The organism is Variovorax sp. Soil_C_12, from assembly GCF_057657375.1.
Genome location: NZ_JBDGIO010000001.1, coordinates 497,633 through 554,428 on the forward strand (window position 1 = coordinate 497,633; position 56,796 = coordinate 554,428).

50 protein-coding genes and 1 tRNA gene (2 of these 51 only partly in view) are annotated in these 56,796 nt (G+C 69.1%); 26 read left to right on the top strand and 25 right to left on the bottom strand.

What is annotated here, in order from left to right; translation table 11 throughout:
- The 5 genes from AC3A6X_RS02550 to AC3A6X_RS02570 all read left to right on the top strand — a co-directional run.
- Window positions 1–580, top strand: partial view of an arylmalonate decarboxylase gene (locus AC3A6X_RS02550; protein ID WP_487840673.1) — the 3' portion only. The gene continues 158 nt to the left of window position 1, outside the view; 580 of the gene's 738 nt are visible here — the last part of the coding sequence; the start codon falls outside the window, past its left edge; it ends in the stop codon at window positions 578–580.
- Window positions 564–1,451, top strand: coding sequence for a LysR substrate-binding domain-containing protein (locus AC3A6X_RS02555; RefSeq protein WP_487840674.1), 888 nt, complete (start codon window positions 564–566; stop codon window positions 1,449–1,451). The genes AC3A6X_RS02550 and AC3A6X_RS02555 overlap by 17 nt, the downstream gene beginning before the upstream one ends.
- 118 nt (window positions 1,452–1,569) lie before the next feature.
- Entirely contained in the window at window positions 1,570–2,724 is a 1,155-nt protein-coding gene (locus AC3A6X_RS02560) for a mandelate racemase/muconate lactonizing enzyme family protein (protein ID WP_487840675.1), read from the top strand.
- Between the two features lie 38 nt (window positions 2,725–2,762).
- Window positions 2,763–3,746 carry a Bug family tripartite tricarboxylate transporter substrate binding protein gene (locus AC3A6X_RS02565; RefSeq protein ID WP_487840676.1) on the top strand — a complete coding sequence of 328 codons (984 nt, stop codon included), beginning with the start codon at window positions 2,763–2,765 and terminating at the stop codon, window positions 3,744–3,746.
- Window positions 3,743–4,879: an alpha-hydroxy acid oxidase gene (locus AC3A6X_RS02570; protein WP_487840677.1), complete on the top strand. Its 1,137-nt coding sequence runs from the start codon at window positions 3,743–3,745 to the stop codon at window positions 4,877–4,879. Before AC3A6X_RS02565 ends, AC3A6X_RS02570 begins: the two co-directional genes overlap by 4 nt.
- Before the next feature lie 76 nt (window positions 4,880–4,955).
- Here the strand turns inward: AC3A6X_RS02570 and deoA are convergent, their stop codons facing one another.
- The 8 genes from deoA to cynS all read right to left on the bottom strand — a co-directional run bounded on the left by deoA (window position 4,956) and on the right by cynS (window position 12,792).
- Window positions 4,956–6,308 carry a thymidine phosphorylase gene (deoA, locus tag AC3A6X_RS02575; protein WP_487840678.1) on the bottom strand — a complete coding sequence of 451 codons (1,353 nt, stop codon included), beginning with the start codon at window positions 6,306–6,308 and terminating at the stop codon, window positions 4,956–4,958.
- A 1-nt stretch (window position 6,309) separates the two neighbouring features.
- The gene (gene deoC, locus AC3A6X_RS02580; protein ID WP_487840679.1) at window positions 6,310–7,089 is read right to left on the bottom strand and encodes a deoxyribose-phosphate aldolase; all 780 of its coding nucleotides are present in this window, start codon (window positions 7,087–7,089) and stop codon (window positions 6,310–6,312) included.
- On the bottom strand, window positions 7,086–7,511 hold the full coding sequence (locus AC3A6X_RS02585) for a cytidine deaminase (RefSeq protein ID WP_487840680.1): 426 nt from the start codon (window positions 7,509–7,511) through the stop codon (window positions 7,086–7,088). The genes deoC and AC3A6X_RS02585 overlap by 4 nt, the downstream gene beginning before the upstream one ends.
- Window position 7,512: 1 nt before the next feature.
- Window positions 7,513–8,481, bottom strand: a complete 969-nt coding sequence (locus AC3A6X_RS02590; RefSeq protein WP_487840681.1) for an ABC transporter permease — start codon at window positions 8,479–8,481, stop codon at window positions 7,513–7,515.
- The gene (locus AC3A6X_RS02595; protein WP_487840682.1) at window positions 8,474–9,613 is read right to left on the bottom strand and encodes an ABC transporter permease; all 1,140 of its coding nucleotides are present in this window, start codon (window positions 9,611–9,613) and stop codon (window positions 8,474–8,476) included. Before AC3A6X_RS02595 ends, AC3A6X_RS02590 begins: the two co-directional genes overlap by 8 nt.
- Before the next feature lie 58 nt (window positions 9,614–9,671).
- Window positions 9,672–11,222: an ABC transporter ATP-binding protein gene (locus AC3A6X_RS02600; RefSeq protein WP_487840683.1), complete on the bottom strand. Its 1,551-nt coding sequence runs from the start codon at window positions 11,220–11,222 to the stop codon at window positions 9,672–9,674.
- Window positions 11,219–12,190 carry a BMP family lipoprotein gene (locus AC3A6X_RS02605; RefSeq protein ID WP_487841084.1) on the bottom strand — a complete coding sequence of 324 codons (972 nt, stop codon included), beginning with the start codon at window positions 12,188–12,190 and terminating at the stop codon, window positions 11,219–11,221. The genes AC3A6X_RS02600 and AC3A6X_RS02605 overlap by 4 nt, the downstream gene beginning before the upstream one ends.
- 158 nt (window positions 12,191–12,348) lie before the next feature.
- A complete protein-coding gene (gene cynS / locus AC3A6X_RS02610; protein ID WP_106554961.1) occupies window positions 12,349–12,792 on the bottom strand; it encodes a cyanase in 444 nt (147 codons plus the stop codon).
- Window positions 12,793–12,924: 132 nt separating this feature from the next.
- Between cynS and AC3A6X_RS02615 the strand changes: the two genes are divergently transcribed.
- Window positions 12,925–14,082 (top strand): alpha-hydroxy acid oxidase, encoded by a 1,158-nt coding sequence (locus tag AC3A6X_RS02615; protein WP_487840684.1) that lies wholly within the window; start codon window positions 12,925–12,927, stop codon window positions 14,080–14,082.
- 310 nt (window positions 14,083–14,392) lie between these two features.
- On the opposite strand, the gene AC3A6X_RS02620 is transcribed toward AC3A6X_RS02615, so the two are convergent.
- The 3 genes from AC3A6X_RS02620 to AC3A6X_RS02630 are packed head-to-tail and all read right to left on the bottom strand — an operon-like array spanning window position 14,393 to window position 17,467.
- Window positions 14,393–15,649 carry an AI-2E family transporter gene (locus tag AC3A6X_RS02620; RefSeq protein WP_487840685.1) on the bottom strand — a complete coding sequence of 419 codons (1,257 nt, stop codon included), beginning with the start codon at window positions 15,647–15,649 and terminating at the stop codon, window positions 14,393–14,395.
- Entirely contained in the window at window positions 15,646–16,395 is a 750-nt protein-coding gene (locus tag AC3A6X_RS02625) for a LytR/AlgR family response regulator transcription factor (protein WP_487840686.1), read from the bottom strand. The genes AC3A6X_RS02620 and AC3A6X_RS02625 overlap by 4 nt, the downstream gene beginning before the upstream one ends.
- Window positions 16,396–16,402: 7 nt before the next feature.
- A complete protein-coding gene (locus tag AC3A6X_RS02630) occupies window positions 16,403–17,467 on the bottom strand; it encodes a sensor histidine kinase (protein ID WP_487840687.1) in 1,065 nt (354 codons plus the stop codon).
- A gap of 49 nt (window positions 17,468–17,516) precedes the next feature.
- Here AC3A6X_RS02630 and argH point away from each other — a divergent pair, with 49 nt between their 5' ends.
- The 5 genes from argH (at window position 17,517) to AC3A6X_RS02655 (ending at window position 23,886) form a co-directional block, all read left to right on the top strand.
- Window positions 17,517–18,914: an argininosuccinate lyase gene (gene argH, locus AC3A6X_RS02635; protein WP_309965071.1), complete on the top strand. Its 1,398-nt coding sequence runs from the start codon at window positions 17,517–17,519 to the stop codon at window positions 18,912–18,914.
- Window positions 18,915–19,138: 224 nt separating this feature from the next.
- Window positions 19,139–20,032, top strand: coding sequence for a glycosyltransferase family 2 protein (locus AC3A6X_RS02640; protein ID WP_487840688.1), 894 nt, complete (start codon window positions 19,139–19,141; stop codon window positions 20,030–20,032).
- A 9-nt stretch (window positions 20,033–20,041) separates the two neighbouring features.
- The gene (locus AC3A6X_RS02645; protein WP_309965066.1) at window positions 20,042–21,013 is read left to right on the top strand and encodes a UDP-glucuronic acid decarboxylase family protein; all 972 of its coding nucleotides are present in this window, start codon (window positions 20,042–20,044) and stop codon (window positions 21,011–21,013) included.
- 7 nt (window positions 21,014–21,020) lie between these two features.
- On the top strand, window positions 21,021–22,394 hold the full coding sequence (locus tag AC3A6X_RS02650) for a UDP-glucose dehydrogenase family protein (RefSeq protein WP_487840689.1): 1,374 nt from the start codon (window positions 21,021–21,023) through the stop codon (window positions 22,392–22,394).
- A gap of 25 nt (window positions 22,395–22,419) precedes the next feature.
- Entirely contained in the window at window positions 22,420–23,886 is a 1,467-nt protein-coding gene (locus tag AC3A6X_RS02655) for a rhomboid family intramembrane serine protease (RefSeq protein WP_487840690.1), read from the top strand.
- A gap of 132 nt (window positions 23,887–24,018) precedes the next feature.
- On the opposite strand, the gene AC3A6X_RS02660 is transcribed toward AC3A6X_RS02655, so the two are convergent.
- Both AC3A6X_RS02660 and AC3A6X_RS02665 read right to left on the bottom strand, forming a co-directional pair.
- A complete protein-coding gene (locus tag AC3A6X_RS02660; RefSeq protein ID WP_487840691.1) occupies window positions 24,019–25,317 on the bottom strand; it encodes a hypothetical protein in 1,299 nt (432 codons plus the stop codon).
- An 85-nt stretch (window positions 25,318–25,402) separates the two neighbouring features.
- Window positions 25,403–25,951, bottom strand: coding sequence for a DUF3455 domain-containing protein (locus AC3A6X_RS02665; protein WP_487840692.1), 549 nt, complete (start codon window positions 25,949–25,951; stop codon window positions 25,403–25,405).
- 187 nt (window positions 25,952–26,138) lie between these two features.
- On the opposite strand from AC3A6X_RS02665, the gene AC3A6X_RS02670 reads away from it, so the two are divergent.
- The 3 genes from AC3A6X_RS02670 to AC3A6X_RS02680 all read left to right on the top strand — a co-directional run bounded on the left by AC3A6X_RS02670 (window position 26,139) and on the right by AC3A6X_RS02680 (window position 28,386).
- On the top strand, window positions 26,139–26,714 hold the full coding sequence (locus AC3A6X_RS02670; RefSeq protein WP_487840693.1) for an RNA polymerase sigma factor: 576 nt from the start codon (window positions 26,139–26,141) through the stop codon (window positions 26,712–26,714).
- Window positions 26,715–26,775: 61 nt separating this feature from the next.
- A complete protein-coding gene (locus AC3A6X_RS02675) occupies window positions 26,776–27,534 on the top strand; it encodes an anti-sigma factor (RefSeq protein ID WP_487840694.1) in 759 nt (252 codons plus the stop codon).
- A gap of 84 nt (window positions 27,535–27,618) precedes the next feature.
- Window positions 27,619–28,386 (top strand): SGNH/GDSL hydrolase family protein, encoded by a 768-nt coding sequence (locus AC3A6X_RS02680; protein WP_487840695.1) that lies wholly within the window; start codon window positions 27,619–27,621, stop codon window positions 28,384–28,386.
- On the opposite strand, the gene opgC is transcribed toward AC3A6X_RS02680, so the two are convergent.
- Entirely contained in the window at window positions 28,350–29,504 is a 1,155-nt protein-coding gene (gene opgC, locus AC3A6X_RS02685; RefSeq protein WP_487840696.1) for an OpgC domain-containing protein, read from the bottom strand. The genes AC3A6X_RS02680 and opgC overlap by 37 nt on opposite strands.
- Window positions 29,505–29,547: 43 nt before the next feature.
- On the bottom strand, window positions 29,548–30,789 hold the full coding sequence (locus tag AC3A6X_RS02690) for a glycosyltransferase family 4 protein (RefSeq protein ID WP_487840697.1): 1,242 nt from the start codon (window positions 30,787–30,789) through the stop codon (window positions 29,548–29,550).
- Window positions 30,790–30,875: 86 nt separating this feature from the next.
- On the opposite strand from AC3A6X_RS02690, the gene AC3A6X_RS02695 reads away from it, so the two are divergent.
- The 9 genes from AC3A6X_RS02695 to AC3A6X_RS02735 all read left to right on the top strand — a co-directional run bounded on the left by AC3A6X_RS02695 (window position 30,876) and on the right by AC3A6X_RS02735 (window position 45,271).
- A complete protein-coding gene (locus tag AC3A6X_RS02695) occupies window positions 30,876–36,842 on the top strand; it encodes an alpha-2-macroglobulin family protein (RefSeq protein ID WP_487841085.1) in 5,967 nt (1,988 codons plus the stop codon).
- Between the two features lie 253 nt (window positions 36,843–37,095).
- Complete coding sequence (gene pilB, locus AC3A6X_RS02700; protein ID WP_309965039.1) at window positions 37,096–38,829, top strand: type IV-A pilus assembly ATPase PilB; 1,734 nt, start codon at window positions 37,096–37,098, stop codon at window positions 38,827–38,829.
- A 15-nt stretch (window positions 38,830–38,844) separates the two neighbouring features.
- Window positions 38,845–40,068 (top strand): type II secretion system F family protein, encoded by a 1,224-nt coding sequence (locus AC3A6X_RS02705; protein ID WP_487840698.1) that lies wholly within the window; start codon window positions 38,845–38,847, stop codon window positions 40,066–40,068.
- Window positions 40,068–41,033, top strand: a complete 966-nt coding sequence (locus AC3A6X_RS02710; protein WP_487840699.1) for a prepilin peptidase — start codon at window positions 40,068–40,070, stop codon at window positions 41,031–41,033. The genes AC3A6X_RS02705 and AC3A6X_RS02710 overlap by 1 nt, the downstream gene beginning before the upstream one ends.
- 13 nt (window positions 41,034–41,046) lie before the next feature.
- Complete coding sequence (gene coaE / locus AC3A6X_RS02715; RefSeq protein ID WP_487840700.1) at window positions 41,047–41,643, top strand: dephospho-CoA kinase; 597 nt, start codon at window positions 41,047–41,049, stop codon at window positions 41,641–41,643.
- Between the two features lie 84 nt (window positions 41,644–41,727).
- Entirely contained in the window at window positions 41,728–43,221 is a 1,494-nt protein-coding gene (locus AC3A6X_RS02720) for an MBOAT family O-acyltransferase (protein ID WP_487840701.1), read from the top strand.
- Between the two features lie 16 nt (window positions 43,222–43,237).
- Window positions 43,238–44,254, top strand: coding sequence for an HAD family hydrolase (locus AC3A6X_RS02725; RefSeq protein ID WP_487840702.1), 1,017 nt, complete (start codon window positions 43,238–43,240; stop codon window positions 44,252–44,254).
- A 37-nt stretch (window positions 44,255–44,291) separates the two neighbouring features.
- Window positions 44,292–45,047 carry a cell division protein ZapD gene (zapD, locus tag AC3A6X_RS02730; protein ID WP_487840703.1) on the top strand — a complete coding sequence of 252 codons (756 nt, stop codon included), beginning with the start codon at window positions 44,292–44,294 and terminating at the stop codon, window positions 45,045–45,047.
- Between the two features lie 8 nt (window positions 45,048–45,055).
- Window positions 45,056–45,271 carry a DNA gyrase inhibitor YacG gene (locus AC3A6X_RS02735; protein ID WP_309965019.1) on the top strand — a complete coding sequence of 72 codons (216 nt, stop codon included), beginning with the start codon at window positions 45,056–45,058 and terminating at the stop codon, window positions 45,269–45,271.
- Here AC3A6X_RS02735 and mutT read toward each other — a convergent pair.
- The 4 genes from mutT to secA are packed head-to-tail and all read right to left on the bottom strand — an operon-like array spanning window position 45,265 to window position 50,623.
- Window positions 45,265–45,690 (bottom strand): 8-oxo-dGTP diphosphatase MutT, encoded by a 426-nt coding sequence (mutT, locus tag AC3A6X_RS02740; RefSeq protein ID WP_106554990.1) that lies wholly within the window; start codon window positions 45,688–45,690, stop codon window positions 45,265–45,267. The two genes, AC3A6X_RS02735 and mutT, sit on opposite strands and share 7 nt — an antisense overlap.
- An 8-nt stretch (window positions 45,691–45,698) precedes the next feature.
- Window positions 45,699–46,568, bottom strand: a complete 870-nt coding sequence (locus AC3A6X_RS02745) for an ATP-binding protein (RefSeq protein ID WP_487840704.1) — start codon at window positions 46,566–46,568, stop codon at window positions 45,699–45,701.
- Window positions 46,565–47,794: a bifunctional glutamate N-acetyltransferase/amino-acid acetyltransferase ArgJ gene (gene argJ / locus AC3A6X_RS02750; RefSeq protein WP_487840705.1), complete on the bottom strand. Its 1,230-nt coding sequence runs from the start codon at window positions 47,792–47,794 to the stop codon at window positions 46,565–46,567. The genes AC3A6X_RS02745 and argJ overlap by 4 nt, the downstream gene beginning before the upstream one ends.
- Window positions 47,795–47,839: 45 nt before the next feature.
- Window positions 47,840–50,623: a preprotein translocase subunit SecA gene (secA, locus tag AC3A6X_RS02755; RefSeq protein ID WP_487840706.1), complete on the bottom strand. Its 2,784-nt coding sequence runs from the start codon at window positions 50,621–50,623 to the stop codon at window positions 47,840–47,842.
- A gap of 176 nt (window positions 50,624–50,799) precedes the next feature.
- Between secA and AC3A6X_RS02760 the strand changes: the two genes are divergently transcribed.
- From AC3A6X_RS02760 to AC3A6X_RS02770, 3 genes are all read left to right on the top strand, one after another.
- Window positions 50,800–51,105, top strand: a complete 306-nt coding sequence (locus tag AC3A6X_RS02760; RefSeq protein ID WP_487840707.1) for a hypothetical protein — start codon at window positions 50,800–50,802, stop codon at window positions 51,103–51,105.
- A gap of 11 nt (window positions 51,106–51,116) precedes the next feature.
- Entirely contained in the window at window positions 51,117–51,950 is an 834-nt protein-coding gene (locus tag AC3A6X_RS02765) for an alpha/beta hydrolase (protein WP_487840708.1), read from the top strand.
- Between the two features lie 65 nt (window positions 51,951–52,015).
- A complete protein-coding gene (locus AC3A6X_RS02770) occupies window positions 52,016–52,804 on the top strand; it encodes a hypothetical protein (protein ID WP_487840709.1) in 789 nt (262 codons plus the stop codon).
- Here AC3A6X_RS02770 and AC3A6X_RS02775 read toward each other — a convergent pair.
- The 6 genes from AC3A6X_RS02775 to AC3A6X_RS02800 all read right to left on the bottom strand — a co-directional run.
- Complete coding sequence (locus AC3A6X_RS02775; protein ID WP_487840710.1) at window positions 52,695–53,333, bottom strand: hypothetical protein; 639 nt, start codon at window positions 53,331–53,333, stop codon at window positions 52,695–52,697. The genes AC3A6X_RS02770 and AC3A6X_RS02775 overlap by 110 nt on opposite strands.
- A gap of 31 nt (window positions 53,334–53,364) precedes the next feature.
- Window positions 53,365–54,123: a DUF899 domain-containing protein gene (locus AC3A6X_RS02780; RefSeq protein WP_487840711.1), complete on the bottom strand. Its 759-nt coding sequence runs from the start codon at window positions 54,121–54,123 to the stop codon at window positions 53,365–53,367.
- The gene (locus AC3A6X_RS02785) at window positions 54,120–54,815 is read right to left on the bottom strand and encodes a Vgb family protein (protein WP_487840712.1); all 696 of its coding nucleotides are present in this window, start codon (window positions 54,813–54,815) and stop codon (window positions 54,120–54,122) included. Before AC3A6X_RS02785 ends, AC3A6X_RS02780 begins: the two co-directional genes overlap by 4 nt.
- 46 nt (window positions 54,816–54,861) lie before the next feature.
- Window positions 54,862–56,082: a helix-turn-helix domain-containing protein gene (locus tag AC3A6X_RS02790; protein WP_487840713.1), complete on the bottom strand. Its 1,221-nt coding sequence runs from the start codon at window positions 56,080–56,082 to the stop codon at window positions 54,862–54,864.
- 64 nt (window positions 56,083–56,146) lie between these two features.
- Window positions 56,147–56,222 (bottom strand) — tRNA-Thr (locus tag AC3A6X_RS02795).
- 60 nt (window positions 56,223–56,282) lie between these two features.
- Window positions 56,283–56,796: the 3' portion of a ClpXP protease specificity-enhancing factor gene (locus tag AC3A6X_RS02800; RefSeq protein WP_487840714.1), read on the bottom strand. It continues 59 nt past the right edge of the window; the window shows 514 of its 573 coding nt (coding positions 60–573); its start codon lies beyond the right edge, outside the window — the gene reads right to left on this strand; the stop codon is at window positions 56,283–56,285.

The following is a 56,796-nucleotide window of genomic DNA, read 5'->3' on the forward strand; positions in this document are numbered from 1 at the left end:
CATCCTCGCGCTCGCGGCCGAGCTGCGCGACGCCGGTGCCGAAGCCGTCTCGCTGATGGGCACCTCGCTGAGCTTCTACCGCGGCCTGGCATTCACCGACGCGCTGCGCGAGCGCATGCAGGAAGCCACCGGCCTGCCCTGCACCACCATGAGCCACGCGATCGTCGACAGCCTGCGCGCCCTCGGCATCCGGCGCGTCGCAGTGGCCACCGCGTACATCGACACCCTCAACCAGCGGCTGATGGACTACCTGGCGAGCTGCGGCATCACGGTGACGCACATCGAGGGCCTCTCCATCACCGGCGTCGAAGCGGTCGGCCAGGTGCCGGCAGAAACGCTGATGGCGCTGGCCGAGCGCACCGTGGCTGCCGACCGCTCGGCCCAGGGCCTGCTGATCTCCTGCGGCGGCCTGCTGACGCTGGACCTGCACGTGCCGCTGGAGCGCCAGCTCGGCATTCCGGTCACCTCGAGCTCGCCCGCCGGCTTCTGGGACCTGATGCGCACCGGCGGGCTCGACCCCGCCTCGCCCGGCCACGGCCGCCTGTTCGCGCCCGAGTCCGCGCTTGAACGAGCCGCTTGACCTCGCCACGCTGCGCGTGATCGTCGCGGCGGCGGAGCTCGGCTCCATCAGCGCCGCCGGCGACCGCCTGCAGCTCGCGGTGGCAGCCGCCAGCGCGCGCATCACCGCGCTGGAGGAGGCGCTGGGCCTGCGCGTCTTCGAGCGCTCCTCGCGCGGCGTGCGGCTCACGCCCGCCGGCCAGATGCTGGTGCGGCGCGGCCGCGAGATCCTGGTCGACATGGACCGGCTGTCGGTCGACCTGCACGATTACGCCAAGGGCCTGCAAGGCCACGTGCGCCTGGCGGCCAACACCTCGGCCATGCTGGAAGTGCTGCCGGCCAAGCTCGACCGCATGGCGCGCGAGCATCCGCTGATCCGCATCGATGTGGTGGAGCACGGCAGCCTGGACATCCCGCTGCTGCTGCTCGAAGGGCGTGCCGACCTCGGCATCGTGGACATGGCGCATGCACCGCACGGCATCACCCTGACCGATTGCTTCTCCGACACGCTGGTGCTGGTGGTCCCGGCCGGCCATGCGCTGGCCGGCGCCGCGCCGCTGGCGCTGGAGCAGGCGCTGGACGAGCAGTTCATCGCGCTGCACGACGGCACCGCGCTCTCCAGCCGGCTCATGCGCTCGGCCTCGCAGGCCGGCAAGGCGCTCAAGATCCGCATGCAGATGCGCAGCTTCGACGCCGTCTGCCGCATGGTCGCGGGCGGCCTGGGCGTGGCCGTGCTGCCGCTGCAGGCGATAGGCCCGCAACTCGCCAGCCTGCCGCTGGCCGCGGTGCCGCTCACGGATGCCTGGGCCGCGCGCACGCACCGCATCGCGCTGCGCAGCGGCGTCGAGCCCACGCCGGCCACGCTGACGCTGATCGGCTTCCTGCTGCGCTGACCGCCCGCTCCGGGCAAACCCTTGATTTCGTGTTTCGCGAAAGCAGGCTTCGCGCAGGATGCTTGTGAGCGCCGGGACGGCCTTCCTACACTGCGCCCAACCCTGGAGACACGCCCCCATGAAGATCACCCGCGTCGCGGCCACGCCCCTGCACCTGCCGGTTTCGGTGGAGGCCGCGGGCCGCAGCAAGACCACCTCGCTCTCGCTGTGCCTGGTCGACGTCGAAACCGACGAAGGCCTGGTCGGCACCGGCATGACCGCGATCACCGAAGAGGAAGTGATCGCCTCGGTGGTCAACGACATCGCCGCCCATGCGCTCGTCGGCATGGACCCGCTGCGCCACGAGCAGATCTGGGAGCGGCTCTACTGGCTGCTCACGCCGCGCGGCCAGTCGGGCTATGCGAGCCATGCCATCGCCGCGCTGGACCTGGCGCTGTGGGACCTGAAGGGCAAGGCGCTGGGCCAGCCCTGCTGGCGCCTGCTGGGCGGCGCGCGCGCCGAGGTGCCGGTGTACGCCACCTTCGGCTTCGCCTTCTTCGAGCGCGACGAGCTGGCCGCGGCGGCGCAGAGCTGGGTCGAGCGCGGCTTCAAGCGCCTGAAGATGACGGTGGGCCACCATGGCCTAGCGCGGCGCGACGAGCCGCGCCCGCTGGACGCGCTGATCGCCGAGGACGTGCAGCGCATCCGCGCCGTGCGCGAGGCGGTGGGGCCCGAGGTGCAGCTCTACATCGACGCCAATTGCAGCCTCGACTACTTCCATGCGCTCTCGCTGGCGCAGCGCATCGAGGAATACGGCATCAGCTTCTTCGAGGAGCCGGTGTCGCAGAACGACATCCCCAACCTGGTGAAGCTGCGCCACAAGACCTCGATCCCGCTGGCCGCGGGGCAGAACGAAGGCCAGGCCAGCCGCTTCCGCGACATGCTGGTGGCGCAGGCGGTGGACGTGGTGCAGCCCAATGCCTGCATCACCGGCGGCTTTACGCAATGCCTGCGCATCGCCGGCATGGCCTCGGCCTTCAACGCGCGCTTCGCCAACGGCGGGGCCTGGCCGCACCACAACATGCACCTGCATGCGGGGCTGGCCAACGGCTCGCTGGTGGAATACCACTCGGTGGCGGTGGACTGCTGCAAGCTGGTCTTCGACGACCTGCCGGTGCCGAGCCAGGGCGTGCTGGCGCTGCCCGAGAAGCCGGGCCTGGGCTTCGAGCCCAACCGCGAGCGTGTGGCCGAGCTGGCCAAGCGCCCCGGCTCGCGCGGCGTCGGCAAGGCCTGAGAGCCCGTCCACGACAACCAGATTCCGGAGACAAGACGATGAAGCCATTCACTCCTCACCGCCGCGCGCTGCTCGCACTGGCCGCCACCCTGCTGGCCGGTCACGCAGGTCTCGCCTCGGCACAAGGCGCCTATCCCGACCGCCCGATCCGCCTGCTGGTGGGCTACTCCGCCGGCGGCGGCGTCGATGCGATGGCGCGGCTCATCGCGCCGCGCCTGTCGGCCCTGCTGGGCCAGCAGGTGGTGGTGGAGAACCGCGCCGGCGCCGCGGGCGTGATCGCCGGCGACGCGGTGGCCAAGGCCGCGCCCGACGGCTACACGCTGCTGCTGGGCGACAGCTCGACGTTGATTGCGAAGTACATGCAGGCCAAGCTCACGTTCGACCCGGTCAAGAGCTTCGTGCCGGTGGCGGGCCTGTTCAAGTCGCCGCTGCTGATCGTGGCCGGCAACGACTTCCCTGCCACCAATCCACGCGAGCTGGTGGCGGCGCTGAAGGCCAGGCCCGGCTTCTATTCCTTTGCCACCTCGGGCGTGGGCACGGTGCAGCACCTGGGCTTCGAGATGATGAAGGGCCAGTCGGGCACCTTCGCGCTGCACATCCCCTACCGCGGCGCGGCGCAGATCGTGCCCGACGTGATCAGCGGCCAGGTGCCGCTGGGCGTGGTCAGCGCGACCGCCGGCCTGGCGCAGGCCAAGGCCGGCAAGCTGCGCGCGCTGGCGATGATGAGCAACGACAAGCTGCCGGGCGCCGAAAGCGTAGCCGCCCTTTCGACCGCGGTGCCCGGCATCGACGTGGCGCCGCGCCTCTTCCTGCTGGCACCCGCCGGCACGCCCGATGCCATCGTCGACAAGCTGGGCGAGGCGGCGCGCAGCGCCATGAGCGCGCCGGACCTCCCGCAGGCAGCGGCGCTGCAGGGCGCGGTGCCCGACTTCATGCCTTCCGCCGCGCTGGCCACGGCGATGGCGCAGGAATCGGCGCGCTGGGGCAAGCTGATCAGCGAGCAGAAGATCTCGGCCCAGTGAGCGTCATCACCAATATCGAGGACCTGCGCGTCCTCGCGAAGAAGCGCGTGCCGCGCATGTTCTACGACTACGTGGACTCCGGTTCCTGGACCGAGGGCACGTACCGAGCGAACGCCGCCGACTTCGACCGGCTCCGGCTGCGCCAGCGCGTGGCGGTGAACATCGAGCAGCGCAGCACGCGCACGACGATGGCCGGCATCGAGGTCGCGATGCCGGTGGCCATCGCGCCCACCGGCATGACAGGCATGCAGCATGCCGACGGCGAGATCCTCGCGGCCAGGGCGGCGGAGAAGTTCGGCGTCCCCTTCACGCTCTCGACCATGAGCATCTGCTCCATCGAGGACATCGCGGCGGCCACGAGCCGGCCCTTCTGGTTTCAGCTCTACGTGATGCGCGACCGCGACTTCATGGCGCGCCTGATCGACCGCGCCAAGGCCGCGAACTGCTCGGCCCTGGTGCTCACGCTCGACCTGCAGATCATCGGCCAGCGCCACAAGGACCTGCGCAACGGCCTGTCGGTGCCGCCGAAGCTGAGCCTGGCCAACCTCGCGAACATGGCCAGCAAGCCGCGCTGGTGCCTGGGCATGCTGGGCACGAAGCGCCGCAACTTCGGCAACGTGTTCGGGCATGTGAAGGGCATCGAGACCATGCGCTCGCTGTCGGAGTGGACCAACAGGCAGTTCGATCCCACCCTCTCCTGGGCGGACATCGACTGGATCCGCAAACGCTGGGGCGGCAGGCTGATCCTCAAGGGCATCCAGGACGTGGAGGACGCGCGGCTGGCCGTGAATTCGGGCGCCGATGCGCTGATCGTCTCCAACCACGGCGGCCGCCAGCTCGACGGCGCGCCCTCCTCCATCTCGGCGCTGCCCGCGATCGCCGAGGCCGTGGGCCACCGGATCGAGGTGCACATGGACGGCGGCATCCGCAGCGGGCAGGACGTGCTGAAAGCGCGTGCCCTCGGCGCCAGGGGCGTCTACGTCGGCCGCTCGATGCTCTACGGGCTGGGTGCGATGGGCGAGGCCGGGGTGACGCGGGCCCTGCAGATCATCCATCGCGAACTGGACCTCACGATGGCCTTCTGTGGGCACACCGATATCGAGAAGGTGGACGCGCGGGTGCTGTTGGCATAGGCAGCGCCGGCCCGCACATGGGTCAGGCGGACTTACTTCCGGCAGCCCCATGCGGCCGCAGGGGGTGAGGGTTGGATCAGACGGAACGCGGCGATGGCGCAGGCATGATCTCTTCGCAGATCACTGGGCCGGGCGCAGGAAGCGCCGCGGGCCCTCGCGTGTTCTCGTCGATGTGCATGGCGGCCTGCAGCGCAGCGACAGCCGCCTCGGCATCGGCCTGGCTGGCGGCGTGCACACGCGCCAGCGGCTGGCCCTTCCGGACGCTGCTGCCCAGCGGCAATACCTGCGTGAGCCCGACCCGCGGATCGATGCGGTCTCCGGCGCGGCGCCGGCCGCCGCCCAGCGCAACGATGGCCAGGCCGATGGCGCGCACATCCGTCGTCGCCAGCACGCCGTCCTGCGGTGCCGGCACATCGCATTGCACGGGCGCCGCCGGCAGTTGCTGCGTGGCCCGCCGCAGGTCGCCCGCCCCGCCCAGCCCCGCCACCATGCGCGCGAAGCGCTCGGCAGCCGCGCCGCTGTCCAGCGCACGCAGGGCCTGCGCCCGGGCCTCGGGCATGCCGGCCGCGAGGCCGCCGAGGCACAGCAGCCGCGCCGCCAGTGCCAGGGTCACTTCGAGCAGCCGCGGCTCGCGCTCGATGCCGCTCAGGAAATCGATCGCTTCCCGCACTTCGACCGCATTGCCCGCGCTGTGGCCCAGCACCTGGTTCATGTCGGTGATCAGCGCCTGCGCCGGCAGGCCGGCACCAGATGCCACTGCCACCAGGCTGCGGGCCAGCGCGCGTGCCTCGTCGAGCCCCGGCATGAAGGCGCCGTTGCCGACCTTGACGTCGAGCACCAGCCCCTGCAGGCCGGCCGCGAGCTTCTTGGAGAGGATGCTGGCGGTGATCAAGGGCACCGACTCGACCGTCGCCGTCACATCGCGAATGGCATAGAGCCGCTTGTCGGCGGGCGCCAGCGTGGGGCCGGCGCCGACGATGGCGCAGCCGGCATCGCGCAGCACCGCGAGCAGCGTCTCGCGCGACGGCTCGACGCCGTAGCCGGGCAGCGATTCGAGCTTGTCCAGCGTGCCGCCGGTATGGCCCAGGCCGCGGCCGGAGATCATCGGCACCACGCCGCCGCAGGCCGCGACGATCGGCGCCAGCATCAGGCTCACCTTGTCGCCCACGCCGCCGGTGGAATGCTTGTCGAGCACGGGGCCCGGCATGTCGGGCCAACGCAGCACTTCGCCGGAATGCGTCATGGCGTGGGTCAGGGCCACGCATTCGCCGGGATCCATGCCGTTGAGCAGGATCGCCATCGCCAGCGCTGCCGCCTGGCCCTCGCTCCAGCTGCCGTCGGTCAGGCCGCGCACGAAGGCCTCGATCTGCGCCGGCGCGAGCGCATGGCGGTCGCGCTTGGCGCGGATGACCTCGGCCGGCAGCAGCATCTCAATAGTCCCCTGGCGCGGCTGGCTTGCCGGCGCGGCCCTGCCGCAACAGCACCGCTTCGATGTCGGCCAGCAAGCTGCTGGCGCCGAAGCGCAGGCGCTCCGGCGTGAGGGCCGGCTCGCCCAGCAGCTCGCGCACCAGCGCGATGTAGACCGCCGCATCGGCCACCGTGCGCACGCCGCCCGAGGCCTTGAAGCCCACCGCGTCCCGCCGCGCATGGCCGGCGATGGTTTCGAGCATCAGGCGCGCGGCCTCGGGCGTGGCGCCCGTGCTCGTCTTGCCGGTGCTGGTCTTGAGGAAGTCGACCCCGGCGTCGAGCCCGATGCTGCAGGCCCGGCGGATCAGGTCGGGCGATGGCAGCTCGCCGGATTCGATGATGAGCTTGAGCGTCTTGCCCGCGCATGCCGCGCGCACGGCCGCGACCAGCGCCGCAGGGCCGGCCGCATCGCCCGCGGCGAGCGCGCGCCAGGGCAGCACCAGATCCACCTCGTCGCCGCCGGCATCGAGGATGGCCTGCGTCTCGCGCAAGGCGCGCGCAGTGTCGAGCGCGCCGTCCGGAAAGTTGGCCACGGCCGCGACCCGGATCGATGCCGGCAGCGCGGACCTGGCCTGCGCCACGAAGCGCGGCCACACGCACAGCGCGGCCGGCGGGCCCGCCGGGCCTTGCGCCTTGGCACACAGGGCATCGATGGCCGCCGCATCGTCGTTGTCGTTGAGGCTGGTCAGGTCCAGGCAGGCCAGGGCGAGGCTGGCGTCGCGAATGATTTCTTGCGGGCTCATGGTCTTGGAAGATGCGGAAGATGCGCGGGGCCGAAGCTCGCAGGCAGCAGCTCGCCCAGGGTATAGCGGCCACGCACCTCGCGCAGGTCGGCACACCACACCGACGTGTCCTCATCCGCGAACTCGCGCAGCTTCTGGCGGCAGCCGCCGCACGGGGTGACGGGCGCATCGGCCACGCCGACCACCACCGCCGCCAGCACCCGCGTGCCACCGGCCAGCACCAGGTGCGCGAGCGCCGATGCCTCGGCGCACTGGCCCTGCGGGTAGGCCGCGTTCTCGATGTTGCAGCCCGCGTGGACACGGCCGTGTTCATCCAGCAGCGCGGCACCCACGGCGAACTTCGAATAAGGCGCATAGGCGCGCTCGCGGGCGGCGCGGGCCGCATCGATCAACTGCGCCATCGAGGTCTGCGAAACGGTCACGTCATCGCTCCTTCACGTACGGGATGCCCAGCGCCTTGGGCGCGCGTGCCTTGCCGACGAAGCCGGCCAGCAGCACCACCGTCAGCACGTAGGGCAAGGCCTGGATCGCCTGCACCGGCACGGCGCCGACCAGCGGCAACGCGACGCCTTGCAGCCGGATCGACACCGCATCCAGAAAGCCGAACAGCAGGCAGGCCAGGAAGGCGCCGACCGGATGCCACTTGCCGAAGATCATGGCGGCCAGCGCCATGTAGCCGCGGCCGGCCGTCATGTGCGGCATGAATGCGGGATTCTGCGCCAGCACCAGGTAGCTGCCGGCCAGCGAGCACAGTACGCCGTTGAGCATCAGCGCGCGGTAGCGCAGCGCGGTGATGGAGACGCCCGCCGCATCGACCATGGCCGGGTTCTCGCCGGTGGCGCGCAGGCGCAGGCCGAAGCGCGTGCGGAACAGCAGCCACCACACGGCCGGCACCAGGGCGATGGCCAGGTACACCAGCACGTTGTGACCGAACAGGCCCAGCCCCAGCACCGTGCCCACCCATGGCAGCGCGCGCAGCGCCTCGCCGGCGCCCGCCCCCCACGGCGCGAGGCGTACCGCGTCGGGCAGCGGGGGCGTCTGGCCGCCCTGCTGGAACCACGCGATGCCCAGCACCACCGTCAGGCCCGCGGCCGTCATGGTGATGGCCATGCCCATCACCACCTGGTCGCCGCGATGGGTCACGCAGCCGAAGCCCTGCAGCAGCGACAGCGCCACGCCGACGAGGAGCGACACCGCCAGCGCCAGCGCCAGCGAGCCGCTCAGCGCGGCGACGCTGCCGGCCGCGAAGGCGCAGGAAAGCATCTTGCCTTCGAGGCCGAGATCGATCACGCCCGAGCGCTCGGCCAGCGTGCCGGCCAGCGCGCACAGGATCAGCGGCGTCGCCACGCGCAGGGTCGAGGCGAGCAGCGTGCCGAGCGCGACTTCATCCATCGCTGCTCCCCTGCGCTGCGGCGGCGCGCGGCGCCCGGCGCGTCGCGCGCCACAGCCGCGCCAGCGTCGGCGCGGCCACCTGCGACAGCGCGCCGGAGAACAGCACGATCAGCCCCTGCAGCGTGAACACCATGTCGCGGCTGAAGCCGGGGATCTCGAAGGCCAGCTCCGAGCCACCCTGGTACAACGCGCCGAACAGCAGCGCCGCCAGCACGATGCCCAGGGGGTGGTTGCGCCCGATCAGCGAGACTGCGATGCCGGCGAAGCCCGCGCCCACCACGTACTCCAGCAGCAGCCGGCCGTGCACGCCCGCGATCTCGTTGATGCCCACCAGCCCGGCCAGCGCGCCCGACAGCGCCATCGACACCATGATCTGCACCCGCGGCCGCATGCCGCCGTAGTGCGCCGCCTCCGGCGCATGGCCGACCGCGCGGATGGCGTAGCCCGCCTGCGAGCGCCACAGCAGCAGGTACACCGCCACGGCGCCGGCCAGGGCCAGCAGCACGCTCAGGTTGAGCGGCGAGGCCGGCCATTCGATGCCGAGGGCGACGAGCGCCTCGTGCATGCCGGGCACGCGCGCCGAGGGCGCGAAGGCGCGGCTCTCCACCGTCATGTTGCCGGGCTCCTTGAGCACGTCGACCAGCAGGTAGGCCAAGAGCGCCGAGGCGATGAAGTTGAACATGATGGTGGTGATCACCACATGGCTGCCGCGCCAGGCCTGCAGCGCCGCCGGCACCGCGGCCCAGGCCATGCCGAACAGCATGGCGGCGCCGATCATCAGCGGCACCATGGCCCAGCCCGGCAGGTGCTCGGCGAAGGCCAGGGCCGCCAGCGCGGTGCCCAGGCCGCCCATCATGGCCTGGCCTTCGCCGCCGATGTTGAACAGGCCCGCATGGAAGGCGACCGCGACCGCCAGGCCGGTGAAGACGAAGGTGGTCGCGTAATACAGCGTGTAGCTCAGGCCCATGCGGCTGCCGAAGGCGCCCTCCACCAGCAGCGCGAGCGCCTGCCAGGGGTCGTAGCCAACCACGGCGACCACGATGCCGCAGGCCAGCAGCGCCAATGCAAGGTTGACCAGCGGCAGGACCAGGAGGTCGATCCAGCGCGGCAGCTCGGCGGCGGACGGGGTCACCAGGCAACCTCCGCGCCATGCGCTGCGGTGCTATTCGACTTGGGAGCGGCCCGGCGTCTCATGCCGCGGCCGCCTCGTCCCCGGCGCCGCACATGAGGCGGCCCAGCGTGGTCTCGTCGCACAGCGCGACCGGGCGCTCGCCGACGATGCGGCCGCCCGCCATCACGAGCACGCGGTCGGCCAGCGCCAGGATCTCGTCGAGCTCGGAGGACACGACCAGCACGGCGCCGCCGCCGGCGGCCATGGCCCGCAGGCGGCCGTGGATGAACTCGATGGCGCCGATGTCGACCCCGCGCGTCGGCTGGCCCACCAGCAGCACGCGCGGCTTGGGCGCGGCCTCGCGCGCCAGCACCAGCTTCTGCTGGTTGCCGCCGGAGAACTTCGCGCTGCCAAGGCGCGCGTTGCGCGGACGCACGTCGTACTCGTCCATCATCTGCGCGGTGTCGGCCTGCATGGCCGCTTGCCGCATCCAGCCGTGGCGGTTGTAGCGCGGCCGGCGCTGGTAGCCGAGCACGGCCGATTCCCAGGCCGCGAAGGGCAGCACCAGGCCGCGCCGGTGACGGTCTTCCGGCACGTGGGCAAGGCCGGCCTCGCGCGCGGCTTCGGGGTCGAGCCAATGCTGCGGCGTGAAGGATTGCGAGCCCAACGCCAGCGTGCCGGCCTGCGGCACCAGCATGCCCGACAGCACCTCCAGCAGCTCGCTCTGGCCGTTGCCCGAGACGCCCGCGATGCCGACGATCTCGCCCGCGCGCAGCTGCAGCGAGACATCGGCCAGGCGCGGCGTGCCTTGCGCGTCGCGCCAGCTCAGGCCGCGCGCGTCGAGCAGCGGGGCTCCGCCCGCCGCCTGCGCGGCACCGGCGACGCGCCCCGTCTGCACGCGGCGCCCGACCATGGCCTGCGCGAGCGCGTCGACGCTGGTGTCGGCGATGGCGCAGTCCAGCACCACGGCACCCGCGCGCATCACCGTCACGGCGTCGCACAGCGCCATGATCTCCTTGAGCTTGTGCGTGATCAGCAGCACCGTGGTGCCGCGCGCGCGCAGGGCGCGCAGCGTGTCGAAGAGCTGCTCGGTCTCTTGCGGCGTGAGCACCGCCGTGGGCTCGTCGAGGATCAGGATGCGCGCGCCGCGAAAGAGCGTCTTGAGGATCTCCAGCCGCTGCCGCTCCCCCACCGGCAACTGCTCGACCGGCAGGTCCAGCCGCACCTGCAGGCCGCTGCCCTGCATCAGCGCCTCCAGGCGCGTGCGCACCTGCGCGCGGGCCCTCGGCAGCCGCCAGTGCGGCTCGGCGCCGAGCAGGATGTTGTCGAGCGCGGTAAAGGGTTCGACCAGCATGAAGTGCTGGTGCACCATGCCGATGCCCAGGGCAATGGCGTCGTTCGAGCCGCGGATCTGCACGGGCTTGCCTTCGATCTCGATCTCGCCGCTGTCGGCCTGGTAGAAGCCGTAGAGGATCGACATCAGCGTGCTCTTGCCGGCGCCGTTCTCGCCGACCACGCCATGCACGGTGCCGGCCGGCACGGTGAGCGTGACTTCGCGATTGGCGTGGACCGCACCGAAGCGCTTGTCGATGCGCGTCATGCGCACCGCGGGCGCGAGGGTCTCGCTCAAAGCTTGCAGTTGTTGTCGGCCATGTAGTCGACCACCTTGATCTTGCCGGCAATGATGTCGGCCTTGGCGGCGTCGACCTTGGCCTTCATGTCGGCGCTCACGAGCTTGGCGTTGTGCTCGTCCAGCGCGTAGTCGACTCCGCCTTCTTTCAAACCCAGCGCGGTGACGCCCGGTGTCGGCTTCTTCGCCGCGTTGTACACCGCCACGTCGACGCGCTTGACCATCGAGGTCAGCATGGTGCCGGGCTGCATGTGGTTCTGGTTGCTGTCGACGCCGATGGCCAGCTTGCCCGCGTCCTTGGCCGCCTGATAGACCCCCGAGCCCGTGCCCCCGGCGGCGGCGAAGACCACGTCGACGCCCTTGGCAAACTGCGCCTTGGCCAGCTCGCTGCCGCGCGTCGGGTCGCTCCAGGCGGCCGGCGTCGTGCCGGTCATGACCGAGCTCACCTCGACCTTCGGGTTGGCGTACTTCGCGCCCTGCTCGTAGCCGCACTGGAACTTGCGGATCAGCGGGATGTCCATGCCGCCCACGAAGCCGACCTTGCCGCTCTTGCTGGCCAGCGCCGCCATCATGCCGACGAGGAAGCTGCCCTCGTGCTCCTTGAACACGATCGATTCGACATTGGGCAGCTTGACCACCGAATCGATGATCGCGAAGTTGAGCTTGGGGAATTCCTTGGCCACTTTCTCCAGGCTGCTGCCCTGCGAGAAGCCGATGCCGATCACCGGGTTGGCGCCGCGTCCCGCCATGCGCCGCATGGCCTGCTCGCGCTGTGCCTCGTTGGCGATCTCGAAGTCGAGATAAGGCTTGCCGCTCTCCTTCTTCCACATCTCGGCGCCGCGGTAGGCCGCCTCGTTGAAGGACTTGTCGAACTTGCCGCCCATGTCGTAGACGATGGCGGGCTCGGCGCCTGCGACAGCGGCGGCGCAGGCCGCGAGAGCGAGGACGAGGGCCTTGTCGAGTTTCATGGTGCGCATCCCAGCAATCCGGCTGTCAAGAATTTCTGCTGCGTTGCACCTCCGCCGTTCGAGGCCCGCCGCAGGCCCCCAACGAGCCCCGGGGCAGGATAGCAAGACTTGCGCCGAGTCAAACCGGGGAGCACCCTATGCGCCGCTCCCTGCCCGGTTCAGTAGGTCTTGTAGGGCAGGAACTTGCCGGACAGCACCACGTTCACCCGATCGCCCTTCGGATCGGCCTGCCGCTGGATGTCCATGCTGAAGTCGATCGCGCTCATGATCCCGTCGCCGAATTCCTCGTGGATCAGCTCCTTGATGGTGGTGCCGTAGACGTTCACGATCTCGTACCAGCGGTAGATCAGCGGATCGGTGGGCACCGCCGAGGGCAGCGAGCCCTTGTAGGGCACCACCTGCAGCCACTTCTGCTCCTCGGCCGTGAGGCCGAAGATCTCGCCGACGATGGCGGCCTGCTTCTCGTCGAGCGTCATCTGGCCGAGGCAGGCGGCCGTGGTCCACTCCTTCGAGAGGCCGACCTGCTCGGCGACCTCGGCCCACTGGATGCCCTTGGCCACCTTGGCGGTGACGATCTTCTCGGTGACGTCGTTGCGATTCATGCGGATGCTCCTGTTGGAAGTAGGGGAAGGACGAGTCGCCCAGTCCATGTGCCAGAGGCAAGCAACAGGCGTGCCGACTTGGTGCGCCGCGATAATCGGGCACCCAGCGCACCCCAAAGAAGGAGACCCCGAGTGCCCGACCTTTCCCAGATCACCTGCATCGAAGACCTGCGAGTGATCGCCCAGTCGCGCGTGCCGCGCATGTTCTACGACTACGCCGACTCCGGCGCCTGGACGGAGGGCACCTACCGCGCGAACGAGGCCGACTTCCGCAAGATCAAGCTGCGCCAGCGCGTGGCCGTCAACATGGAAGGCCGCTCGACGAGGAGCACCATGATCGGCCAGGAAGTCGCGATGCCGGTGGCCATCGCGCCCACCGGCCTCACGGGCATGCAGCACGCCGACGGCGAGATCCTGGGCGCGCGCGCGGCCAAGGCCTTCGGCATTCCCTTCACGCTGTCGACCATGAGCATCTGCTCGCTGGAAGACATCGCCGAAAGCACCGACCGCCATCCCTTCTGGTTCCAGCTCTACGTGATGCGCGACCGCGACTTCATCGAGCGGCTGATCGAGCGCGCCAAGGCCGCCAACGTCTCGGCGCTGCAGCTCACGCTGGACCTGCAGATCCTGGGCCAGCGGCACAAGGACATCAAGAACGGGCTGACGGCGCCGCCCAAGCCCACGCTGAAGAACCTGATCAACCTCGCGACCAAGCCGCGCTGGTGCCTGGGCATGCTGGGCACGAAGCGGCGCAGCTTCGGCAACATCGTGGGCCATGCCAAGGGGGTGGGGGACCTGTCCTCGCTGTCCTCCTGGACGGCCGAGCAATTCGATCCGGCGCTGAGCTGGGCCGATGTGGAATGGATCAAGAAGCTCTGGGGCGGGCCGCTGATCCTCAAGGGCATCATGGACGTGGAAGACGCGCGCCTGGCGGCTTCCAGCGGCGCCGATGCGCTGATCGTGTCGAACCACGGCGGGCGCCAGCTCGACGGCGCGCCCTCCTCCATCGAGGCGCTGCCGGCGATCGCCGAAGCGGTGGGCACCGAGATCGAGGTCTGGATGGACGGCGGCATCCGCAGCGGCCAGGACGTGCTGAAGGCGCGTGCGCTCGGAGCGCGCGGCACGCTGATCGGGCGCAGCTTCCTCTACGCCCTGGGCGCCTTCGGCGAGGCCGGGGTGACGCGGGCGCTGCAGATCATCCAGAAGGAACTCGACATCACGATGGCCTTCTGCGGGCGCACGCAGATCGACGAGGTGGATTCGAGCATCCTGCTGCCGGGCACCTTCTAGACCCGAGCCGAGGCGCGGGTAAGTCCTCGGCCGACAGCGCGACGGCACGCTGCGGCTTCCTGATGCGGCCGATCTGCGGCTGGCTGTTCGGCCGCATCGCCAACCGCAAGGGCCGCAAGACCTCGATGGTGATCTCGGTCACGATGATGTGCGCCGGCTCGCTGGCCATCGATGCAGCTGCGCCGCCTTACGCGCGCCCTTGGCGACCCAGGCCAACCCGTCCAGCGGGTCATGCTCATGGCTTGCAGGTAGGCGCCCGCACATCACGTCGATACAGCCGAAACGTCGGCGTGCCGCGTTCGCCTGCCAACTAATCGCCCAGCAGTTCCCCAATCGGCTGCAGATCCTCCACCCGATCGCAGACAGCCTTCACGACCATCATGATCGGGATGCCCAAGAGCAACCCCCAGATGCCCCAGAGCCAGCCCCAGAAGATCACGCCCACGAACACCGCCACCGGGTTCATGCGGCTGGTGCGGCTGGTGAGCCAGGGCACCAGCAGGTTGCCCACGAGGGTGTGGATCAGCAGCGAGACGCCGCCGACCAGCAGGGCCATCTGGACGCTGTTGAACTGGAGAAACGTCACCAGGCCGGCCGCCGCCATCACGATCACCGAGCCGATGTAGGGGATGAGATTGGTCACCGCCGCCACGATGCCCCAGACCGCGGCGTTGTCGACGTCGAGCGCCCAGAACGCGAGGCCGGTGGCAAGGCCGACCATGGCACTGGTGAGAATCTGCACCAGCAGGTAGCGCTCGATGTGCTGCGTGATGTCGTCGAGCACATGCACGGTGATTTTTTTCTTCTGCAAGCTGGGTCCGGTGATCTTCACCAGCTTGCGGCGGAAGGTATCGCCCGAGCCAAGCGCGAAATAGGTCAGGAAGGCGACCAGCGTGAGCTGCCCGATGGCGGCGATCAAGCCCACCGTGCCGCTCCAGAGGTACTCGCGCACGTTGAAGCTCGGCCGCTCGATGACCACACGCGCCACGCCCTTGCGCGCCGCGACCTTGGCTGAATTCTCCTCGGCCGCCTGTTCGAGTTGGGCGGCAGCCTTCTGCACCGTGTCGAGCGCGCTGGGGTCCGTGCTTCTGCCGCTGCGCATGGCCAGGCGCAGCTTCTGGGCCGCGACAGGCAGCGTATCGAGCAACTCGGAGGCGCTGCCGGAAAGCGAATAGCCGGTCCAGCCCAGGCCGCCGCCGAGCCCGAGCAGGATCACGGCGGCGCCGATCCAGCGGGAGATCCTCCAGCGTTCGAGCAGACCGACCAGCGGGTCGAGCGCGTAGGTCAGGAGCAGGCTCAGCATCAACGGAACGAACACCGCCTTGGCCCAGTGCAGCGTGAACACCACGGCAAGCACGCTGAGCACGACCAGCGCGGCGCTGCGCACGTCGACCGGCATGTGCAGCAGCACGCGCTCCGGCTCGGCCTCGGCCTCGGACGGCTCCGGCTCCAGCGTCGGCTCCTGCCTCGGCTTCGGCTCGGGCTCGGGCTCGGGCTCAGGCTCAGGCTCAGGCTCCGGGGGAGCCTGGAGCCGCTCGACCTTGTTCTGCTCGGCGTCGTTGTTCATCGCGGATCCTTCAGCACCTCGCGCACCGCCGCCAGCTGGCGCCGCGACACCACCACCGGCTCCGGAATGCCGTCGAGCCGCAAGGCCCAGCCCTCGGCGTCCTCGCCGTCGTCGTACTTCTCGAGCGCGCGGATCGCCTGGCGCGCCACCAGCGCATTGCGGTGCACGCGCACGAAGCGCGCCGGATAGCGCTCCTCGAACTCGGCCAGCGACCCATCGTAGATATGGCTGCGCGCCGCGGTGCGCACCGTGAGGTACTTGAACTCCGACTTGAGATAGACCACCTCGGACAGCAGCACCCGCTCGGTGCGGCCGCGGTCCTGGATCAGCAGCACCTCCTGCTGCACGTCGGCCAGCGGGCCGCGCCGCTCCCGCAGCGAGCGCTCGGCCTTCTGCAGCGCCTGCTGCAGCCGCTCGGCCCGCACCGGCTTGGTCAGGTAGTCGACCGCCTCGAGCTCGAAGGCCGTCACGGCATGGGTCGCGTGGGCGGTGACGAACACCACCGCCGGCGCACCGGCGCGCTGGCGCAGGCTGCGCGCCAGCTCGATGCCGTCGATGCCGGGCATGTGGATGTCGAGCAGCACCAGGTCGAGGTCGACCGTGAGCAGTTGCGCCTGGGCGTCGGCGCCGTTGGAGGCCTCGGCCACCACCTCGGCCCCCGGCGCGTGGCACTCGGCCAGCAGCGTGCGCAACCGCGACCGGGCCAGCGTTTCGTCGTCGACGATCAGGGTGCGCAGAAGATTCATGGACTCCTCAAGTTCCAACAGGAATGGCGATGCGCACGCGGTAGGCCTTCTGGTCCATGCCGGCGCTGAACTGCGCCTGCACGTCGTGCAGCAGCCGCAGCCGGTCGCGCACGTTGGCCAGGGCGATGCCGTGGCCGCGCGGCAGGGGCTCGTCGGCCCAGCGCAGCGGCGGCAGGCTGTTGACCACCTCGATCACCGCCATGCTGCCGCGGCGCTCGGTGCGGATGCGGATCTTCGCGCCCTCCGGGCTGGGCTCGACGCCATGCTTGACCGCGTTCTCGACCAGCGGCTGCAGCAGCAAGGGCGGCAGGCGCGCACCGTTGGCCGCGGGGTCGATGTCCCAGCGGATGCGCAGCCGGTCGCCGAAGCGCACCTGCTCGATCGCCAGGTAGCGCTCGGCCAGCGCGATCTCGTCGGCCAGGGTGACCGATTCGCCCGCATCGGCGAGGGCGTGCCGGAACAGCTCGCTCAGGTCTTCCAGCATGGCTTCGGCCTTGGCTGGCTCCTCGCGCACCAGCGCGATGGCGCTGTTCAGCGTGTTGAAGAGAAAGTGCGGGCGGATGCGCGACTGCAGCTCTTCCAGCCGCGCCGTGGTGGCCGCCGGCGTCTGCCCGCGCGCGCGCAGCACCAGCGCGGCCATCACCAGCGACGCGAACATCGCCCCGGCCAGGGCGCTCGCGATCCAGGGCGCGCTGGCAAGCACGCCCGTCAGCCGCAGCAGTCCGCAGCCGTAGAGCGCGGACAGCGCCCCCAGGAGGATGCCGGCGCCGTACTGTCCGGCGCGCGGCAGGCGGCCCAGCAGCTTCTTGAGCCAGCAGGCCGCGAGCAGCCACAGCAGCGTGGCCGGCAAGGCGCCGCCGGTCACGGTGGCCAGCAGCATCAGCCACTCGGCCGGTGTGGGCGCCTGGAACAGCGTGACGACCGCCACCACTGACTCGACGAACATCACGGTGCGCAGCACCACGCCGATCTGGCAGGCATCGAAGAGCGCGGCACCGGCACGCGCCGGCGCGCGGGCCCGTGCCGGGGACGGCGCCTGGGGGGTGGTCGATAAAATCGATGGGCTGCGCATCAAGCAAATCGGGTGCAAACCCATTATTGCCTCCCAACCGGTTCACCCCATGACCCACAACCAACTCGACAAGAAATCCGAAGCCTGGTCCGCCCTGTTCTCCGAACCGATGAGCGACCTGGTGAAGCGCTACACCGCGAGCGTCTTCTTCGACAAGCGGCTGTGGCAGGCCGACATTCAAGGCTCGCTCGCGCATGCGGGCATGCTGGCGGCGCAGGGCGTCATCGGCGCCGAGGACCACGCCGCCATCGAGCGCGGCATGGCGCAGATCCGCGGCGAGATCGAGTCCGGCGCCTTCGACTGGAAGCTCGATCTCGAGGACGTGCACCTGAACATCGAGGCCCGCCTCACCCAGCTGGTCGGCGATGCCGGCAAGCGCCTGCACACCGGCCGCAGCCGCAACGACCAGGTGGCCACCGACGTGCGGCTCTGGCTGCGCGGCGAGATCGACCTGATCGGCGGGCTGCTGGTCGACCTGCAGAAGTCGCTGGTGGCCATCGCCGAGAAGAACGCCGAGGTGATCCTGCCGGGCTTCACGCACCTGCAGGTGGCGCAGCCGGTGAGCTTCGGCCACCACATGCTGGCCTACGTCGAGATGTTCTCGCGCGATGCCGAGCGCATGGCCGACGTGCGCGGCCGCGTCAACCGCCTGCCGCTGGGTGCCGCGGCGCTGGCCGGCACCAGCTACCCGCTGGACCGCGAGCTGGTGGCGCGCACGCTGGGCATGGACGGGGTGTGCGAGAACAGCCTGGACGCGGTGAGCGACCGCGACTTCGCGATCGAATTCAGCGCCGCTGCCTCGCTCGCGATGGTGCACATCAGCCGGCTCAGCGAGGAGCTGGTGCTCTGGACCAGCCAGGCCTTCGGCTTCATCGACATCGCCGACCGCTTCTGCACGGGCAGTTCGATCATGCCGCAGAAGAAGAACCCGGACGTGCCCGAGCTCGCGCGCGGCAAGACCGGCCGCGTGGTGGGCCACCTGATGGGCCTGATCACGCTCATGAAGGGCCAGCCGCTGGCCTACAACAAGGACAACCAGGAGGACAAGGAGCCGCTGTTCGACACCGTCGACACGCTCAAGGACACGCTGCGCATCTTTGCCGAGATGGTGGGCGGCATCACGGTCAAGCCCGAGGCGATGGAGAACGCCGCGCTGCGCGGCTACGCGACCGCCACCGACCTGGCCGACTACCTGGTGAAGAAGGGCCTGCCCTTCCGCGACGCGCACGAGACCGTGGCGCACGCGGTCAAGGCCGCGATCTCGCACAAGGTCGACCTGTCGGAGCTGCCGCTGTCGGTGCTGCAGACCTTCCATCCGAAGATCGAGAAAGACGTTTACGACGTGCTGAGCCTGCGGGGTTCGCTGCATGCGCGCAACATTCTGGGCGGAACGGCCCCGGCCCAGGTGCGCAAGCAGATCGCCCGCCATCGCGCCAGGCTCGGTTGAGAATTATTTGGGGTTTACCCCGAACAGCTGCTGAAAGCCTTGCTGGTACTTGCTCAGGCGCTATCGATTGAATAGCGCTTTCCCCAGCAAATACGACCTATGGTGGGCCTCTACGCCGTCAGTTTTGTGGCCAGTTGTAAAACTGTAGTGCTAAAGTTTGGCATTGCATTGCAGCAAACTGCCCGGCAACCTGTGTTGCCGAAGCACGCCAGCCGACCGAATCCATGGAACAACCCCCCTGCGTCGTCGTTATCCTGACCTTCAATTCCGCCTCGATCATCCGGGAGACCGTGTCGCAGGCGAAGAAGGTGAGCCCCAAGGTCTTTGCGGTCGACTCGCATTCGTCGGACAGCACCGTCGCCATCCTCGAGGAACTGGGCTGCACCGTGGTGCAGCGGCCCTTCTCCAACTACAGCGACCAGCGCAACTGGGCGATCTCGCAGGTCGAGGGCGCCTACGGCTGGCAGCTGCACCTGGATGCCGACGAGGTGCTGGACGAACAGGCGGTGGGCGAAATTCGCGCCCTGCTCGCCGGCACGCCGCGCTTCGACGCCTACATGCTGCGCCGGCGCGACTACTTCATGGGCAAGATGCTGCGCTTCTCCGGCGTCAACCCCTGGCACCTGCGGCTGTTCCGCTCGGGCGCCGGGCGCTGCGAGGCGCGGCTCTACGACCAGCACTTCATCAGCAGCGCCACGCCGGGCCGCCTGCAGGGCTTCATGCACGACAAGAATTCGGCGCGGCTCACCGACTGGATCAACAGCCACAACCGCTGGAGCGACGCCGAGGCCAAGGAGAAGCTGGGTCCGCGCATGGCCGCCGACAACGTGCTCCAGCCGCGGCTGATGGGCGACGCGCGCGAGCGCACGCGCTTCATCAAGGAGCTCTACTATCGGCTTCCGACCGGCCTGCGCTCGCTCAGCTATTTCGTCTACCGCTACGTCTTCCGGCTCGGCTTCCTGGACGGCACCACCGGCTTCTACTTCGCTTTTTTCCAGGCATTGTGGTTCCGCATGCTGGTCGACGCGAAGATGTACGAGCAACGATCCGCACAGCGCCCGGCGCCTGAACTGAAGGCCAAGGCCAAGGCCATCAATCCGATCCCCCCTATGGAGTGAACTCGCAACATGCGGCAATACAACGCTTCCAAGAAGGTCCTGGTCACCGGCGGCGCCGGCTTCCTCGGCAGCCATCTGTGCGACCGGCTCATCGAGCACGGCCACGACGTCCTGTGCGTGGACAATTTCTTCACCGGCACCAAGCGCAACATCGAGCACCTGCTGGGCCACCCGCGCTTCGAGCTGATGCGGCACGACGTGACCTTCCCGCTCTACGTGGAGGTGGACGAGATCTTCAACCTGGCCTGCCCGGCCTCGCCCATCCACTACCAGCACGACCCGGTTCAAACCACCAAGACCAGCGTGCATGGCGCCATCAACATGCTGGGCCTGGCCAAACGGGTGCGCGCCAAGATCCTGCAGGCTTCCACCAGCGAGGTCTACGGCGACCCTGAGATCCATCCGCAGGTCGAGGCCTACTGGGGCCGCGTCAACCCGATCGGCATCCGCAGCTGCTACGACGAGGGCAAGCGCTGCGCAGAGACGCTGTTCTTCGACTACCACCGCCAGCACAAGCTGCGCATCAAGGTCGTGCGCATCTTCAACACCTACGGTCCGCGCATGCACATGAACGACGGGCGCGTGGTGTCCAACTTCATCGTGCAGGCGCTCAAGGGCGAGGACATCACCATCTACGGCGATGGCCAGCAGACGCGCAGCTTCTGCTACGTGGACGACCTGGTGGAGGCGATGCTGCGCATGATGGGCACGGGCGACGAGGTGCCCGGCCCGATCAACATCGGCAACCCGGGCGAGTTCTCGATGCTGGAGCTTGCCAACAAGGTGATCGAGCTGACCGGCTCCAAGAGCCAGCTGATGCGCATGCCGCTGCCGGCGGACGACCCCAAGCAGCGCCGCCCCGACATCACCCTGGCCCAGCAGGAGCTCGACGGCTGGGCGCCGAAGACCCAGCTCGAGGAAGGCCTGAAGAAGACCATCGCCTACTTCGACAAGGCGCTGTCCGAAACCACCGCAGATTGAACAACGCATGAACGTCACCATCATCGGTACCGGCTATGTCGGGCTCGTCACCGGCGCCTGTCTCGCCGACATCGGCAACAACATGCTGTGCGTGGACGTCGATGCGCGCAAGATCGACACCCTCAACGCGGGCGGCATCCCGATCTACGAGCCGGGCCTGGGCGACCTGGTCGAGTCGAACATGGCGGCGAAGCGCCTCGCCTTCTCGACCGACATCGAGGCCTCGGTGGCGCACGGCGACGTGCAGTTCATCGCCGTCGGCACCCCACCCGACGAGGACGGCAGCGCCGACCTGCAGTACGTGCTGGCGGCGGCGCGCAACATCGGCAAGTACATGAACGGGTTCAAGGTCGTGGTCGACAAGTCGACGGTGCCGGTGGGCACGGCCGACAAGGTCGCTGCCGTCATCCAGGAAGAGCTCGACAAGCGCGGCCGCTCCGACCTGCGCTTCTCGGTGGTGAGCAACCCCGAGTTCCTCAAGGAAGGCGCAGCGATCGAGGACTTCATGCGGCCCGACCGCATCGTCATCGGCTACAGCGACGACGAGGACGGCCGCGAGGCGCTGGCCGCGATGCGCAAGCTCTACGCGCCCTTCAACCGCAACCACGAGCGCACCCGCGTGATGGACGTGCGCTCTGCCGAGTTCACCAAGTACGCGGCCAATGCGATGCTCGCCACCCGCATCAGCTTCATGAACGAGCTGGCCAACCTCGCCGACCGCGTAGGCGCCGACATCGAGGCAGTGCGCCAGGGCATCGGCTCCGACCCGCGCATCGGCTACAGCTTTCTCTACGCGGGCACGGGCTACGGCGGCAGCTGCTTCCCCAAGGACATCCAGGCGCTCACGCGCATCGCGCGCGACAACGGGCAGGCGTTGCGGGTGCTGGAGTCGGTCGAGGCGGTCAACGACGAGCAGAAGCGCGTGCTGACGCAGAAGGTGCTCGACCGCTTCGGCCCCGACCTCAGCGACCGCAGCTTCGCGCTGTGGGGCCTGGCCTTCAAGCCCAACACCGACGACATGCGCGAGGCCCCGAGCCGCGTGGTGCTGGGTGCGCTGCTGCGCGCCGGCGCGCGCGTGGTGGCGCACGACCCGATCGCGGTCGACGAGACCCGGCGCGTGCTGCAGCTGGACTTCGCCGATGCGCCGGCGCTGCTGGAGCGCATCAGCTTCTCCTCGGCCAAGGACCCGATGGAGGTGCTGGCCGACGCGGACGCGCTGATCATCGTCACGGAGTGGAAGGCCTACCGCAGCCCCAACCTGGAGCGGCTCAAGGCGCTGATGAAGTCGCCGGTGATCTTCGACGGCCGCAACCTCTATGAGCCCGGCGTGATGAAGGAAGCCGGCGTCATCTACCAGGGCATCGGGCGCAACAGCCGCTGAGCACGTTGCCTTAGCGTCCGGCAGCGTGTTCTACGCGATCCCTCTCGAGAGCCGGCCGAGCTGGCGCAACCCGCCCTGGGTGACGGTGCTGCTCATCCTGGTGAACATGCTGGTCTTCTGGGGACCGCAGCGCGCGGAAGACGCGGCGCAGGAGCGGGCCGCGCAGTTCTACCTGCAGAGCGGCCTGCCGAAGCTGGAGCTGCCGCCCTTCGTGGCCTGGCTGCAGGAGACCGGCTCGCCGCGCGCGGCCGTGGCCCGGCGGCTGCTGGCACGCGAGCGCTACGGCGAGCTGCTCGAAGGCCTGCAGCAGGAGCAGGCCTTCCTGCGCAAGCTGCACGCCGACCAGATCATCGAGCCCGCCCACCCGAAGTACGCGGACTGGAAGCGCGAGCGACAGCGCTATGAGGCGCAGCTGCCGGCGCCCTTCACCACCCGCTGGGCGCAGGACCACAACCCGGACGCCGAATCCAGGCCCTGGACCTGGCTCACGTCGGCCTTCCTGCACGGCAGCACCGGCCACCTGCTGGGCAACATGCTTTTCCTCTTCCTGTTCGGCTTCTCGGTCGAGCTCGCGCTGGGCCGCGGCCTCTACCTGGGCTTCTACCTGCTGGGCGCGGCCGGCGCCTCGGCGCTGGCGGCCTGGGCCTATGCGGGCCAGGGCGGCTACGGGCTGGGCGCCTCGGGCGCGGTGTCGGCGCTGATGGGCATGTACGCGGTGATGTATCGCCTCCGGCGCATCCGCTTTTTTTACCAGCTCTTCTTCTACTTCAACTACGTCACGGCGCCGGCGCTGATCCTGCTGCCGGCCTGGATCGCCAACGAGCTGCTGCAGCATCTCGTCGGCGGCAAGGGCATCGCCTACATGGCGCACCTGGGCGGGCTGCTGACCGGCGCGCTGCTGATGGCGATCGCGATGCGGTGGCGCCGGGTGCGCCTGCCCGAAGCGCCGGTCGAGCAGGCACCGGACCCATTCGAGCAGCATGTGGCCGCGGCGCGGCGCCTGGCCGGCGAGATGAAGTTCGAGCAGGCCTGCGCTCAATGGCGCGCCGCCGCGAAGCAGCGCCCCGGGGACGCGGACACGCTGCGCGCCTGGTTCAACACCGCCAAGCTCTGGCCCGCCGGGGAGGACTTTCATCGCGCGGCGCACCGCATCTTCCAGCTCCGACCGCAGGACCCCGCCACGCTGGAACTGCAGCATGCGAGCTACAAGGCCTACCTCGACCACGCCAAGCCCGGTGCGCGCCTGCGACCCGAGGACATGGTGCGGCTGGCGCGCCGCTTCACGCGCGCGCAGCAGTTCGCCGATGCGGAGCGCCTGTGCCAGGCGCTGATGAAGACGGCGCCGGAACATCCGGAGCTGGCCGAAACCGTGGCGCTGTGCGCCAACGGCCTGCTGCAGGCCGGGCGGCGCGACCAGGCGTTGGGCTGGCTGCCGCACCTGCTGCGGCTGGCGCCGGAGGCGATGGTGACGCGGATGCTTCAGAAGGCCTGAGGATGACTTGCTCCCTCTCCCGCTTGCGGGAGAGGGTTGGGGTGACGGCACGCGGCGCATCCAAGCCAACGCGCCTTGCCACCGCCCGGTGCCCCCACCCCTGCCCTCCCCCGGAAGGGGAGGGAGTGAGACTCAGCCTTGCGGCACCTCGCGCATCAGCCAGCGCACTTCCTGCGTCTGCTCGCTGTCCGGATAGCGCCGCTCGAGCGTCTTCAGGATCGGCCGCGCCATGTCGCGCCGGTTCAGCCCCTGCACCAGCACCCGCGCCGCCAGCTCGTAGGCCTGCGGAATCGCCGCATGCCCGCGGAAGCGCTTGTCGAAGCCGGTCAACAGCGCGAGCGCGGCCTTCGCCTCGCCGTTGCGCCATTCGGCGCGTGCCAACGCGATGGTCGTCACCGGATCGTCGAGCACGAAGCCGGCGTCCTTCTCGCCGCAGGCCTTGTAGACCTTCAGCGCCTCCGACGGGAGATCGCGCGCGGCGAGCATGCCGATCAGCCGCCGCCCATGGTCCAGCAGGGTGGCCGTCTTGTCGGGCGCCAGCAGCAGCACGCGGTGGTAGCGCCGCTGCGCGGCCAGGTCGTCCGGCTTGGTGCGCTGCTCCTCGTAGGCCAGCGCCAGCGCGCCGGCCACGTCGCCGTCGGTCACCATCTGCGCCACCAGCGCATCGGTCTGCTGCTGCGCGATCTGGGCCGGGGTGCGGGTGTCCATCGCACGCTCGTCGGCACCGGCACCGGGCAGCAGGTCGATGCCGAGCGCCGCATGGTTCTGGTACATCACGTAGCCCAGCAGGCTGGCCATGACCCAGCCGAAATAGATCATCACGAAATTGAAGAGCGGCAGCGCGATCCAGCCCTTGAAGACGGGCAGCAGCATGACCACGGCCAGCTGCGCGCCGGAATTCAGCAGGAACAGGAAGAAGCACAGCAGCACGTAGGGCCAGCCGATGGCTCGCAGGGTCTCCCACACCAGGCCCGGGTTCAGCGCCTGCCAGAAGCTGCCCGACTGCACCAGCACCATGGTCGTGGCCGGCAGCGTGAACGAGAGCACGAAGAGCGCGATGTAGCCGAGTACCGGATTCAAGGCGCCGACGAGGCCGCCCACCATGCCCTGCAGCACCAGCAGCGCGAACAGCTTCCAGGGCAGATTCGTCCACTCCTCGTCCAGCGTGCGTGGAAAATCGGCGGCCCGCACGATGCCGCGCGCGCCGAGCGCCATCACCTTGAAGCCGTAGCGGCTGGCCGCGAGCACAATGCCCAGCTCGAGCAGCAGCAGGATCAGCCCCTGCGGCAGGAAGAAGAACAGATGGATGAGCAGGCTGGAAGCCGCGAGCAGCAGCGCATAGCCGAGCGGCTGCAGCTGGAAAGGGAAGGCGAAGAAGGTGTTCAGGCGATGCCAGAACGGGCGTGGCGAGGGACTTCCGGGCTCTTGCATGGACGCTCCAACGAGGGAGCGCCCAGTATATGTTTCAAGTTGTTGCACAACGGCCACGCACAGCGCCGCCGCCGTGCAGGACCGCTCACATCGCGCGATAAAAGATGTAGTCGGCCTGGTACTTCACCACCTGTTTCCGGCCCATCGAGTCTGCGCCGCAGGCCATGGCCGGCGCCGTCCCGCCCTGGGTGGCCACGCGCTGGATGTAGCTCACGCCCTGCATCGCGCCGCTGCCCATGGCCGGGTTGGCCTTCACCAGCTGGTAGGGGATGTTGGCGCTGCCATTGGGCGCGACCGCGACCTGGGTGCCGGTGAGCTTGGAACCGTCCATGCTCTCCCAGGTGGCCGGCGGGCCGTAGTACTTGCCGACCTGCTTGCCGCCGCGGTCCATGAGGCGAGCGTCGGGGCCGACGAAGACCCATTCGTGCTGCCCGGGGGCGTTGGCCTTGGCGCGGCATTCGTAGGTGATGTCGCCGGCGCCGACCGTCTCCATTGCGACCTGGTGGCCGGCAGGCACCTTGACGGCATCGGGGAGGCTGGCCTGGGAGTACGCCATCGGCTTGTTCATGCCCATGCCGGAGCAGGCGGCGAGGCTGGCGGCGGCCGTGAGGAGGCCGAGGTTGCGCAAGGTCATGGTCTGTTCCTTTCGTGTCGATTCGGATGCTGAGGTTGTTGGCGGGCGCTGTTGTTGGCGGACTGGCGGCCTCCATCCCCGGTACGCGGCGGGGGCGCGATCGGATTCAGCGATCGGCAGCGCCTGAATCCGCCGGCGGCCTTGCGCCGTATCGCCTGTGTGACGACCGATGCTCCACAATCCGCGCATGCCCGAAGCCAGCCCCGACGCCGAACTGATGGCACTGATCGACCGCGTCGGCCGCCGGGACGAAACCGCCCTGCGCCTGCTTTACGAGCGCACCTCGCCCAAGCTCTTCGGCCTGGCGATGCGGGTGGTGCGCCAGCGCGAATGGGCCGAAGACGTGCTGCAGGAATCCTTCCTCACCATCTGGCGCGTCGCCGGCGACTACCGCAGCACGCTGAGCCCGCCGATGGCCTGGCTGGGGCTGATCGTGCGCAGCCGCTCGCTCGACTTCCTGCGGCGCCGCACCACCGACCGCGCCCAGCTCACCCAGGAATTCGACGATGTGATGGCCGAGACCTTCGAGTCCGATGCCGCGAACCCGATGGACACCGCAGACGCCAGCGAGCAGGCCCAAGCTCTGCACCAGTGCCTGAGCCGGCTCGAGGGCCGGCAGCGCGAGGTGCTGAGCCTGGCCTACCTGCGCGAGCTCAGCCACGGCGAGCTGGCCGAGCAGCTCAAGCTGCCGCTGGGCACGGTCAAGACCTGGATCCGGCGTGGGCTGGAGAAGCTGCGCATCTGCATGCAGCAGTTGGCATGAGACGCCGGGCCGCTCCCAAGTCGAATACCGCAGTGCGCAGCACCAAGGGACTCGCTTCGCCATGAACCTTTCCGCCCATCCCGAACTGCTGGAGCTGCTGGCCGCGAGCCACGCGCTGGGCACCCTGCGCGGCGGTGCGCGCAGGCGCTTCGAAGCCCTGGCGCGCGAGCAGGCGCCGGTGCGGGCCGCAGCGCTGGTCTGGCAGAGCCGGCTCGCCAGCATGGCCGAGCTGCAGTCGCCGGTGGTGCCGGATGCGGCCGTGTGGACCCGCATCCGCAACCTGATCGCGGCCGAGCAGGAGCAGGAAGCCATCGCACGCCAGCGCACCACGCCGCCCACGCCGGCCGAAACGCCCGCGCGCAGCGGCTGGCTGCGCAGCCTCGCGCTGTGGCGCAGCGCCGCAGCGGCCGGCGCGCTCGCCACCGTGGTGGCCGCTTTCGTCGGCCTCAACCTGAGCGAGCAACTGCGCAATGCGCCGGCCGTGCAGTACGTGGCCGTGCTGTCGGACGAGCAGGCCGCCGCCTCGATGCTGGTGACCTTCGACCCGAAGAAGCGCCAGCTGGTGCTGCAGCGCGTCGGCGACTACCGCGAGGGCGAGGACAAGTCGCTGCAGCTGTGGGCGCTGCCGCCCGGCGGCGCGCCGCGTTCGCTGGGCGTCCTGGGCCGCGACCCTGCGCTCAGGCTGACGGCACAGGAAGCCGACGTGCGTTCGGTGCCGGCGCTGGCCATCAGCCTCGAGCCCAGGGGCGGCGTGCCCAGCGAGCGCGGGCCGACCGGGCCGGTGCTCTTCAAGGGCGCGCTGATCGAGAAGACCCTTTAAGGACCGTTAACATCCTGCGACGCATCGGCGAGGACTCGACCGCATGATGCGGCCGAAGGTCTTCTCTCGAATTTCATGCTTGTGATGAACGTTGCTCCCGCCGTCAGGGCGGCTCGCCGGGCCCTCCTGCCGATCGCGCTGTTGCTCGCAGCGTGCGCCTCGCAGGCCCAGTCCACCAGCGCTGCCGAGACCCCCTCCCCCGCCTACCTGGCAGCGCAGACACGCTGGCGCAGCGAGCTCTCGGCCTTCGATGCCGCCGACCGCCAGCAATGGCCCAGCGAGGGCGGCGTGGTCTTCGTCGGCAGTTCCACCATCCGCTTCTGGACCCGCCTCGCGCAGGACTTCCCGCAACTGCCGGTGGTCATCAACCGCGGCTTCGGCGGCTCGACCATGGCCGACTCCAGCTTCTTCGCGCGCGAGCTGGTGCTGCGCTACAAGCCGCGCCATGTGCTGGTCTACGCCGGCGACAACGACCTGGCCGAGGGCCGCACGCCGATCCAGATCCTGGAGAGCTTCGCCCAGTTCGCCAACACCGTGCGCGCGGAGCTGCCCGAGGCGCGCATCAGCTACATCTCGATCAAGCCCAGCCCCTCGCGCGAGAAGCTGCTGCCGCGGATGCGCGAGACCAACGACATCATTGCCGCCTATCTGCGGCGCCTGCCGAACAGCGACTACATCGATGTCTTCACGCCCATGATGGGCGCGGACGGGCGCCCGCGGGCCGAACTGTTCCGCGGCGACCAGTTGCATCTCAACGACGAAGGCTACCGGCTGTGGCGCTCGGTCATCGGCGCGCAGCTGGCGCGGCCCGTGGATCAGGCCGAGCTGTCGATCGCGCCGGCGTCGCGGTAGGCGTCCCGGCTGCGCCGCCGCTCGCCCCACCACAGCGCCACTCGGGCCACGCCATAGAGGCCCGCGAACACCACGGCCAGCAGCAGCACGTCGCCCCACCAGGGCCGCGCGGTCTGGTTGTCGCCGTAGAACGCCAGCACCAGCAGCACCGCGACCAGGTGCGCGCAGAACACCGGCAGCGAAGCCGAGCCCATGGCCTCCAGCGCGTGCAGGCGCGGCAGGCGCCGCATGAGCGCCGGCCCGAAGCGCACGGTGACGATGCCCAGCACCACCAGGTTGAAGATGCGCAGCGGCCCGAGCTGCCATTTGTCGAACAGCAGGTTCATCTCCTCGTCGCCGCCGAAGGGCGCCTGGCCATTGATGCCATGGTGCCGCCACCAGAGCCCGTAGAGCGCCGCCCCCACCGCGAGCGCCACCAGCAACGCAGGGAAGCGGAAGGGCTCGGCATTGGGCGCATGCCGGCTGGCGCCCATCCACAGCCCGGCGAACCACAGGAACTGCCAGGCGAAGGCATTGAAGGCGCCCATCTCGCGGAAGGGCACGGGCAGGTGCAGGTGATGCACCGCCAGCCCGTACAGCCATTCGCTGAAGCCGAACTGGGCCAGGCCCCACAGCGCCGCGCTGGCCACCATCACGCCGGTCCAGCCGTGGCGCAGTGCGAAGGCGAGCACCCAGGGGCTCATCAGCATGAAGAAGATATACATCGGCAGGATGTCGAGCAGCGCCGGCTCGTACACCAGCAGCAGCGAGTAGCCGAAGCCCTCGAGCGGATGCGCGAGGTAGAAGGACAGCAGGTTCTTCACGGCCGGCTGATCGATGCGCAGCCCCACCCGCGTGATGATGGTGAAGAGAAACAGCAGCGTCGCCGCCTGCGCCAGGTAGACCTTGAGCGCGCGCTGCCAGAAGGCCCGGCGCATCGCGTCGACGCCGCGGCTGTCGCTGATGCGGGTGTAGACCAGGCCGGCGACGAAGGCCGAGAGCAGCACGAAGCCTTCGGCTGCCGAGACGAAGCCGAAGGGCTGACCGAGCGGATCGGTGAACCGCGTGGGCAGGTGGGTGAAGGTCATCAGCACGAGCATCAGCCCGCGCAGTGCGTCGATTTCCCAGTAGCGCTTCATGGGGGCTCGGCACCCGGCGTAGGCGGCGGGGCCGCTTTCGGTGCTACGCCAGCTTGCGGATGGCGTCGATCACGACCTCGCTGTACTTCTTCCAGGTGTAGCTGGCCGCATGCTGCACGGCCGCCTCGCTCATGGCCGGGAGTTCCTGCCGGTTCTGGTTGAACCAGGCGAGCTTCTCGGCGATCTTCTCGGGCGAGCGGATCGGCACCAGGAAGCCGGTCTTGCCCTCGATCACGAGGTCGTCGCCGCCGGTGTTGGGCGTGATCACGATCGGCAGGCCCTGGCTCATCGCCTCCTGCATCACCAGCGCCCGGCCTTCGTAGAGCGAGGGCAGGCAGAACACGTCGCAGCTGCGCATCAGGGCCAGCACCTCGGCGTGGGGGCGCCCCTTCTCGAGGGTGAAGTCGGCGTACTGGCCGCGGTAGAAGGCGGGCTCGTTCAGCAGCGAGCCCATCACGACCAGCTCGATGTTCTCGCCCTTGAGCAGATGCATGGCCTGGAACAGGTCGCCCAGGCCCTTGCGCTGCCCCATCGAGCCCACGAAGAGCACGCGCAGCGGCTTCGACGGGTCGACCCCCTTGCGCGCGGGCGCGATCGCCGGCAGCGGCGAGCCGAAGGGCGACAGCACCCGGGTCTTCTGCCCGGCCCAGGCGGGCAGGGAGTCGGCCACGAAGCGGCTGGGCACCACCACCAGGTCGGCCAGCTCCAGCTCGCGCGCCTTGCGCTCCAGCTTGGCCGGCGAATCGGCCATGCCGCCGCCCAGTGCATGGGCCCAGGCCGGCAGGCGCTGGACCTCTTCTTCCATCAACTTGCGGCCGACCTCCCAGTAGGAGATGGGCAGGTCGTACACGCATTTCAGGCCCAGGTCCTTGGCAGCCCGGAAGGTGTCGAGCGCGGAGTCCTCGTAGGTGTAGACCGCGCCGAGGCCGAGGCGCCGGTGCAGCCTTGGCAGGGCGCGGGCGCTGAAGCGGTCGAAGTCCTGCAGCACGCCGTCGATGGAGGCGAAGCCCTGCTCGTGGCGCAGCCAGTAGTTCCAGCCGGCCCGGGAGCAGACGGCCCGCGCCAGCTCGCGCCAGGGGTGCTGAAGGATCTTCTCGCGCGGGATGTTGAAGCGCCGCCGCAGCAGGTCGCGGCTCAGGCCCTGGGGCACCAGTTTCAGGGCCACGTTGTCCGGCTCGACCGCCAGGGTGGTCGTGAAACGCGCGAGCATTCCGGCGGCCTCCAGCCCGTCGAGCATGGCGCGCACGTTCTGGTTGCCTGCGGGGTGGCTGAACAGCAGTTTCATATCGATCGATCATAGTGGACGCCTGTGGCGCTCCAGAGTTGCGCTACCCTGCGCACCCGAAGGAGAAGCCCTTGAAAACGAGAACAATGACGCGGACCTTTGCGGCCGCCGCCCTCACCCTTTGCAGCCTCGGTGCCCATGCGCTGCAGATCGCCAGCCTCACGCCGCAGGGTGAAGTGGCCCGGATCCGGCAAGTGGTCGCGAAGTTCGACCAGGCGGCCGTCAACTTCGGCGATCCCAAGGCGCCCGCCCCGCTCGCCGTCAGCTGCAGCGACGCGCAGGCCGGCAAGGGCACGGGCCGGTGGACCGGCGAGAAGCAGTGGGTCTGGGACTTCGAGAACGACCTGCCGCCGGGCGTGCGCTGCACGGTCACGCGGATCGCAGGCTTCAAGTCGGCCTCGGGGGCGGACCTGACGGGGCCGGAGCGCTACCAGTTCTCGAGCGGCGGCCCCTTCGTGCGCAACTGGCAGCCCAGCTACGGCAAGATCGACGAAGAGCAGCAGTTCATGCTGGAGCTCAACGGCCCGGCCACGCTGGAGAGCGTGCGCGACAACATCTGGTGCCAGGCCGACGGCGTGGGCGAGCGCATCCCGGTGCGCCTGGTCGAGGGTGCGCAACGGCAGGCCCTGCTCAAGGCCTTCGGCCGCGACAAGGAGGCCGAGAAGACGCCGCTGCGCTTCGTCACGCTGCAGTGCAATCGCCGGCTGAGCCCGGGCGGGCGCCTGCAGCTGGTCTACGGCAAGGGCGTGGCCACACCCTCCGGCGTGGCCAACGCGGCCGAGCGGCGCCTGAACTTCGAGGTGCGCGAGCCCTTCGCGGTCTCCTTCAGCTGCGAGCGCGAGAACGCGCAGTCGGCCTGCCTGCCGCTCAAGCCGATGGTGCTGCAGTTCAACGCGCCGGTGGCGCGCAAGCTGGCGGCGCAGATCACCCTGCAAGGCGGGGGCAAGACGCTCAAGCCCAAGTTCGACGACGAGAACACGTCCAAGGACGAGGACGCGGTGGTCGATTCGGTGAGCTTCCCGCCGCCCTTCGCCGAGCAGACGCCCTTCATCCTCACGCTGCCGGCCAGGTTCGAGGATGCCTCGGGCCGCGCCCAGGCCTCGCCCGACAGCTTCCCGCTGAAGGTCGCGACCGGCGCGATGCCGCCGCTGGCCAAGTTCGCGGCCTCGCCCTTCGGCGTGGTCGAGCGCCTGGCCGAGCCCGGCGGCACCGCGCTGATGCCGGTCACGGTGCGACGCGTCGAGCCGGCGCTGCAGGTGCAGGCGCTGACGCCCGGCAAGGTCAGCGACATGAATCCGAAGACCGACGCGGACATCATCGCCTGGTTCCGCAAGGTGCGGCGCTACGACAGCAACTACACCCTCTCGCGCACGCAGGCGGCGCGCGACGTCAAGGGCGCGCTGCCCAAGGTGATCGACAAGGACGACCGCGACAACGTCCAGACCCGCATGGTCTCGCTGCTCGGCGGCCAGTCGGGCGTGAAGACCCTCGACATGCCCAAGGCCGAAGGCGGCGACCCACGGCCCTTCGAGGTGATCGGCATCCCGCTCACGCCGGGCTTCCACGTGCTGGAGATCGCCTCGCAGAAGCTGGGCGACACGCTGCTCGACGAGCGCTACGGCGCCGGCCGCACGATGTATGTGCGCACCACGGCGCTGGCCACCAACATGGCGGTGCATTTCAAGCTGGGCCGCGAGAACGCGCTCGCCTGGGTCACGACGCTGGACAAGGGCAAGGTGGTGCCCAACGCCGCCGTGCGCGTTTCGGACTGCAACGGCAAGGAGGTCGCGGCCGGCACCACCGATGCGCGCGGCCTGGTGCAGCTGACGGGCATCTCGTCCAGCCCGCCGAGCTGTTCCAGCGAGGAGGACTACAGCGGCGACGCCTGGTTCGTCAGCGCCCGCGCCAAGGACGAGGCCGGCGTGGAAGACCTCGCCTTCACCTGGAGCGACTGGCAGCGCGGCATCGAGCCCTGGCGCTTCAACGTGCCGACCAGCCTGGAGGCCGAGCCCGACCGCGTGGCCCACACCGTGTTCGATCGCACGCTGCTGCGCGCCGGCGAGACGGTGTCGATGAAGCACCTGATCCGCACCCAGACCCGCGAAGGGTTCGGGCTGCCGAAGACGCTGCCCGACACGCTGATCGTGACGCACGTGGGCAGCGGACAGCAGTACACCCAGCCGCTCCAATGGCGCAAGACCGCGACCGGCGGCCAGAGCGGCGAGAACACCTTCGCGATCCCGCCATCAGCCAAGCTCGGCCTCTACCAGGTCGAGCTGCGCAACGGCAAGGACGGCAGCGCCGGCGACGGCGAGGACGGCGGCCAGCGCAGCTTCGGCACCGGCCAGTTCCGCGTCGAGGAGTTCCGCCTGCCGGTGCTCGAGGGCCGCATCGCGCCGGCCGAGAAGAAGCCGCTGGTGGCCGCGACCTCGCTGCCCACCGACGTGCAGATCAACTACGTGGCCGGCGGCGGCGCCGCCCACCTGCCGGTGCGCGTGTCGGCGGCGGTGCGGGCCAAGAGCCTCACCTTCGCCGACTTCGACAGCTTCAGCTTCGCGCCGCCGCGCAAGGACGAGACGGCCGCGGCCGACGCCGAGGAGGCCGATTCGGCCTCGCAGGAGCTGCGCGTGGTGGCCGACAAGCTGCCGCTCACGCTCGACAAGGACGGCGCGGGCAAGCTCACCATCGAGAAGATCCCGCTGGCCAAGGCGACGCCGCGCGAGCTGCTGCTCGAAGCCACCTACGCCGATCCCAACGGCGAGGTGCAGACGCTGCGCAGCGTGCAGGCGCTGTGGCCCGCGGCCGTGATCGCCGGCATCAAGACCGAGGGCTGGGTCTCGACCGGCCAGAAGCTGAAGTTCCAGGCCCTGGCCCTGGACCTCGCCGGCAAGCCGCAGGAAGGCGTGACGCTCAACGTGCGCGCCATCGCGCGCATCACCACCACCAGCCGCAAGCGCATGGTGGGCGGCTTCTACACCTACGACAACAAGACCGAGGTGAAGGAGATCGGCACGGTCTGCAGCGGCAAGAGCGATGCGCGCGGCCTGCTGCTGTGCGAGGCCGAGCTCAAGGAGTCCGGCCAGGTCGAGCTGATCGCCAGCGCCACCGACAAGGACGGGCGCGACAGCCGCGCCGCGAGCTCCGTCTACGTCACCCGGCAGGGCGAGCTGTGGTTCGGCGGCGAGGACCACGACCGCATCGACGTGCTGCCCGAGAAGAAGAACTACCAGCCCGGCGAAACCGCCCGCTTCCAGGTGCGCAGCCCCTTCCGCTTCGCGACCGCGCTGGTGTCGGTCGAGCGCGAGGGCGTGATCGAGACGCAGGTCGTGCGGCTGGACGGCAAGGACCCGACGGTCACGCTGCAGGTCAAGCCCGAGTGGGGACCCAACGCCTACGTGAGCGTGCTCGCGCTGCGCGGGCGGCTGCGCGAGGTGCCGTGGTACAGCTTCTTCACCTGGGGCTTCAAGGCGCCGCGCGAGTGGTGGACCGCCTTCTGGCACGAGGGCAAGGAGTACGTGGCGCCGACCGCGCTGGTCGACCTCAGCAAGCCGGCCTTCCGGCTCGGGCTGGCCGAGATCCGCGTCGGCACGCAGGCCCACCAGCTCGACGTGAAGGTGGCGAGCGACAAGCCCAGCTACCCGGTGCGCGGCAAGGCGCTGGTCACGATCTCGGCCAAGCTGCCGGATGGCAAGCCCGCCGCGGGCGCCGAGGTGGCGCTGGCGGCGGTCGACCAGGCCCTGCTGGAGCTGATGCCCAACGACAGCTGGAAGCTGCTCGAGGCCATGCTGCAGCGGCGCAGCTGGGGCGTCTCCACCTCCACCGCGCAGATGGAGATCGTGGGCCGCCGGCACTACGGCCGCAAGGCGGTGCCGGCCGGCGGCGGAGGTGGCAAGGGCCAGACGCGCGAGCTGCTCGACACCCTGCTCCTCTGGAATCCGGCCGTGGTGCTCGATGCGAATGGCCAGGCGACTGTGACCGTGCCGCTCAACGATGCGCTGACCACCTTCAAAATCGTCGCGGTGGCGGATGCCGGCACGGGCCTGTTCGGCACCGGCCAGGCCTCGATCCAGGCCACGCAGGATCTGCAGATCGTCAGCGGCCTGCCGCCGCTGGTGCGCGAGGACGACCAGTTCCGCGCCCAGGTCACCCTGCGCAACACCACGCAGAAGGCGATGAAGGTAGAGGCGGCGCCGCGCGCCACGCTGTTGAAGCTGGAGCCCCAGACGGTCGACATCCCGGCCGGCGAGGCCCGCGAGCTGGCCTGGATGGTGACCGCTCCGGCCCAGCTGGCGCAGACACGTGCCGAGGCCCTCCTGTGGGAGATCGAGGCCAAGGACCAGATCGGCGGCGCGCGCGACGCGCTCAAGGTGCGCCAGCGCATCGTGCCGGCCGTGCCGCTCACGGTGCAGCAGGCCACGCTGGTGCAGCTGGACGGCCCCTTTACCCTGGACGTCGCGCCGCCGGCGGACGCCCTGCCCGGCCGCGGCGGGCTCAAGCTCTCGCTGCAGCCGCGGCTGGCCGAGGGCCTGACCGGCGTTCGCGACTGGTTCGCCAACTACCCTTACGCCTGCCTGGAACAGAAGACCAGCAAGTCCATCGGCCTGCGCGACGGCAAGGCCTGGCAGACCGTGATCGGACAGCTGCCCAGCTACCTCGATAGCGACGGCCTGGCCAACTACTTCCCGCCGCGCGACGGCGAGGCCAACCGCGGCAGCGACATCCTGACCGCCTACCTGCTGGCCGCCACGCACGAGGCGGCCGCGCTCGATGCGGCCTTTGCCCTGCCCGACGCTGCGCGGGCGCCGATGGAACAGGGCCTGATCGCCTTCGTCGAAGGCCGCATCCAGCGCGAGTTCTGGAGCCCGCGCAAGGACCTGGACGTGCGCAAGCTCGCCGCCCTGGAAGCGCTCTCGCGCTACGGCAAGGTGCAGGGCCGCATGACCGGCAGCATCGCCATCGCGCCCAACCAGTGGCCGACCGGCGCGGTGCTCGACTGGATCAACATCCTCAAGCGCGTGCCCGACGTGCCGCAGCGCCAGCAGCGGCTCGAGGAGGCGAACAACGTGCTGAAGGCGCGCCTGAGCTACCAGGGCACCAAGCTGGTCTTCAGCACCGAGCGCGACGACTACTGGTGGTGGCTGATGGCCAATGGCGACGTCAACACCGCGCGCCTGCTGCTCACCGTGCTGGACGACCCGGCGTGGAAGGACGACATCGGCCGGCTCGCCGTCGGCTTCATCGGCCGCCAGCAGAACGGCGCCTGGCACACCACCACCGCCAACCTCTGGGGCGGCCTGGCGCTCGAGAAGTTCTCGAAGCAGTTCGAGAGCGCGCCGGTCGCGGGCCTCACCGCGGCCAACCTGGGCGGCACCAAGGCCCAGGTGGACTGGAGCAAGGTCGAGCGCATCAAGGCCAGCGACCCGGCCGGCGCGCCGAACCAGCGCAACGCCTTCGGCGCGCCCGCCGCGCCCGGCAACCTGCGCAACAACAGCATGTTCCTGCCCTGGCCGGCGGCGGCCCCGGCCGCGCGCGACACGCTGCTGGTCACGCAGAGCGGCAGCGGCAGGCCGTGGCTCACCCTGCAGTCCATCGCGGCGGTCCAGCTGAAGGCGCCTTTCGCGGCCGGTTATGCGATCAAGAAGACCGTCGCGCCGCTCGAGCAGGCCGTCCAGGGCGTCTACACGCGGGGCGACGTGCTGCGCGTGAGCCTGGAGGTCAACGCCAGCGCCGACATGACCTGGGTCGCGATCACCGACCCGATCCCGGGCGGCGCCACCATCCTGGGCAGCGGGCTGGGCCGCGATTCGCAGATCGCGACCCAGGGCGAGAAGCGCTCGGGCAGCGGCTGGCCGGCCTTCGAGGAGCGCAGTTTCGAGGCCTTCCGCAGCTACTACGAGTACCTCCCCAAGGGCGTGGTCAAGATGGAGTACACGGTGCGGCTGAACAACGTGGGCGAGTTCGCGTTGCCGCCCAGCCGGGTCGAGGCCTTGTATGCGCCGGAGATGTTCGGGGAGCTCCCGAACGAGCGTGTGAAAGTGCAGCCGGCAAGATAGCGGGGGCGCAAGCAATCGCCTCGAACGACGAAGCGGCAGCCCGGTTTAGGCCTAAACTGGCGCCTCGTTTCGAGCGCTGAAAGTCGGGAATTTTTCAGCAGGAGCCATTCACCCGAAGGCATTCATTTCGACGCGTCTTTCCGGCTGCAAGTGCAAAATGCTCCGCACCCTGGGCCGGCGGCGCGGTTTACAGCCCCTGGGTGATCGGCGATGATCGTGACGCACTTTTTCACGTCTTGTTACATTCCACTGAATGGCTGCCGCTGAACCTCTCATCAAAGAAAGCTCGTCCATCGCCCTGCCCGGCCTGGCGCGCGCCTTGATCTCCGCCGGCAAGCTGCCGGCGAAGACCGCGGAGGAGATCTACCAGAAGTCGCTCAGTGGGCGCAGCAGCTTTATTGCCGAGCTGACCGGCACCGGCGCCGTCTCGGCGGCCGATCTCGCGCACACCCTGTCGAGCGCCTTCGGCGCCCCCCTGCTCGACCTCGATGCGATCGATCAGCAGCGCCTGCCCAAGGACCTGCTGGACTCGAAGCTGTGCCAGGCCTATCGGGTCGTGGTGCTGAGCAAGCGGAACAATCGTCTCATTGTTGCAACAGCCGACCCCTCCGATCAGCAGGCGGCGGAAAAAATAAAGTTCGCCTCGCAAATGGGCGTGGACTGGGTCGTCGCCGAGTACGACAAGCTCTCCCGCATGATCGAGGCGGCGGCGGCCAGTGCCGCCGAAACCATCGACAGCATCGTCGGCGCCGAGTTCGAGTTCGACGACTCCTCGATCGCCGAAAGCGCCGACGCGAGCGAAGCGGCGGTCGCCGAGGTCGAGGACGCACCGGTCGTGCGCTTCCTGCACAAGATGCTGCTCGACGCCTTCAGCATGCGCGCATCGGACATCCACTTCGAGCCCTACGAGCACCAGTACCGGGTGCGCTTCCGGGTCGACGGCGAGCTGCGCGAGATCGCGACGCCGCCCACCGTCATCAAGGACAAGCTGGCCTCGCGCATCAAGGTGATCTCGCGCCTGGACATCTCCGAGAAGCGCGTGCCGCAGGACGGCCGCATGAAGCTCAAGATCGGCCCCGACCGGGTGATCGACTTCCGCGTCAGCACCCTGCCCACGCTGTTCGGCGAGAAGATCGTGGTGCGTATCCTCGACCCGAGCAGCGCACGCCTGGGCATCGACGCCCTGGGCTACGACCCCGACGAGAAGGAGCGGCTGCTGCAGGCCATCGGCCGCCCCTACGGCATGGTGCTGGTCACCGGGCCGACGGGCTCGGGCAAGACGGTGTCGCTCTACACCTGCCTGAACCTGCTGAACAAGCCGGGCGTCAACATCGCCACGGCCGAGGATCCATCCGAAATCAACCTGCCCGGCGTCAACCAGGTCAACGTCAACGACAAGGCGGGCCTGACCTTCGCGACCGCGCTGCGCGCCTTCCTGCGCCAGGATCCGGACATCATCATGGTCGGCGAAATCCGCGACCTGGAAACCGCCGACATCTCGATCAAGGCCGCGCAGACCGGCCACCTGGTGCTCTCCACCCTGCACACCAACGACGCCCCGACCACGCTGACGCGGATGCGCAACATGGGCATCGCGCCCTTCAACATCGCCTCCAGCGTGATCCTGATCACCGCGCAGCGGCTGGCGCGCCGCCTGTGCACCGTGTGCAAGGCGCCGACCGAGGTGCCCAAGGAAGCGCTGCTCGAAGCCGGCTTCAAGGACCGCGAGATCGACGGCACCTGGAAGCCCTACAAGCCCGTCGGCTGCTCGGCCTGCAACGGCGGCTACAAGGGCCGCGTCGGCATCTACCAGGTGATGCCGATCTCCGAGGAAATCCAGCAGATCATCCTGCGCGACGGAAGCGCGCTCGATATCGCCAAGCAGTCCGAAGCCGAGGGCGTGCGCTCCCTGCGCCAGTCCGGACTCCGGAAGGTCATGCAGGGCCTGACTTCGCTCGAAGAAGTGCTCGCGGTCACCAACGAATAGAGAAGCGGACATCGAATGGCAACGGCAGCAGCATCCCGGGCAACGCTCAAGGAATTCGTCTTCGAATGGGAAGGCAAGGACCGCAACGGCAAGGTGGTGCGCGGAGAGATCCGCGCCGCCGGCGAGAACCAGGTCCAGGCCGCGCTGCGGCGCCAGGGCGTGCTGGCCTCGAAGATCAAGAAGCGGCGCATGCGCTCCGGCAAGGCCATCAAGCCCAAGGACATCGCCATCTTCACGCGCCAGCTGGCCACCATGATGAAGGCGGGCGTCCCACTGCTGCAGGCCTTCGACATCGTGGGCCGCGGCAACGCCAACCCGAGCGTGGCCAAGCTGCTCAACGACGTCCGCAGCGACGTGGAGACCGGCACCTCGCTGTCTTCCGCCTTCCGCAAGTTCCCCAGGTACTTCGACAGCCTCTACTGCAACCTGGTGGAAGCCGGGGAGGCCGCGGGTATCCTGGAAGAGCTGCTCGACCGCCTGGCCACCTACATGGAGAAGACGGAAGCCATCAAGTCGAAGATCAAGTCGGCGCTGATGTACCCGACCTCGGTGGTCGTGGTGGCTTTCGTGGTGGTGGCAATCATCATGATCTTCGTCATCCCGGCCTTCAAGCAGGTGTTCACCTCCTTCGGCGCCGACCTGCCGGCGCCGACGCTCTTCGTCATGGCGATGAGCGAGTTCTTCGTCGCCTACTGGTGGTTGATCTTCGGCGTGATCGGCGGCGGCCTCTACTTCTTCTTCCAGGCCTGGAAGCGCAACGAGAAGGTCCAGCGCTTCATGGACCGCCTGCTGCTGCGCGTTCCGATCTTCGGCGTGCTGATCGACAAGTCATGCGTCGCGCGCTGGACCCGCACGCTGGCCACCATGTTCGCCGCCGGCGTGCCGCTGGTCGAGGCGCTCGACTCGGTGGGCGGCGCCTCGGGCAACACGGTGTATGGCGATGCCACGGTCAAGATCCAGCAGGAGGTCTCGACCGGCACCAGCCTGACCATGGCCATGACCAACGCCAACCTCTTCCCCTCGATGGTGCTGCAGATGACCGCCATCGGCGAGGAGTCCGGCTCCATCGACCACATGCTGGGCAAGGCCGCCGACTTCTACGAGTCGGAGGTCGATGACATGGTCGCGGGCCTGTCGAGCCTGATGGAGCCGATCATCATCGTGTTCCTCGGCGTGATCATCGGCGGCATCGTGGTCTCGATGTACCTGCCCATCTTCAAGCTCGGCCAGGTCGTCTGATGCTGCCGTCGCAGGGGGTCGACGCCGCGCTGGCCGGCGTGCTGGGGCTGCTCGTCGGCAGTTTCCTCAACGTGGTGATCTACCGCACGCCGATCATGATGTACCGGCAGTGGCTGGGCGAGGCCGTGGGCAACCTGATGAAGGTCGATGGCGTGCCTTCGCTGTGGAGCCTGGTGTTCGGCCCGAAGACGAACACGCCGCCCCAGCTCGAGGCAGCCGCCGGCGAAGCGGCCAAGGCCGTCGACGCCCTGCCCCAGTTCAGCCTGGCGCGTCCGGCCTCGCGCTGCGGACACTGCGGCCACGCGATCCGCTGGTACGAGAACGTGCCGGTGCTCAGCTATCTCTTCCTGCGCGGACGCTGCAGCGCCTGCAAGGCATCGATCAGCCCGCGCTACCCGCTGGTGGAACTGGTCATGGGGGCGCTGTTCGCGCTGTGCGCCTGGCGCCACGGCCTGTCGCCGACCGCGGCACTGTGGGCCGCCTTCGCCGCGCTCCTGGTCTGCCAGTTCCTGATCGACTTGGACACGCAGTACCTGCCCGACTCGCTCAACTATGCCCTGCTCTGGCTGGGCCTCATCGGCGCGGCGGCAGGCCTGACACGCGTGCCGCTGGCGTCCGCGGTCTGGGGCGCCGTGTTCGGCTACCTGAGCCTGTGGCTCGTCTACCACGCCTACCGCCTCGCCACCGGCAAGGAGGGCATGGGCTATGGCGACTTCAAGCTGCTGGCGGCCTTGGGCGCCTGGCTGGGTGCCGACTACCTCATTGCCATCGTGCTGGTGTCGTCCCTGGTGGGCGCCATCCTCGGCAGCCTGCTGCTGCTGATCGGCAAGCTGGCCCACAAGGACGTTCCGATCTCCTTCGGCCCCTTCCTGGCGGGCGCCGGACTCGTGTGTCTCGTCGCCGGGCCCGATACTGTGCGGCAATGGATCCCCTTCGCCTTTCCCCTGGGTGCGCTGACGTCCTGAGAGGGCCGCCGCCATGCGACGCATCGGCCTGACCGGCGGCATCGGCAGCGGCAAAAGCACGGTCGCGTCCATCCTGGTCGCGGACGGCGCCACGCTGATCGACACCGACGCCATCGCGCGCGCCATCACCCAGCCGCAAGGCGCCGCGATGCCGGCGATAGCAGCCGCCTTCGGTCCCTCGGTCGTCGCCGCGGACGGCAGCATGGACCGCGCGCGAATGCGTGAGCTGGCGTTCGCCGACCCCGCGGCCAAGCAGCGGCTCGAGGCCATTCTTCACCCCGCGATCGGCGCCGAGTGCGAGGCCCAGGCGGCCGCTGCCGGCCCGGGCCTGATCGTCTTCGACGTGCCCCTGCTGGTCGAATCGAGGCGCTGGCGCGCGCTGGTCGACCGCGTGCTGGTGGTCGATGCCACCGAAGAGACCCAGCTGCAGCGCGTGATCGCCCGCTCGGGCTGGACCCCGGAGGCGGTGCGCGCCGTCATCGCCCAGCAGGCGCCGCGCAGCGCGCGGCGCGCGGCCGCCGACGCGGTGATCTTCAACGAAACGCTCTCGCTCGAGGAACTCGCGCTGGAAGTTCGCGCTCTGTCCTGGCACCCCGCTGCCCAGCGATAATGCGGGGTTTGCTGCCCCGGCGGGCGGATCCCCCACCGAACAGAAGAAGGCGGCGCGCGAGGCCAGCGCGCACGCCCCTCCGAGATGCTTTTCAATTCGCACGCGTTTCTCTTTGTCTTTTTTCCGATCGTCCTGTTCGGCTTCTTCCTGATCGGTCAACGCAACGCGCGCGCGGCGGCCGGTTTCCTGGCCCTCGCCTCGCTCTTTTTCTACGGCTGGTGGAGCGTCAAGGCGATGCCGCTCCTGATCGCCTCGATCTGCATCAACTACTGGTTCGGGCTGCGCCTCACGCCCGGGCCGGGCCGCGACGACGCCCAGCGCAAGCGCCTGCTGATCGTCGCCCTGGTGGTCAACCTCGGCGTGCTGGCGGTCTTCAAGTACGCGAACTTCTTCGTGTCGAACGTCAACGAGGGGCTGGCGGCGGGCGGCTTCTCACCCATCCCGATGCTGCACATCGCGCTGCCGATCGGGATTTCCTTCTACACCTTCACGCAGATCGCCTTCCTGGTCGACTGCTGGCAGGGCAAGGTGCACGAGCGCAGCTTTGTGCATTACGCGCTCTTCGTCACCTACTTCCCGCACCTGATCGCGGGCCCGGTACTGCACCACGCGCAGATGATGCCGCAGTTCGCCAACCCGGAGACCTACAAGGCCGACCCGCGCAAGGTGGCGCTGGGCCTGGCGATCTTCAGCTTCGGCCTGGCCAAGAAGCTGCTGATCGCCGACCCGATGGGCCAGTACTCCGACCTGATGTTCAACGGCGCGCACAACGGCCTGACGCCCACGCTCTACACGGCGTGGTTCGGGGTGCTCGCCTACACGCTGCAGATCTACTTCGACTTCTCGGGCTATTCGGACATGGCGGTCGGCCTGTCGATGTGCCTGGGCGTGCAGTTGCCGCTCAACTTCCGCTCGCCCTACAAGTCGACCAACATCATCGAGTTCTGGCGCCGCTGGCACATCTCGCTGTCGACCTTTCTGCGCGACTACCTCTACGTGCCGCTGGGCGGCAACCGCAAGGGCGAAGCCCGGCGCTACCTGAACCTGTTCCTCACCATGCTGCTGGGCGGGCTCTGGCACGGCGCCGCCTGGACCTTCGTGATCTGGGGCGCGCTGCACGGTGCCTACCTGATGGTCAACCACCTCTGGAACGCCAAGGTGCGGCGCAACGTTCCGGCGGGGCCCATCGCACGCGTGTTCGGCTGGCTGCTCACCTTCCTCTGCGTGATGATTGCCTGGGTGGTCTTCCGCGCCGACGGCCTGCACACGGCGGCGGCGGTCTACAAGGGCATGCTGGGCTTGCACGGAGCGCCGCCCACTGCCTTCAGCGAGATGGGCCTGGTGCCCTACCGCAAGTCCGAGTTCTTCAGGACGATGCTGATCGGCGTGCTGATCTGCCTGGCCTTCCCGCCCACCATCTCGCTCGAGCGCTGGGTGCCCCATCCGCAGGCCGTGGCGGGCAGCCGGGTGCTGGCCCTGGGCTCGACCGTGCTGATTGCCGCCGGCAGCTTCCTGATGTTCGCCTGGGCGGTGTCGAAGCTGGGTGGCTACAGCCCCTTCCTGTACTTCCAGTTCTGATCAGGCCTGTTTGCACATGACGCTCGCAAAAGTCTGGCTTCGCATCTTCGTCACCGGCTACGTGGCCGTGTTCGTGATGTGGCTCGTCTCGCTCACCAGTCTCCCGCCCTATGGCGACCTGACCCGCATCGGCCACCTGGCGGAAGAGGATTTCGGCTGGACCAAGCCGGCCCCCACGGTCGACCCGGCGTACCTGAAGTCCGCGCCGGTCGACCAGGCCGACATCCTGGTCATCGGCGACAGTTTTTCGATGACCCTCTACTGGCAGGCCTCGCTGGCGAAGGCCGGCTACCGCGTGGCCACCACCTACTGGGGCCAATACGGCACGGTGATGTGCAAGGATTTCGACCAGTGGATCCAGCGCGCGGGCTTCAAGGGGAAGTTGATCATCTTCGAAAGCGTGGAGCGCCTGCTCGACGAGCGGACGGTGAGCGGCCAGACCTGCGAGAAGGTCATCAAGCCCTTCTCGTCCCAGCTCGAGCCTTTCGTGAAGCCCGCCGAGCTTCCGGGCCCCGACGCCCTGCCGAACTGGAGCGCACGCTTCGACACCGGCCCGGCCGCCTACTACAACTCCTGGCGCGCGAGGAACTCGGCCGTCGATCTCCTGTTCAACAAGAACACCTGGGTCCGGCCCCTGCCGGACGGCTGCAAGTACTTCTCCCACCGCGAGTGCAACAAGTTGCCGGTCTTCGTCGACGACGAGGGCAACGGCCCGCTGACCACGGGCACCTTGGACCGGATCAAGAACTTTGCGGCGCAGCACCAGACCATCCCGCAGCTGTGGATGGTGATCCCCAACAAGACCACCGTCTTCCTCCGACCCGACTTCTCGAAGGACTTCGTGCATGGCTTCCGCGAGGCGAAGCTCGGGCCCGACCTCTACGCCTTCGCGCGCGAGAAGGGCCACCAGATGCAGGACTTCTATTTCTCGAACGACACCCACCTGTCGATGCACGGACAGCTGGCGCTGGGCGAGTACATGCTGGGCGTGGTGCGCGAAGTGCTGCCCGTCCCACAGACGAAGGCGCCGTGAGAGGCTTATCATCCCGCGACGGGAAACCCACAGACACGTGATCCTCTACGAATACCCCTTCAACGAGCGCATCCGGACCTACCTGCGGCTGGAGCACCTGTTCCGCCGCCTCGGTGAACTGGTCCCTGCCGACTCGGCCCTGTCCCACCACTACGCGCTGGTGACGATCTTCGAGATCATGGACGTGGCCGCACGCGCCGACCTGAAGGCCGACGTGATGCGCGACCTGGACAAGCACAAGAACGTCTTCAACAGCTATCGCGGCAACCCCGCGATTTCCGAGGCCGTGCTGGACCAGGTAGTCGGCAAGCTCGAAACCAACTTCGCGACGCTCAACTCGATTGCCGGCAAGGCCGGCCAGGCGCTGACCGAGAACGAGTGGCTCATGAGCATCCGCAGCCGCGCCAGCATTCCCGGCGGCACCTGCGAGTTCGACCTGCCCGCCTACTACGCCTGGCAGCACCGCCAGGCCCACGAGCGCCGGGCCGACCTGGAACGCTGGTCCTCCACGCTCGCGCCGCTGGCCGAATCGATCTACCTGCTGCTGAAGCTGCTGCGCGACACCGACGTGCCCTACAAGGTGATCGCGACGAACGGCCAGTTCCAGCAGAACCTGCCGCAAGGCCGCAGCTTCCAGCTGCTGAGGCTGCGCATCGATCCGCGGCTGGGGCTCATCCCCGAGATCAGCGGCAACCGGCTCATGGTGTCGGTGCGGCTGATGCGGCACGAGGCCGACGACCGCCTGCACCAGAGCACGGAGGACACGCCCTTCGAGCTCACCCTCTGCGCCTGAGGCCAGCCATGGCGACGAGCAAGAAGACCCCTTCGGGCGAGCGCATCGTCCGCTGCCCGGCCTGCGGCAAGGACAGCGTCTACGGACCGAGCAACCCCTACCGCCCCTTCTGCGGCGCGCGCTGCAAGGGCATCGACCTCGGCGCCTGGGCCACCGAGGAATTCCGCATGCCGGCGGACGCCCCGCCCGACGACGAGGCCTTCGGCGACCCCAAGCTTCAGTAGGCGGCCCCGGGCAGGCCGCGCTCCTGCGCAAGCCAGTCGAGCACCGGCAGCGCACCCGGCAGCACCGGCGTCACCGACAGCGGCAGTTGCTGCCAGCGCATCGCCTGGCCTTCGCGCATCTCGAATTCGCCCTGCCAGGCGCGCACCTTGCACCAGTGCAGGCGCACCAGTGCGTGCGGGTAGTCGTGCTCGGTGGTCTTCCAGACCTCGGCGGCATCGATGGTGATGCCGAGCTCCTCGTGCAGTTCGCGCCGCAGCGCCTGCTCGATCGATTCGCCGCTCTCGATCTTGCCGCCCGGGAATTCCCAGTAGCCGGCATAGGGCTTGCCTTCGGGGCGGGTCGACAGCAGCAGCGCCTCGTCTTGCTCGCGGATCAGGATGCCGACCGCCACCTCGGTGTGCTTGCGCGCGTCCGCCATGGCCGTGCTCAGTGCCGCCCGGCGTAGTCGCGCGCGAACTGGTAGGCCACGCGGCCGCTGCGCGAGCCGCGCTCCAGCGCCCAGACCAGCGCCTCGGCACGCGCGCCTTCGATGGTCTTGGCATCGGCGCCGAAGGAAGACAGCCACTGCGCGACGATCGCCAGGTACTCGTTCTGGCTGAAGGGATAGAAGCTCACCCAGAGGCCGAAACGCTCCGACAGCGAGATCTTCTCCTCGATCACCTCGCCCGGATGGACCTCGCCGTCCTCGGTGTGGGTGTAGCTGAGGTTGTCCTTCATGTACTCGGGCAGCAGGTGGCGCCGGTTGCTGGTCGCATAGATCAGCACGTTGGGCGTGGCCGCGGCCACCGAGCCGTCGAGGATGGATTTGAGCGCCTTGTAGCCCGGCTCGCCCTCGTCGAAGCTCAGGTCGTCGCTGAAGACGATGAACTTCTCGGGCCGCTGCGACACCACCTCGACGATGTCGGGCAGGTCCGTGAGCTCGGCCTTGTCGACCTCGATCAGGCGCAGCCCCTGCGGTGCATAGGCGTGCAGGCAGGCGCGGATCAGGGAAGACTTGCCGGTGCCGCGGGCACCGGTCAGCAGCACGTTGTTGGCCGGCTTGCCCTCCACGAACTGGCGGGTGTTGCGCTCGATCTTTTCCTTCTGGACGTCGATTTCCTTCAGCGCATCGAGCGGCATGGGCGCCATGTGGCGCACCGGCTCCAGCGTGCCATGGCCCGAGCTGCGGCGGCGGTAGCGCCAGGCGATCGAGGCGTTCCAGTCGGCGGGGGCGGACAGCGGCTGGGGAAGGATGGATTCGATGCGGCCGATCAACTGCTCGGCCCGCTCGATCAGCTTTTCAAACTTCTCATTCATGACCTGTAGTCGGCGTTGATCGAGACGTAGTCGTGGCTCAGGTCGCAGGTCCACACGGTGTCGGCGGCTTCGCCGCGGCCGAGCGCGATGCGCACGGTGATCTCGCTCTGCTTCATCACGCGCTGGCCGTCTTCCTCGCGGTAGGACGGATTGCGCCCGCCCTTGACGGCCACATGCACGTCGTCGAGGTAGAGATCGATGCCCGTCTGATCCAGGTCGGAGATCCCGGCATAACCGACGGCCGCCAGGATGCGGCCGAGGTTCGGGTCGCTCGCGTAGAACGCCGTCTTGACCAGCGGCGAATGCGCGACGGCATAGGCCACCTGCCGGCATTCGGCAGCGTCGCGGCCGCCCTCCACGCGCACGGTGATGAACTTGGTCGCCCCCTCGCCGTCGCGCACGATGGCCTGGGCCAGCAGGCGCGCGACCGCCTGCATCGCCTCGACCAGCGCACGGCCCTCGGCCGAGTCCAGCGAGTCGATGGTGGCATGCGCGGCCTGCTGCGTCGCGATCACCACGAAGGAGTCGTTGGTCGAGGTGTCGCCGTCGATGGTCACGCGGTTGAAGGAGGCCTCGGCCAGCGCCTTGGCCAAGGGCTGGATCAAGGCCGGCGCGATCTTCGCGTCCGTCGCCATGAAGCCCAGCATGGTCGCCATGTTGGGACGGATCATGCCGGCGCCCTTGCTGATGCCGGTCACGGTGACGGTCGCGCCGCCGATCTGCAGCTGCCGGCTGAAGGCCTTGGGCACGGTGTCGGTGGTCATGATGCCCTCGGCCGCGCGCGCCCAGTGGGCGGGTTGCGCATCGGCCAGCGCGGCCGGCAGGCCGGCCTCGATGCGGTCGATGGGCAGCGGCTCCATGATCACGCCGGTCGAGAAGGGCAGGATCTGCTCCGGCGCCACGTTGAGCTTGCGGGCCAGCGCGATGCAGGTGGCGCGCGTGCGTGCCAGCCCGTCCTCGCCGGTGCCGGCGTTCGCGTTGCCGGTGTTGATCAGCATTGCGCGGATGCCGAAGTCCTTCTGCAGGTGCTCGCGACAGACCTGCACCGGCGCGGCGCAGAAGCGGTTCTGCGTGAAGACGCCACCGACCGCGGCGCCCTCGTCGATCAGCACCACGGTCAGGTCCTTGCGGTTGGCCTTGCGCACGCCCGCCTCGGCCACGCCGATGCGGACGCCGGGCACCGCGTGCAGCGCGGCGGGATCGGGAGCGGAGAGATTCACGGGCATGGCGTTGGCGCTTTCTTTCTCTGCGAGGTCGTAAGCCTGGGTGCGTCAGGTCAGCTTGCCGTGGCAATGCTTGAATTTCTTGCCGCTGCCGCAGGGACAGGGATCGTTGCGCCCCACGCGCGCGAAGGCGGCGGCGCCGGCAGCATGGCCGGTGGCGATCGCCGCCAGGCGGCGCTGGCTTTCCTCGTCGACGCGGACTTCGACCTCACCGGTCTCGGTCGGGGCGCTGTAGGTGATGTTGGCCAGGTTCTCGCCACGGCTTTCCATCGCCTCGGCGGCCTGCTCCAGCTGCTCGGTGGACTGCACGCGCACCGTCATCAGCTGGCGCGTGACTTCGTTCTTCACCGAATCGAGCAGCTGGCCGAAGAGCTCGAAGGCCTCGCGCTTGTATTCCTGCTTGGGCTGCTTCTGCGCATAGCCGCGCAGGTGGATGCCCTGGCGCAGGTAGTCCAGCGAGGCCAGGTGCTCGCGCCAGTGCGTGTCGATGCTCTGCAGCAGCACCATGCGCTCGAACTGCGTGAAGTTCTCCTGGCCGATCAGCGCCACCTTGGCGTTGAAGGCCTCGTTGGCGGCAGCGATCACCTTCTCGACCACGTCCTCGTCGGTCATGGCGGTGGCGGCCTCCACTTCCTTCTGCAGCGGGAGGTCGATGGTCCATTCGCTGGACAGGGTCTTCTCGAGGCCCGCCAAATCCCACTGCTCCTCGACCGACTCGGCCGGCACGTACTGGCGGACGAGGTCGGTGAAGCAGCCCTCGCGCAGGGCCTCGATCTGCGCCGTGAGGTCGCCGGCGTCGAGGATGTCATTGCGCTGCTGGTAGATCACCTTGCGCTGGTCGTTCGACACGTCGTCGTACTCGAGCAGCTGCTTGCGGATGTCGAAGTTGCGCGCCTCGACCTTGCGCTGCGCGCTCTCGATGCTGCGGGTGACGATGCCGGCCTCGATCGCCTCGCCGTCCGGCATCTTGAGGCGGTCCATGATGGCCTTGACGCGGTCGCCCGCGAAGATGCGCATCAGCGGATCGTCCAGGCTCAGGTAGAAGCGCGAGGAGCCGGGGTCGCCCTGGCGGCCCGAGCGGCCGCGCAGCTGGTTGTCGATGCGCCGCGACTCGTGGCGCTCGGTGGCGATGATGCGCAGGCCGCCGACCGACTTGACGAACTCGTGGTCCTTGTCCCATTCGGTGCGCAGGCGCGCGATCTCGGCGGCCTTCGCCGAGGGGTCGAGTTCCTCGTTCGCCTCGACCGTTTCGATCACCTTTTCGACATTGCCGCCGAGCACGATGTCGGTGCCGCGACCCGCCATGTTGGTCGCGATGGTGATCATCTTGGTGCGCCCCGCCTGCGCCACGATTTCGGCTTCGCGCGCGTGCTGCTTGGCGTTGAGCACCTGGTGCGGCAGGCCGGCCTTGGCGAGCAGGCCGTCGATGATCTCGGAGTTCTCGATCGAGGAGGTGCCCACCAGCACCGGCTGGCCGCGCTCGTAGCACTCGCGGATGTCCTGGATGGCGGCTTCGTACTTCTCGCGCGTGGTCTTGTAGACGCGGTCGAGCTGGTCATCGCGCTTGCTCGGACGGTTGGGCGGGATGATCACGGTCTCCAGGCCGTAGATCTCCTGGAACTCGTAGGCCTCGGTGTCGGCCGTGCCGGTCATGCCGGCGAGCTTGGCGTAGAGGCGAAAGTAGTTCTGGAAGGTGATCGAGGCGAGGGTCTGGTTCTCGGCCTGGATCTCCACGCCTTCCTTGGCTTCCACGGCCTGGTGCAGGCCGTCGCTCCAGCGCCGGCCCGTCATCAGCCGGCCGGTGAATTCGTCGACGATCACGACCTCGCCCTGCTGCACCACGTAGTGCTGGTCGCGGTGGTAGAGATGCCGCGCCCGCAGCGCGGCATTGAGGTGATGCATCAGCGTGATGTTGGCCGGATCGTAGAGCGAGGCACCGTCGGGCAGCAGCTTGAACTCGGAGAGCACCTGCTCCGCCTTCTCGTGGCCGTCTTCGGTCAGGAACACCTGGTGGGTCTTCTCGTCGACCGTGAAGTCGCCCGGCTTGGTGACGCCCTCGCCGGTGCGCGGGTCGGCCTCGCCCTCCTGCCGGGTGAGCAGCGGCACGACCTTGTTGATCGCCAGATAGAGATCGGTGTGGTCTTCGGCCTGGCCGCTGATGATCAGCGGGGTGCGCGCCTCGTCGATCAGGATCGAGTCCACCTCGTCGACGATGGCGTAGTTCAGCCCGCGCTGCACCCGGTCCTGCGTCTCGTAGACCATGTTGTCGCGCAGGTAGTCGAAGCCGTACTCGTTGTTGGTGCCGTAGGTGATGTCGCTGCCGTAGGCCTGCTGCTTCTCCTCGCGCGGCATCTGCGGCAGGTTGATGCCGACCGTGAGCCCGAGGAAGTTGTAGAGGCGGCCCATCCAGCGCGCGTCGCGGTTGGCGAGGTAGTCGTTCACCGTCACCACGTGCACGCCCTTGCCGGTCAGCGCATTCAGGTACACGGGGAGCGTGGCAGTCAGCGTCTTGCCCTCGCCGGTGCGCATCTCGGAGATCTTGCCGTAGTGCAGCGCCATGCCGCCGAGCAGCTGCACGTCGAAGTGGCGCATCTTCATCACGCGCTTGGAGCCCTCGCGCACGACAGCGAAGGCTTCGGGCAGCAGGTCGTCCAGCGACTCGCCGCGCGTCACGCGGTCCTTGAATTCCTGCGTCTTGGCCTGCAGCGCCTCGTCGCTGAGCTTTTCGAAGTCCGCCTCGAGCGCGTTGATGCGCTCGACCGTCTTGCGATACTGCTTGAGGAGCCGGTCGTTGCGACTGCCGAAGATCTGGGTCAGGAAGTTGGTGGCCATGCGAGCGGGTCGACAGCGACCCCATGGCATGCGGGTCCGCGACCGAAATTCCTAAGATAGTGAAAGCAGGTGGGCGCGCCTGGCGCAAAATCAACACGCCAAATGGCACGCGCCCCGCCGGCACGAATGCCGGCAAACCGGGCATTTTAGCCGCGTTGCCATTTCACTACCTTGTCATGAACCGTCGTTTGCACCCCGTCACCTTGCAGCAGGCCGCCCAGGATTCGCCCACGCTCGCGAGCCTGATGGCGCGCGCGCGCGACGCCTCCGAACGGCTCCAGGCGATCCAGGAACTGATCCCGCCCGAGATGCGCGCGGCGGTCCAGGCGGGGCCGGTGGAAGGCGACAGCTGGTGCCTGCTGGTGCGGGGCAGCGCCGCGGCGGCCAAGCTGCGGCAGCTGGTGCCTGCGCTGCAGGCGCGATTGAAGTCCAGGGGGTGGCCTGACGTGACCCTGCGCCTGAAAGTCCACACCCGCCATTGAGAAGCAGAACCTTGTCATCCAGAGTCTCTCGCATTGCACTATCGGCTTCGGCAGCTGCCATCGGCAGCATTGCGGCCTACTGGGCCCTCCTGGCGGCACGCCAAGGCCACATCCTGTTCAACGCCCGCAAGCACCCCGTCGTCCACCTGTCCGACGATTTCTCCACGTACTCGCACACCGTGCCGGGCGGGATGGTCCGGGGGTACGTCTACCACCCGCATGGCGAGGAGGCGCTGCGGGACCTGTTCATCTACTTCGCGGGCCGCGGCGAGGACGTCCGCGCCACGGCGCAGGCGTTGCACTGGCTTCCGGAAGGCTTCGGCTTTGCCGCGATCAACTACCGCGGGGTAGCCGACTCCGAGGGGCACCCCTCCGAGCTCGCCTCCGTGCAGGACGCGAGCCAGTTCGCCAATCACTTGCGCCGGGCCCTCCCGCACGCCCGCCTGCACGTCGTCGGCCGGAGCCTGGGCACCGGCGTGGCCATCCAGCTGGTGGCGCGGCAAGAGGTCGCGAGCCTGCAGCTGGTCACGCCCTACGACTCGATGCTGGAGGTGGCGAAGCGGCGCTTTCCGCTGGTTCCGCTTTCCCTGTTGCTGCGGCACCAGTTCAACTCCCTGGCGCACAGCAAGGAGGTCGCGGCGAAAACCCAGGTTCTCCTGGCCGAGCGGGACGATGTCGTGCTGCCGGAGCGCTCGCAGAAGCTCATCGCGGCCTGGCCGACGCCCATCAGCGTGCAGACGATCACCGGCTCCGACCACCACAACATCATGGGCCTCGAGGCGACCTGGCTCCATCTCGTCGACTTCGCCCTGACGGCCATCCTCCCGGAGCCGAAGGCGGCGTGAGTTCCACCATGCTGCGTCGTCCGTCCCTCTCGCATCGCGAATGCGCACTGCTGGTTTTGTTCGCCTTGCTGCTGGCGGCCGCCTTTGTCGGACCTGCCCTGCCCACCCCTGAACGGGCTGCCGCGCCCTTTGCCGACGACCGTGCCTGGTACGGGCTGCCGAACGCGATGGACGTGCTGAGCAATCTGGCCTTCGCGGCGATCGGCATCTGGGGCCTGCTCCAGCTGCGCCGGCTGGACCGGACACGGGAGGCCGCCCAGGACGCCGTGCCGCCGCCCGCAGGGACAAGGCAGGCAAACGACAACGCACTCGACTGCGCCTGGCTGTTCTTCGCAGGCCTGATCCTCACCGCCGCGGGGTCGGCCTTCTATCACCTGCACCCTGACAGTTTGCGGCTGGCCGCGGATCGTGCCGGCATGGCCATCGCGTTCGCCGGCATCGTGGGCGTTGCGGTCTGCGACCGCGTGAGCGCGCGCGCCGGCTGGCCGGCCGCCTGGTTCACTTTGGCCGGCGGCTTGCTGGCGGTGGGCGTCTTTCACGAGACCGGCAACGTGCTGCCATGGGCCCTGGTCCAGTTCGGCGGCATGGTGCTGCTCCTGGCGCTGGCGCTTGCCAAGCCGATGGGCAGCGGCATCGGGTTCAAGCCGGGTTGGGTGATGCTCTTCTACGGCCTGGCCAAGCTGTTCGAGCTTTCGGACCACGCGATCTTCGAGGCGACGCACGAGCTGATCTCGGGTCACACCCTCAAGCATCTGACTGCGGCGCTCGCGGCACTTCCTGTGCTGCACGCGGTTCGGGCACTGGAAAAGCAGCCTTGGCGACAGGATTCGGGCTCACCCGCCATGACCGCCTGAGGAAGCCGCGGCAAACCCCGATAGCGATCACGCCGGTGACGGCGAGCATCGCGGCGGTGTGGACGCCGACGGCCGCGCACGCCAGGACCAGCGAACCCGATGCGCCGCCCTCCCCGGCCGACGCGTCGCCCAGGCAGAGCGGGATCAGCGCCGGCACCAGCATCAAGCCGGCACCGTGCGCGGTGGACATCATGAAGGACCAGAGCGCCAGTCCGGCATGTCCTGCCGGCGCGCGGGCCCTCTGGGGTGTGTGGCCCGACAGGTGAAGCAGCGCGGCAACGATCAGCAGCCCGCCCGCCACGGCTTGCAGCACCACGCGATCCATCGACAGGCCGAAGGCGACCGCGGCGGCCACCAGCGCGACCGACGCGGCATGCCCGAGCGCGATCGGCACCAGCGCCCGCAGCGCTTGCGCCCGATCGCGCGAACGCACGCCCCAGGCGGCAGCGAACATCCAGCCGGTGGCAGGATTCAGCCCGTGGAGGGCGCCGGCTCCTGCGACTGCCAGCCATGGCCAAAGGCTTGCCATGCCATGTGCTCCGGCTCAGGTTGGGCGTCCTTCAATCGTGTACGCAGCATGAATGGGCGGCCGGCTTCGCCGCCGGTTCCGGCTCGTAGCGATCGTGGTGGCGCACCCAATCCATCTTGTAGGGTCCGTCGCCCTCGTCGCGGCCCTTGGGCGTGAGGTCCAGCATGGCGTACGTGCCCATCATCACTTCCACGCCGCGCCCGTAGGTCGAGTAGGTGTGGAAGATCTCGCCCGCGTCGTCCTTGTAGAACACGCTGATGCCGGGCCATTCCTCCGACGCCATCGGCCACTCGCCGTAGTTGTAGTGGAGCTTGCCCCGCGCCACCTCCTGCGGCGTGAAGCTGACACCGAAGTCGTAGTTGAAGTCGGTGCCATGCGAGGACACCCACTTGAACCGCCAGCCCATGCGCCGGCGAAAGCGCTCGATCTCTGCCAGCGGCGCGCGCGAGATGGCCACGAAGCTGACGTCGCGATGCGCCAGGTGCACGTTCATGCCGTCGGTGTGGTCGGCCATGAACGAGCAGCTCGGACAACCCTGCTCCCACCCCGGCGCGAGCATGAAGTGCTGCACCAGCAGCTGCCGGCGGTCTCCGAACAGCTCGCCCAGCGTGCGCCGGCCCTCGGGGGCTTCGAAGACGTCATCCGTCTCGACGCGTTCCCACGGCAGCGCGCGACGTTCGCGGGCGATCTGGTCGCGCAGACGCGTCAGCTCCTTTTCGCGCGCCAGCAGGGTCTTGCGCTGCTCAATCCATTGCGCCTTCGACACGACGGGACGGTTCACTGTGTTCATGACGGGCTCCTGTCGTGGTTCGACGCGCTTCTGGGGCGCCGCACGGCGCGGACCTTTCCGCTCGCGCCGCCGCCGGCATAGAAGAGATCGGCCCCGTCGGACTCGAGCCCGCTGACGCCGGCGCCGCGCGGCATCTCCAGCCGCTCGAGCACGGCGCCGCTGGCCGGGTCGATGCGGCGGATGTCGCTCTCGTCCCCTTCCCACGTTCCATGCCACAGCTCGCCATCGACCCAGGTCACGCCGGTGACGAAGCGGTTGGACTCGATGGTGCGAATCACGGCACCGGTCGTGGGGTCGATCTGGTGGATCTTGCGGTCGCGGTACTGCCCCACCCACAGGCTGCCCTCGGCCCAGGTGAGGCCCGAGTCGCTCCCGCTACCCGGCGCCGGGATCGACGCCACCACTTCGCCGGTGGCCGGATCGATCTTGTCGATGCGCGACTCGGCGATCTGGTAAAGGTGCTTGCCGTCGAAGGCGGTGCCGGCGTCGCCGGCGCAGGCCAGGGTGCGCGTGGTCTCGCCGCTTTCGGGGTCGAAGGCGATCAGCCTCGCGCCGGTGGCGGCCCAGACGCGCTGGCCATCATGGGTCACGCCGGCCACCTGGTCGACCCCGGGAAAGGGACCGTACTCGCGGACGATCTCGGCCGCTTGCACCGCGGCCTCGGGCCTGCCCTTGCTTGTCTTGCTGCTCATCGCTGCTCCTTGTGGTGCGCCTCGGGATCGGCGCCTGGAGACAACTCTATTCAATCGGCAGCGCAGCAGGGAGTAACAAGATCGTCGTGAATCCGGCGAGCGGCGGTGCCAGCCAGCGCTGGGCCCGGGCCCGACCGATGGAGCGCACGCGCCCCTCCGACTCGAGCTCGACCAGCGCGCGCTGGACGGTGCGCTGGCTGGCCCCCAAGGCCAAGGCCAGGGCCGAAGTCGACCAGGCCGCGCCATCCGAGAGCAGCGCCACCAGCGAAGCCTGCTCGCCGTCGATGGGCGGTGCGAGCACGACGACGGCGCGCTCGTCGCGCGGCCTGAGGGCGAAGCCGCGCGCGGTGGCCTCGATGAGGGCCAGCCCCGTGACGAGTGCGCGCAGGCGGCCGATCTCGACCCGCAGGCGCGCCCGATGCGTCTCGTCGGGGTACTGGGTGCGGAATACGCAGGCAATCAGGGCTTCCCGATCCACATCCCCGGGCCACGCCTCGGCAAGCGCGCGCGCCAACGCGAACAGCACGGGCCGCCGCGCCAGCTGCCGCCATTCGGGGTCGGCACCCAGGCCGCGCCGGCAGGCGTCGACCACCAGCGCGCCGGAGCCCAGGAGCGCGGCCACCTCATCGAGCCGCAGCGCCTGCTCGCCGCCGGCGAAGAGGCGCCGGGCGGCGGGACGACCGAGCACCGCGCCCGCCTCCGCCACCTCGGCCAGGAGCGCCGGCACGCCTGCGCGATCGGCCGCCTCTTGCGCGCGGGCGAGCGCCGCCTGGGCCGGGCCGGTGCGCAGCGAGCGCAGCGCCAGCTCGGCCGCGCTCAACTCGGCCACCGCCGCCAGCGACGGCGGCAGGCCGCGCGCGTCGAGGCGCGCCAGCGCGACCGCGGCCTCGTCGAGACGGCCGAGCAGCAGTAGCCGGCGCGCCGCGATCAGTCGTGCCTGCAGCGCGTTGGCGCGATCGCCGCGCGCCTCGAGCGTGGCCGCCGCGGCCGCCAGCGAGCGCGGCGAGCCGCCGAGGTCGCGCATGGCCAGCGCCACCTCGGCCTCGGCAACGAGACAGCGGGCGCGCGCCAGTTCCTCATGGGTGCCGAAGCCGCGGGCGGCGCGCCGCAGGAGCTCGCGCGCTCTCGGATGCTCGCCGAGCTGGGCCATGGCAATGCCGCGCAGGGCCAGCGCCGGAGGGTCCTCGCGCAGGGCGACACGCTTGAGGGCGCCGAGCGCGTCGCCGGCAGCGAGGGCACGCGCGGAGGCGGCGATCAGGGAATCCATGGCGACAGGCTACCAGCGCGCCGATGTCGCGCGCCGCCTTGCCGGGATGGGGGGAGATGGTCGATGGTGCCGCTTGTCGGAATCGAACTGACGACCTACCGCTTACAAGGCGGTTGCTCTACCAACTGAGCTAAAGCGGCACGGGAATGGGCGTTGATTCTAACGGCGCCCCTGCACGCGCCGCTCCCCTGCTCCTGCGGCTACTTGATGCGCTTGAGCGAAGGACGCGAGCCGCCGCCGCCCGGCGGGCGGGGCGGATCCTCGGGGTCGGGCGGCGTGGACGCGGTGGTTGCCGTGCTGTCCTCCGTCGCGCCTTCGCCGCTGATCAGGTGCACCACCTTGCCGGGATCGGCTTCCGCGCCGCGGGAGGCATCGCGCAGCGGCAGGCGCGCCGCGGGCGCTGCCGCACCGCCGGACGTGCTGCCCGCATCGGCCGGCGCCGTGGAAGGCGCTGGCGCGGGAAAGGCCATACCCTGGCCGTTCTCGCGCGCATAGATCGCGATCACGCGGCCCACCGGCACGCTGATCTCGCGCGCGGTGCCGGCGAAGCGGGCCTTGAACTCGATGAAGTCGTTGCCCAGCTTGAGCGAGCTGGTCGCATCGAAGCTGATGTTCAGCACGATCTCGCCGTTCTTCACGTACTCGCGCGGCACCTGCACGGTGTCGTCGACCTGCACCGCCACGTAGGGGGTGAAGCCGTTGTCCGTGCACCAC

Coding starts and splice junctions, on each gene's coding strand:
- AC3A6X_RS02560 (WP_487840675.1), top strand. CDS start 1,570: ATGAAGATCACCCGCGTCGCGGCCACGCCCCTGCACCTGCCGGTTTCG.
- AC3A6X_RS02565 (WP_487840676.1), top strand. CDS start 2,763: ATGAAGCCATTCACTCCTCACCGCCGCGCGCTGCTCGCACTGGCCGCC.
- deoA (WP_487840678.1), bottom strand. CDS start 6,308: ATGCTGCTGCCGGCCGAGGTCATCCGCGCCAAGCGCGACCGCCATGCG.
- deoC (WP_487840679.1), bottom strand. CDS start 7,089: ATGAGCCCGCAAGAAATCATTCGCGACGCCAGCCTCGCCCTGGCCTGC.
- AC3A6X_RS02590 (WP_487840681.1), bottom strand. CDS start 8,481: ATGGATGAAGTCGCGCTCGGCACGCTGCTCGCCTCGACCCTGCGCGTG.
- AC3A6X_RS02605 (WP_487841084.1), bottom strand. CDS start 12,190: ATGAAACTCGACAAGGCCCTCGTCCTCGCTCTCGCGGCCTGCGCCGCC.
- cynS (WP_106554961.1), bottom strand. CDS start 12,792: ATGAATCGCAACGACGTCACCGAGAAGATCGTCACCGCCAAGGTGGCC.
- AC3A6X_RS02620 (WP_487840685.1), bottom strand. CDS start 15,649: ATGAACAACGACGCCGAGCAGAACAAGGTCGAGCGGCTCCAGGCTCCC.
- AC3A6X_RS02625 (WP_487840686.1), bottom strand. CDS start 16,395: ATGAATCTTCTGCGCACCCTGATCGTCGACGACGAAACGCTGGCCCGG.
- AC3A6X_RS02630 (WP_487840687.1), bottom strand. CDS start 17,467: ATGCGCAGCCCATCGATTTTATCGACCACCCCCCAGGCGCCGTCCCCG.
- argH (WP_309965071.1), top strand. CDS start 17,517: ATGACCCACAACCAACTCGACAAGAAATCCGAAGCCTGGTCCGCCCTG.
- AC3A6X_RS02640 (WP_487840688.1), top strand. CDS start 19,139: ATGGAACAACCCCCCTGCGTCGTCGTTATCCTGACCTTCAATTCCGCC.
- AC3A6X_RS02645 (WP_309965066.1), top strand. CDS start 20,042: ATGCGGCAATACAACGCTTCCAAGAAGGTCCTGGTCACCGGCGGCGCC.
- AC3A6X_RS02650 (WP_487840689.1), top strand. CDS start 21,021: ATGAACGTCACCATCATCGGTACCGGCTATGTCGGGCTCGTCACCGGC.
- AC3A6X_RS02660 (WP_487840691.1), bottom strand. CDS start 25,317: ATGCAAGAGCCCGGAAGTCCCTCGCCACGCCCGTTCTGGCATCGCCTG.
- AC3A6X_RS02665 (WP_487840692.1), bottom strand. CDS start 25,951: ATGACCTTGCGCAACCTCGGCCTCCTCACGGCCGCCGCCAGCCTCGCC.
- AC3A6X_RS02670 (WP_487840693.1), top strand. CDS start 26,139: ATGCCCGAAGCCAGCCCCGACGCCGAACTGATGGCACTGATCGACCGC.
- AC3A6X_RS02675 (WP_487840694.1), top strand. CDS start 26,776: ATGAACCTTTCCGCCCATCCCGAACTGCTGGAGCTGCTGGCCGCGAGC.
- AC3A6X_RS02680 (WP_487840695.1), top strand. CDS start 27,619: ATGAACGTTGCTCCCGCCGTCAGGGCGGCTCGCCGGGCCCTCCTGCCG.
- opgC (WP_487840696.1), bottom strand. CDS start 29,504: ATGAAGCGCTACTGGGAAATCGACGCACTGCGCGGGCTGATGCTCGTG.
- AC3A6X_RS02690 (WP_487840697.1), bottom strand. CDS start 30,789: ATGAAACTGCTGTTCAGCCACCCCGCAGGCAACCAGAACGTGCGCGCC.
- AC3A6X_RS02695 (WP_487841085.1), top strand. CDS start 30,876: ATGACGCGGACCTTTGCGGCCGCCGCCCTCACCCTTTGCAGCCTCGGT.
- pilB (WP_309965039.1), top strand. CDS start 37,096: ATGGCTGCCGCTGAACCTCTCATCAAAGAAAGCTCGTCCATCGCCCTG.
- AC3A6X_RS02705 (WP_487840698.1), top strand. CDS start 38,845: ATGGCAACGGCAGCAGCATCCCGGGCAACGCTCAAGGAATTCGTCTTC.
- AC3A6X_RS02710 (WP_487840699.1), top strand. CDS start 40,068: ATGCTGCCGTCGCAGGGGGTCGACGCCGCGCTGGCCGGCGTGCTGGGG.
- coaE (WP_487840700.1), top strand. CDS start 41,047: ATGCGACGCATCGGCCTGACCGGCGGCATCGGCAGCGGCAAAAGCACG.
- AC3A6X_RS02720 (WP_487840701.1), top strand. CDS start 41,728: ATGCTTTTCAATTCGCACGCGTTTCTCTTTGTCTTTTTTCCGATCGTC.
- AC3A6X_RS02725 (WP_487840702.1), top strand. CDS start 43,238: ATGACGCTCGCAAAAGTCTGGCTTCGCATCTTCGTCACCGGCTACGTG.
- AC3A6X_RS02735 (WP_309965019.1), top strand. CDS start 45,056: ATGGCGACGAGCAAGAAGACCCCTTCGGGCGAGCGCATCGTCCGCTGC.
- mutT (WP_106554990.1), bottom strand. CDS start 45,690: ATGGCGGACGCGCGCAAGCACACCGAGGTGGCGGTCGGCATCCTGATC.
- AC3A6X_RS02745 (WP_487840704.1), bottom strand. CDS start 46,568: ATGAATGAGAAGTTTGAAAAGCTGATCGAGCGGGCCGAGCAGTTGATC.
- argJ (WP_487840705.1), bottom strand. CDS start 47,794: ATGCCCGTGAATCTCTCCGCTCCCGATCCCGCCGCGCTGCACGCGGTG.
- secA (WP_487840706.1), bottom strand. CDS start 50,623: ATGGCCACCAACTTCCTGACCCAGATCTTCGGCAGTCGCAACGACCGG.
- AC3A6X_RS02760 (WP_487840707.1), top strand. CDS start 50,800: ATGAACCGTCGTTTGCACCCCGTCACCTTGCAGCAGGCCGCCCAGGAT.
- AC3A6X_RS02775 (WP_487840710.1), bottom strand. CDS start 53,333: ATGGCAAGCCTTTGGCCATGGCTGGCAGTCGCAGGAGCCGGCGCCCTC.
- AC3A6X_RS02780 (WP_487840711.1), bottom strand. CDS start 54,123: ATGAACACAGTGAACCGTCCCGTCGTGTCGAAGGCGCAATGGATTGAG.
- AC3A6X_RS02785 (WP_487840712.1), bottom strand. CDS start 54,815: ATGAGCAGCAAGACAAGCAAGGGCAGGCCCGAGGCCGCGGTGCAAGCG.
- AC3A6X_RS02790 (WP_487840713.1), bottom strand. CDS start 56,082: ATGGATTCCCTGATCGCCGCCTCCGCGCGTGCCCTCGCTGCCGGCGAC.